This window comes from Burkholderia sp. IDO3, from assembly GCF_003366075.1.
Classification (GTDB): domain Bacteria; phylum Pseudomonadota; class Gammaproteobacteria; order Burkholderiales; family Burkholderiaceae; genus Burkholderia; species Burkholderia anthina.
The window spans coordinates 2,747,044-2,804,714 of record NZ_CP028962.1; the positions used below are offsets into that span (position 1 = coordinate 2,747,044).

The window sequence follows — 57,671 nt, forward strand, 5'->3', positions numbered from 1 at the left end:
GGCGAAGTAGATCAGCAGAAACAACAGCACGAAGCAGAGCGTGCTCTTGTTTGAGCCGAGCCAGTTTTGAACACCGATCGATGCGTTCAACGCACTCCAGACCGACAGCACCAGGTGCCGCGACTTATCAATCGGGAACGCGTCGTAATCTATCCAGAAACTCGCGAGCAGTCCTTTGTAATAGGCATCGCCGGACGAATAGGCAATGCCGAGCAACACCAGCCCCAGCATGGAGACGATGACCGGCCACGGCCAATCCAGCACATGCTTCTTTTCGACCTTCTTTTCCACGACGTCACTCATCCGAAACTCCGTTCTTGATTGAGGATCCCCACGCGCAATGGGAGGCTGCCGCAGAAAACCTTACACAAGTTCGGAACGCTCGATCACCCGTTAGAATTAGCAGGGCGTGGAAGCCAACGCGCGCTCCGTCACCTTGTTCGAGATCGAGGGGGTGGCGCTTGCCAGCCGATTTTTCTGCTGCAACAACATCGCCGGAGCATTCAGCCATGCACGCCGCCTCGTTCGCAACAGGTACGCGATGAGAATCGACGCACCGCCCCGCGCCGGTTTTCCTGGCTTGTCGCTCAGGCAACTCGACCGCGCCGACCTCGACGCGTGGTACGCCTACCTGTCGAACCCGGACGTCGTGCGCCACACGAGCTGGAACCTGCATACGCGCGACGATCTGCTGCCGCTGTTCGACGGCATCGAATCCGTTCATCCCGATTCGATCCGCCGTCTCGCGATCGTCGACGATGCATCGGGCGCGCTCGCCGGGACGATCGGGCTGCATACGGTGTCCACCGCGAACCGCACGGCCGAGATCGCGTACGACATCGCACCGTCGCACTGGGGGCGCGGCATCGCGAGCGCGCTGTGCGCGAGCGTCACTGCGTGGGCCTTCGCGGAAGGCTTCATGCGCATCCAGGGCGTCGTGTTGAACAGCAACGCCGGCTCCGCGCGCGTGCTGCAGAAATGCGGCTACCGGTACGAAGGGGTGCTGCGCGCATACCGGATGGTGCGCGGCGTGCCGGGCGACTTCGCGATATACGCGCGCCTCGCGACCGACTGACGGACTGGCTCGCGATGCACAACACCCGTGTGCGCGCCGTCGACGCGATTGGACGATGCGCGCCGAATTGGCGACAATCGCCGTTCCCCGCATCGACTTTTCCACCATGAAGATCGCCGCACTGTCCGACATCCACGGCAACCTCGCCGCGCTCGACGCGGTGCTCGCCGACGTGCGCCGCCGCGGCGCCGACCTGATCGTCAATCTCGGCGACATCGTGTCGGGCGCGCTCCACCCGGCCGAAACCGCCGACCGCCTGATCGCGCTCGACCTGCCGACCATCAAGGGCAATCACGAACGGCAACTGCTGACCGGCGAGCGCGAATCGATGCGGCTGTCCGACCGCTGGGCGCACGACACGCTGCGCGACGATCATCGCCAATGGATCGCCGCGCTGCCCGAACGCCTGACGCTCGGCGACGACGTGCTGCTGGTGCACGGCACGCCCGCCAGCGACCTGATCTATTTCCTCGAGACGGTCACGCCCGACGGCTGCCGCGCGGCAACGCCCGATGAAATCGCGCAACGCGCGGGCGACGAATCCGCGTCGCTGATCCTGTGCGGCCACACGCATGTGCCGCGCATGGCGAAGCTCGACGACGGGCGGCTGATCGTCAACCCGGGCAGCGTCGGGCTGCAGGCGTACACCGACGATCAACCGTATCCGCACCGGATCGAAACCGGCTCGCCGCACGCGCGCTATGCGATGGTGTCGCGCACGCCGTCCGGCTGGCACGCCGAATTCCATGCGGTCGAATACGACTGGCACACGGCCGCCGCCACCGCGGCAACGCGCGGCCGCGACGACTGGACCGTCGCGCTGCGCACCGGCCGGTGCTGACGCATCGCCGCCGGCCCTTCCTCCCGCTTCGCTCCCCGGAAAACCGACCCGCCATGCCCGTTCCGTCGCAACTGCTCTTCCTGCCCGGCGCATCGGGCAGCACCGCCTTCTGGCAACCGCTCGCGAACCGGCTCGCGCATCCGGCCGAGCGGCGGATCGTCGCGTATCCGGGCTTCGGCGACACGCCGCGCGATCCGGCCGTCGACGACTTCGACGGCCTCGTGCGTCACGTGCTGGCCGCGATCGACCGGCCGACCGCCGTGATCGCGCAGTCGATGGGCGGCGTGATCGCGATGCGCGCGGCGCTCGAGCGCACCGCATACGTCACGCACCTCGTGCTGACGGTCACGTCCGGCGGCCTCGACATGCAGGGGCTCGGCGCGCAGGACTGGCGCACCGGTTTTGCGGAAGCGAACCCGCAGCTTCCCGACTGGTTCATGACGTTCTGGGCCGACCTGTCGGACGACATCGGCCGCATCGCGCAGCCAACGCTGCTGCTGTGGGGCGACGACGATCCGATCAGCCCGGTCGCGGCCGGCGAGCGCCTGCTCGACCGGCTGCCCGACGCGCAACTGCACGTCGTGCCGGGCGGCCGGCACGATCTCGCGGCCGTCCATGCGGACACGCTCGCGCCGCTGGTCGACGCGCATTTGCAGCGATGAGCGCGAGCGCGTTGCCGCGGGCGTGAATTCGACGCCCGCAACAACGCGTCACGCCGCGTTCGCGAGCGTCAACCGCGCTTCCAGCCCGCCGCCGTCCGGCCGGTTGCTCAGCGTGAGCGTGCCGCCCATCGCGAGCGCGAGCTGGCGCGCGATCGCGAGGCCGAGCCCCGTGCCGCCCGTCTCGCGATTGCGCGACGTCTCCACGCGGCGAAACGGTTCGAACACCGCGTCGAGCTGATCGTCCGGAATGCCGGGCCCGCGATCGCGCACCGCAATGACCGCGCCGCCGCCCGGCGCCGCCTGCACGGCGATCTCGGCCGCGCCCGCGAACTTCAGCGCGTTGTCGACGAGGTTGCCGACGATCCGGCGCAGCGCCTTCGGCCGCGTCGTCAGCGCGAGCGGGCCGCCGCTGTGCAGCGCGACGTCCTGCCCCGCATCCGTATAGTCGCACACGATGCTGTCGAGCAGCGCATCGAGATCGATGCGGCGCGCGGCCTCCCCGGTGCCGTGCAGCGTGCGCGCATACGCGACGCCCTCCTTCACCAGATGCTCCATCTCCAGCAGGTCCTGGCGCAGCTTCGCGCCCTGCACGTCGTCGTCCATCGTGTCGACGCGCAGCCGCATCCGCGTGATCGGCGTCTGCAGGTCGTGCGAGATCGACGCGAGGATCTGCATGCGTTCGGCCATGTACTGCGCGATGCGGTCCTGCATCGCGTTGAACGCGCGCGCCGCGCGCGCGACTTCGGACGGCCCGTCTTCGGTCAGGCGTTCGCCCTTCAGGTCGGGGCCGAGCGCGTCGGCGGCCTGCGCGAGCTGGTTCAGCGGCCGCGTCGCGAGCCGCACCGCGAGCCAGCAGCACGCGGCCAGCACCGCGAGTTGCACCGCCAGCACGTAGGGCAGCCAGCCCGACAGCGGCACCGTCGACATCGGATGGATGTCGATCGTCAGCGGCGAGCCGTCGGTCAGGCGCAAATGCACCTGCAGATGCTCGCGATCGCCGGGGATCGCGTTCGCGGTCAGCGGATATGCGCCGCCGATGCCGTCCGAGATCGAGCGCTCCACGCGCGCCGACAGCCGCGCCTCCGGCGGCGTGCCCGTCTCGCCGGGCCCGAGGATGAACGCATAGCTGCGCCGCGCGAGGCGCGGCAGCCACGCGGCGCGCTGGTCGGGCGGCAGGTGATCGAGCAGCGCGACCGAGCTCGCGACCTCGCGCTCGATGTAGCCCATCATCAGGTTGGTGGTCGCCTGGTCGCGCTCGGTCACGGTGAGCCAGAACGACAGCGTCTGCGCGAGCGCGAGGCCCACGCACAGAATCAGCGCGAGCCGCGCGAACAGCGAGCGCGGCCAGTGCAACGGCGCGCGCGCGCTCATGCGTCGCCCTCGACCGCGGTCACGGCCGACGAGAACACGTAGCCCTCGTTGCGCAGCGTCTTGATATAGCGCGGCTCGCGCGCGCCGTCGCGCAGCCGCTGGCGCAGCCGGCTCACGAGCAGGTCGATCGACCGGTCGAACGGATCGGACTGCCGCCCCTGCGTGAGGTTGAGCAACTGGTCGCGCGTGAGCACGCGCTGCGGATTGTCGAGGAACACGCGCAGCAGCCGGTATTCGGCGCCGCTCAAGGCGACCAGCGTGCCTTCGGCATCGAGCAGGTGGCGCCCCGTCGTATCGAGCCGCCATTCGCCGAACGCGAGCAGCCCGGCCGTCTCCGTCACCTGCATGCCGGGCGGCAGCATGCGCGCGCGACGCAGCACCGAGCGGATCCGCGCGAGCAGCTCGCGCACCGCGAACGGCTTCGCGAGATAGTCGTCGGCGCCCATCTCGAGGCCGATGATGCGGTCGGTTTCCTCGCCGCGCGCGGTGAGCATCAGCACCGGCACCGTACGGAACTTGCCGGCGCGCAGATCGCGGCACAGCGCGAGGCCGTCCTCGCCGGGCAGCATCAGGTCGAGCACGATCAGGTCGGGCGCGCCGTCGTCGAGCACGTTGCGCATGTCGCGGCCGTTCGCGGCGAGCGACACGCGCATGCCGTTCTTCTCCAGGTAGTCCGCGATCAGTTCGCGAATCGCGCGATCGTCGTCGACGATCAGTACGTGGTCGATCTTGTCCATGAGTCGGTGTCGTGATGTGGCGGCGGGCGATGCCGCTTTTATACCGCAGCGCGGGCACGCGGTTGTATCCCAATGTATCGCGCCGTCGTGGCGACACACAACGTTGCACACGCGCGGTTCGCCGGACACATCGCAGATACGTCGGCGCGGCCCAATGAGGGCTGTCGAAACCCGCCCGGCCGACGCATTCGCGCGACGGCCGGCCGAACCGGAGAAACGCCATGCTGCCCCGATTCAAGACTGCCGCCGTCGTCATCGCCCTCGCCGCCACGGCCGGGATCGCCGCGTTCGCCGGCACCCGCGACGACGCGGGAATGACGACCTCGCCGGCCGGCACGCCGGCGCCCGATTTCACCGGCATCGACCGCTGGCACAACAGCGCGCCGCTCAAGCTCGACCGGTTGCGCGGCAAGGTCGTACTGGTCGATTTCTGGACGTACTCGTGCATCAACTGCATTCATACGATTCCGTTCGTGAAGGACTGGGACCGCAAATATCGCGACCAGGGGCTCGCCGTGGTCGGCGTGCATACGCCCGAGTATCCGTTCGAGCGCGACCCGAAGAACGTCGCCGATGCGATCAAGCGCTTCGGCATCCGGTATCCGGTCGCGCAGGACAACCGCTACGACACGTGGCGTGCGTACGGGAACCAGTACTGGCCCGCGCTGTACCTGATCGATGCGAGCGGGAAGGTCGTCTATACGCGCTATGGCGAAGGCGGGTACGACAAGACGGAGGCGGCGATTCGGGGGGCGCTGGCGCAGGCGGGGGAAGAAGCCGCCGGGACGCCGCGCACGCAATAACGCGCGGCCGCGGGGGCTGCGCCGCATGCGCCCCCGCGCGATTCATTCACATTCGCGACGTGTTGCGCGCGGCTCACTCGCGCTTCGCGTCGGCCTCCGCCAGCATCGCTTCGCCGATCGCGACGTTGCCGTCGGCGATCAACGCCTCGCCCGCCCCGCGAATATCCGCCGCCGACTTGTTCTGCCCGAGCTTGCGCTTGCCGACCAGCCGCGTGATCTCGATCTGCAGCCCGACGATCGACTGCAGCATCGTGTCGAGATAATCCTGCGGCGCATCGCCCATCTTCCACGGCACCGGCTGCGACGCCTCGTGCGTGCGCGTCAGCCGCGCAACCACGCCGCGCACGAACTTCTCGTCGTCGCGCACCGTGATGCGTCCGTGCGCATGCACCACCACGTAGTTCCACGTCGGCACCTGCCGGTGCGTCGCGTGCTTGCTCGGATACCAGGTCGGCGAAATGTACGCGTCGCCCGCGCGGAAGATCACGAGCACCTCGTCGCCGTTCGCGGCCGCCTGCCACACCGGATTCGCGCGCGCGACGTGCGCATGCAGCTCGCCGAGCCCGCCGTCGCCCGGCAACAGCTCGAACGGAAGGTGGTTCGCGTCGAGTCCGTTCTGCCCATATGTGATCAGGGTGCCGAACGGATGCTGGACGATCAGCTCGCGCAGCGCGTCGGGGTTGGGCTCGTTGAAATCGGCGGGGACGTACATGTCGGCTCCACGGTCGTGCGGGGTTTGAAATGGGTCGGGCACCGGCCCGTCATGCAACGATTGTGAGCGCAAACTGGTTTATGCTGTAGAGCCGGTTTGGAACATTTTCAACAGACCAGAATCATGCCAAGAACGGCCCGGATCGTCGAAATCCCGTCGCTCGGCGCGCTCGACCGCGCGGCCGGCGACCTGAGCCGCCAGCTCGCGCAGGCGTTGCGCGAAGCCGTGCGCCGCGGCGACGTGCGGCCCGGCGACACGCTGCCTTCCACGCGGCTGCTCGCGGCGGCGCTGCAGGTCGCGCGCGGCACCGTCGTCGACGCGTATGCGCAGCTCGTCGCCGAAGGCTTCCTGGAGTCGCGCGGCGGCGCGGGCACGCGCATCGCCCACGCGCTCGCGGCGTCATCGCCGCCGGCCGCACCCGCGCGCACGGCCGTACGCCCCCCGCCGGCGCCCACCGGCCTGCCCGAGCCGGCCGCGACCTTCGCGCGGATCGCCCGCGAATTCCGCCCGCTGCCGGCCGTGCCGTTCGCGATCTCGGTGCCCATCGGGCTCACCGCGCCCGACGACATCTGGCGCCGGCTCGGCAACCGCCTGCGCGCCCGCGGCGCCGGTGCCCCGTCCGGTTATGCCGATCCGCAAGGCGCGCTGCCGCTGCGCGAAGCGATCGCCGACTACGTGCGCCGCTCGCGCTCGGTACGCTGCAGCGCCGATCAGGTCGTGATCACGAGCGGCACGCAGCAGGGGCTGCACCTCGCGAGCCAGGTGCTGCTCGGCGCGGACGATTGCGCGTGGGTCGAGAATCCGGCCTATCGCGGCATCACCGCGCTGCTCGAAAGCACGGGCCGGCGCGACGCGACGGTCCGCGTGCCGGTCGACGCCGACGGCATCGACGTCGAAGCCGGCATCCGGCTCGCGCCGAACGCGCGCGCCGCATTCGTCACGCCGTCGCACCAGTACCCGCTCGGCATGCCGATGAGCATGGCGCGCCGCAATGCACTGCTCGCGTGGGCACGCACGCATCGCGCATGGGTGGTCGAAGACGATTACGACAGCGAGCTGCGCTACGAAGGCTATCCGTTCCCGTCGCTGCAGGGGCTCGATCCCGAGCGCGTGGTGTATCTCGGCACGTTCAGCAAGATTCTGTTTCCGTCGTTGCGGCTCGGCTACGTGATCGTGCCCGACGATCTCGTGCCCGCGTTCTGCGGCGCGCGCGTGCTGATGGACCGCCATGCGCCGACGGCCGACCAGCACGTGCTCGCCGCCTTCATCGCCGAAGGGCATCTCGACCGCCACATTCGCCGCGTGCGCGGCGTCTATGCGGCGCAGCGCGCGCTGCTGATCGACACGCTCGGCACGCGGCTGCCGCGCGAACGCGCGTGGGTGCAGCCGGGCGATCAGGGGATGCACGTCGTGCTGTGGCTCGCCGAAGGGATCGACGATCTCGACGTGGTCGCGCGCGCCGCGCAAGCAGGCGTCGCGGTGCGCGCCGTGTCGCCGATGTTTGCGCCGGGCACCGCGCGGCCGGGGCTCGTGCTCGGCTTCGGCGGGTTCGATCGCGAACGCATGGAGGCGGCCGCGCAGCGGCTCGCGGAGGTGGTTTCGTCAGCGCAGTCGCGGCCGCGCCAGCCGTAAAAGGTGGTCGGCGCACATGTGTCGCGTGCCGGGATCGCGCCGCTTCCATCCACTGCCCTGCCGCGTTGCCCCGCTTCGTGCCGCCTCTCTCCGGGGCGCGTGACGCCATGACTCAGAGCGCCCGCAGCGTCGGCACGCACGCAGCAGGATGTTCAGCGCACGGGCGGCTCCCAGGGGGCGGTCGTGAAATGGTCGGCGAGATAGTCGAGCAACACCGCGACGCGCGCGGTACGCAGCATGCCGGGCGGCGTCACAAGGTTCACGTTGATGTCGGCGATCCGCCAGTCGTGCATCACTTCCTCGAGTTCGCCATGCCGCAGCGCATCGACGACCAGGAATTCGGGCTGCAGCGCGAGGCCGTGCCCGGCAACCAGCGCGGGCAGGATCACGTCGGCGTTGTTGGTGCGGATGCGTCCGTTCACCGCTACCGAGAATTTGTCACCCGACGCGGTGTGCCGAAACCGCCAGCAACCAGACGTCGGCAGATTCGTGTAGGTGAAGCAGACATGCCGCTCGAGATCGCGCGGGTGAGCCGGACGCCCGTACCGGTCCAGATAGGCAGGCGAAGCGACGAGCGGCCGGCGGACCGCGCAGAGCCTGCGAAAGCGCAGCGTCGAATCGTTCAGTTCGGCAATCCGGATCGCGACGTCGAAGCCGCCCGGAACGACGTCGATCAGATGGTCACTCAGCATGAGATCGACGTCGACGTTCGGGTAGCGCTCGAGAAACGCCGGAAGCACCGGCGCGAGATACCGGAGACTGAACGACATCGGCGCATTCACACGCACGAGACCGTGCGGCTCCAGCGCCTGAGCGGATGCCTCGTTCTCGATGAACTCGGCATCCGCGAGCAGCCGGATCGCACGGTCGCGCAGCAGATCGCCCGTCGGAGTCAGCGACAGCCTGCGCGACGTCCGGTACAGCAGCATGGTGCCGAGCCGATTCTCGAGGCGTGCTATGGCCTTCGATACGGTCGACTGCGACGTGCCGATCAGCTCGGCGGCTTTTGCGAACGAGCCGGTTTCCGCGACGCGCGCGAAGATGGCCCAGGCGTCGAGATCAGGAAGGTGTTGCATCATGGAAATGGAATCGATGGTTGTGTGCCTGCGCGCTGGCCGGCACGATCCAAACGCAGTCGTCGACTGCACTTGCCGGCCGGCTCGTCATGCTGATTGACGCGCAGGCGATCGCGCTCATCGAGTCGTCTTTCGAATACTCGTCACGTGAGGAAATGCTTGCGAGCGCAACCTGTTTCACGCTCGATCTCATTCTTTTCAACGGACACGTCACTACGCTCGAGCGTTCGCACTCGATCAACGACGTGTGGGGACAGCGTCGGCAATTGGCGAGTTCAACACGACCGCGCCGATACCCGGCGCTTATTTCACAGGCATATCCGCGAGCGCCGCCTGCGGGTGCTGATTGATGAAGATCGGCTGGCTATTCTTCGGAGTGGATAATTCATGTTTCCGATTGCTCATGAAGAGTGCAGTCCTTTGAATCGGAAAATGGGAGACCGGCCTCGATCGTGCGAACAATGAACGCCCGGTGCGCATTGCGCTGGCATTACGGTAGCCGCGCCGACACATTTGACACGTATTCGTGTCGAAATAACACCGAAGAAACGGAATTGAACCGATTCGAATTAGCGCTTGAACTTCGTGCGCGACGAGTTCTCTCGCGTTCGTGCAAACGCTCGCCACGTTTCCAGGGGATCGACGGAGCTGTGCGCGTCACCAGTCGGTGATCGACGAGCCCCGCATCATGCACCCGCGCTCCCGTCGCTTCTCGCGGGTTTTACGCAATCGGCGCGCCGGCGTCGGCTCGCCACCCGCACTGACGATGCCGCGCTCGTATCCGAGCGCGGATATCGGCTCGCGCGGGTGGACTCGCGACACCCGGCAACGGCGACTTACTGCTTCGCTACCGAAAACGCGTAAAGCTTGTGGTTGTCGCCGGCATACGGCAGCCCGAGAATCTTGGTGTGATAACCGGATCCCCAGTAGACCGTACCGTCGACGATCGCGGCACCGGACACGACGGCGCCGCCGCTCTCGAAGCTCCACTTGATTTCGCCGGTCGACGCGTCGAGTGCATACATGTTGGCGCCGCTGCCTGCCAGCGAACCCGCATACACCACGCCGTTAGCCTCGGACATCGCAACGGTGTCCATCATCTGCTGCGGATCCGCGGTGCGCCAGAGCACCTTGCCGGTTGCAGCGTCAACCGCGGCCCAGATGCCGCCCTTGGTCGTCTTCGTCCCCGCGGGCGAATTGACTGCGACGGACTCGTGATTCAGGTTGCCGATCGATACGTAGATGCGTTTGCCATCAGCAGCCGTTCCCCACAGCATGCCGCCGAGCAGGCTGCCGGGGCCGACCTGGGTATGCCAGACGACCTTGCCCGTCTTCGGATCGAGCGCCCAGTAGACTCCGCTCTTCTGGCCGGCACCGAGCAATGTGCGCTTGTGGCCGCCGATGGTCGTCGTGTAGAGGTTCGGCCCCGAGCCGAAATCGTAGTCCGGGCCGTCGTCGTGGTCGTAGTTCGTCGACATGTCGGCGGCCAGCGTACGGGTGGCCCACGCGATCTTGCCTGTCTTCAGGTTCAATGCAACGAAACTGTCGATATGATTGTCCGGTACGGCTGCCTTGCACTTCTCTTGCCCCGGATACCGGCACACCCCTTCCGGAACGGTAAAGTTGTTGCCCGTGGTCACGTACAGCAAGCCGGTTTCACGATCGACGACCGGCGTGTTGCCCCAGACCGAACCGCCGGTGTAACCCTCCGGAACCATGTACGTCTTCCACAACAGCTTGCCGCTCGTCGCGTCGAGCGCCACGACGCTGCCGCGATACCGGGGCGTCTCCTTCAACGCCTCGGCGCGAGACGATACGCCGACGTAGACGATCCCGTTGTCGATAACCGGCGAACTCGTAATGATGGCGGACTTGTCCGTGTCGACCTGCGTGCGCCACAGCGGCGCGCCGTCTTCGGCCTTGATGCCCAGCATGTAGGCGCCGCTCGGATTGTTGGCGAGCTGCGTGCCCTGGCCGATCACCAGCGTGCCTTTCCAGTACGCAGGGCTGGTACGCGACGCATCGTTGGGAATCTCGCTGTAGTCACTGACCTTCCTGTGCCACTTGACCTGTCCGGTCGCGGCATCGACGGCCCATAGCGAGCCGCCGAAGTCGGGCACATAGACGACGCCGGCGACGACCGTCGGCGTAGCGGACACGTTACCGTCCGTATCGACCGACCAGCGCGGCGCCAGTTTGGCCACGTTGTTCAGGCCGATCGCGCGTTCGCCCGCGGCGCTGCGGGTATTGTGCAGATTCTGCCCGCCCATCGGCCAGTCTCCCGCGCTTTGGGCGGCAGCGGGAGCCGCAGCGACGAGGCTGCTCACGAGAGCGACGGCCGTCGCGATAGCCGGGGTGCGCCAGGATAGCGGCGAAGCGCGCCGATCTGCGTCTTGCCTGTTCAACACTCGTATCATTTTCAGTTCTCCATAAGACAGCGATAGAAAATCCCAGCCTTGCCACTGCGCTCACTTTGGTGAGTCATCGCATTCAAAAACGATCGATCATGCCGATCTGTACGCCGCGCACCAGCGAGCCGGGCCACGATGGCGGAAGCCCGGTTACGTTGACGCCACGCAGCGTGAAGGTCGCGTTGTTACGATTACGCAACCAGCCTGCACTCGCGTAGAACTGCAACGTCTTTGACAGCCTGTAATCGCACATCGCACTGAACTGGTCCGCGTTGTTGTCCGTTCCGGAACGGTCGCGCACGTACGCATAGCCGAGCGACGCATCGAGATTCGGCGCGAACGCGTAGCGCAGCGATACCGCAAAACCGTCGTTGTGATAAACCGGCGCATTGCCGCCCGACGCATTGAACCAGTCCGCAAACAAGGTGGCTTTGTCGATGCGATACGACGCGCCGGCGAGATTCGCCCGCAATGCGCCGCTGCCGTGCGTTTGCTGATGCCCGTAAGCGAGCCGCACCGGCCCGTACTGGTACGACACTGTTTCGAAGTTGCCCGCGAGCCCGTTGCCGTCGTTGTCGCTCGCCGCACGCAGCGACATCATCACCGTTGCGTCGAAGCCCGCGATTTTCGGTGACAGGTAGGTGATCGCATTACTCGCGTAGGGGGTGATCTTGGAGAAGTTGTTCAGCCCGGACGCAATGGTTCCCGCGCCGAATGCATCGATCCCGCCTTTGAAGGGGATATAGATCGGCGAATATTGCCGTCCGACGCGCATTTCCCCCCAGGGGCCGCCCGCACCGATCCAGGCCTGGCGGTTGAACAGCGTGCCCGCCGTATCGAGCGTGCCGTTGGTCGCGCCAAATCCGTTCTCGAGCACGAACAGCATGTTCGTCCCGCCGCCGATCGGCTCGCTGCCGCGCAAGCCGATCCGCGAACCGCGATACGCACCCGAGTCCATCCGCGCCGCCCATCCCGCCCCGGGGTTCGTGATCTCGATACTCGTATCGATGACACCGTACAAGGTCACGGATGCCTGCGCCCACGCGAGAGACGGAGCAACGAGCAAGGCGCCCAGCACACCGCACGCCCGCGCCCGTTGTCGAAAAACCGGACGAGCGCCGCTGCGCCACTGCCGGAACCGCTTGACGCCGATCATCGATACAGTCTTCATCTATCGTTTCAGAACGTGTGCATCACGCCGACATACGTCGTGACCTGCGATTCGCCGTCGAGCGGATTGGTGGTCGGCGTCGTGCCCAGCGGAGTCGCGAATACCGAAAAATCCGAGTGACTCCCGTTACGCACATAACCCACCGTGCCGTAAAGGAAGGTGCGCTTGCTCAGGTTGCAGGTCGTGCCGAGCGCGTACAGCGTCGCATGGCCGGCAGGATCGTGCGTCGCATCGCCGTTGCCGCTGCGCACGCGAACGTAGTAGCCCGCGCCCGTCACCGACCAGCGGGAATTCGCCTGCCACGTCGCACCGAGCCAGAAGTGATCCGCGTTGTCCGCGAGGCCGGCCGGCGTGTCCGGCGCCGAATAGTGCGTCCAGGCCGTCTGAATCGTGAACTTCTGGATCCGCATGTTTCCGCCAACGAAATATTCACGGGAGCTCGTGAAGACATTGGTGAACTTGCCGGTCGAATCGCGCAGCGCGTCGTACATGCCGCGTACGTCGAAATACGGCGAGCGGTACGTCAGCATGACGCCGTCCGAGCGGCCGAACTCGCCCGACGCACCATTGTTGAAGCCGCTCGCCTGATTACCGAACGCGTATTGCGCCTGCACGTCGAAGCCGTGGAAAACCGGGCTGTGGTATTCCACGTTATTGCTGGTCTGCTGCCAGTTGCGTCCGCGCACGAGGGATGCCGACGACACCGCCTGCTGCACGAACGGGTCGAACGCCCACACGCCGTCGCTATCGATGAACAGGTTGCGCCCGGCCTGGAGTTGCCCCCACGAATCGTCTTTCAGTCCGATGTAGGCACGCCTCGAAAAGAGCCGTCCGCCTCCCGTCGTACCGTTCATCGTTTGCAGCGCGGTTTCGAGATTGAATACCGTGGACAATCCACCGCCCAGATCCTCGTTGCCGCGCAGCCCCAGCATGCTCGTGCCCCAGTCGCCCCCCTCTGCGCTGAAGCGCGTGTCGGTTCGACCCGGTGCCGTCGTGACGTGGTTCAGGTACTCGAGCCCCGCGTCGACGCGGCCATACAGCGTCACGCTCGTTTGCGCCCACGCGGCCGGCATGAGCCCCCCCAACAACACCGCCACCGAGATTCTCTTTCTCATCGCGCTCTCCGATGAAAGCCGCCCCGGCATTCATCCCATATTTATATCGCTACCGTCGACGACGGATCATCGTTCGATTCATTTTGTATTGCTAATAATGAGCGGCATGCTTCCGCTGAAAAGCCCGATCCGGGATCAACTGCCTGGCGCCGGTTGAAACGGCAGACCGAACCGGCTTGCCATGCGGGCAAGTTGTACGCTGTTGTCCGCGCCGAACTTCTGGCGGAGCGTCGACTGATGGTTGGCCACGGTCTTCCGGCTGATGCCGAGTTGCTCGGCGATGGCGAGCAATGTATACCCCTGGATGAGCAATCCCATCACCTCGAACTCGCGCGCCGAGAGCGCGCTGCCGACTTGTCCTTCCCGAAACGCATCACTCGCGTGCAGTGCCTGTGCGACGTCGGGACTCAGGAATCGACGGCCGTGCGCCACTGCGCGAACCGCATCGACAAGCACGTCGGGTGCACTGGACTTGGTCACGTAACCGAGCGCCCCCGCGGCAAGCGCGCGGCGCACGAAAATCGCTTCCTCACGGACACTGAATATCAGGATATGCGCCGCACGCTCGCGCGCGAGCATGCGGCGGATGGCCTCGATGCCACTCGGGCCCTGCAGCGACACATCGATCACGACCACATCGGGCCGCAGCGAGCAGAACGCGTGATAGGCCTCTGCCGCAGTCCTGGCTTCACCGCATACGTAAAGGTCCGATTCGAACGCGATCAGTCTCTTGTAGCCTTCACGCACAACCGCATGGTCGTCAACGAGCAAAATGGAAATGCGTGGGGGCACGTGGCGGGCCTCGTGTATCGAAATGTCCGACGTGTGCGCGTTTCGTCGACACGTCACTGAGCACTGCAATCTTGCCCCGTTTTTTCCCGGCCGGAAATGCAGATTATGGAAATGCATCCATTCCATTTATCCTTTCTAATTCATTTCATTTTCAGGAAAAATCAAGGAAAACGTAATATCTCGCCTCCGGTCCGTGATAGCCAGAACCGTTGAAATCGGCGCCCGCGGACGCATCGGCTCGGCGACGACCTGGAACGTCGCGGCCTGGTGCCCGACACGCCCCGACGACATACCGTTCGTCAGCAGCCGCGCGAGCAACATGCGACTCACGAATCGACCTTCATCGAAACCGGTTCGAATTATTCGAGTGCCGACACGAACGGCAACATCGTCGTCCGATCTGGCGACCGCATTCCCGGCATTCCGGCCAACACCATGAAGCTGCGGCGCGTACGGAGCTGGCCGGCCGCGATTCGTCGGCGGAATCGCGGCCGTGCGCGCGGCAAAAGGTTGTCCGCGGGCAACAAACGTAATCGTCTGTAAATCCTGCAAGCAAACGGGCTTTTTGGCCCCAGGCGACGCTGCCCGGTTTGCTAGGATCGCGCCTTTTCCGACCGCGCTGCTGCCGCCGTGAATCGCTTCGTGCCGTTTCTTCGCAACCTGTGGCTTCGCTGCCGTGACGGCGCCCGCACGCTGGGTGCCGGCGCGTGGCATCGCCTGCGCCATCCGACGCGCCGTGGCATCGCGCTGACGCTCGCCGCGATACCGGTGCTCGGCCTGCTGGTCCTGCTCGCGTTCGTGCCGTTCACGCCGAGCATCGGCGACATCCGCAAGGCGCGCATCGACCGCCCCGCACGCGTACTGTCGGCCGACGGCCAGCTGATCGCCGAGTTCCGGCCCGTCAATCGCGAATGGGTGCCGCTCAAGCAGATCTCGCCGCACATGGTCGACGCGCTGATCGCGACCGAGGACCACCGCTTCTATGCGCATCACGGCATCGACTGGCGCCGCACGCTCGCGGCCGGGCTCCATACGTTCTCCGGCAGCCGCCAGGGCGGCTCGACGATCACGCAGCAACTCGCGCGCAACCTGTATCCGGACGAAGTCGGCCGCGCGCCGACGCTCACGCGCAAGGTGAAGGAGCTGATCACCGCGTTCAAGATCGAGACGGTGTACAGCAAGGACGAGATCCTCGAGACCTACCTGAACACCGTGCCGTTCCTGTACAACGCGTACGGCGTCGAAATGGCCGCACGCACTTATTTCGGCAAATCGGCCGACCAGCTCGACATCGTGGAAAGCGCGACGCTCGTCGGGATGCTGAAGGGCAACAGCTACTACAACCCGGTGCTCAATCCGGAGCGCGCGGTCCAGCGCCGCAACATCGTGCTCGGCCGGATGGCCGCGATGGGGATGCTGTCGCCGCAGCAGCTCGCGCAATTGCAGCGCCGGCCGCTGCGCGTGGACTTCGAGCCGCAGACCGCCCAGCCGGGCCCCGCGCCGCACTTCGCGGTGCAATTGCGCAAGTGGCTGATCGCATGGGCCGACCGCAACAACTACGACCTCTACTCGGACGGCCTCGTCGTGTACACCACGCTCGACGCACGGCTGCAAGAGATGGCAACGCAAGCGCTGACCCGGCAGACCGAACGGCTGCAGGCGATCGCCGACAGCGCATGGCGCGGCCCGTCCGGCTGCGGCCTGCGCAACGACCTGTTCCGCGGCTTCATCCGGCAGACGCCCGACTATCGCGCGGCGCGCGATGCGGGGCTCGCCGATGCGGCGGTGCTGAAGCAGCTCGGCGCGAATCGCACGTTCATGCGCGCGCTGTGCGAGCGCAAGACGCAGGTGCAGGCCGGCTTCGTCGCGATCGATCCGCGCAACGGCGCGATTCGCGCGTGGATCGGCAGCCCCGATTTCGGCAGCGAGCCGTTCGACCACGTCGTGCAATCACGGCGCCAGCCGGGCTCGACGTTCAAGCCGTTCGTCTATGGCGCCGCGTTCGCGGACGGGATGCGGCCCAGCGATACGTTCGTCGATCGCCCCGTCGCGATCCCGGTCGACGCGCACGCGGTATGGCGTCCGACCGATGCCGAGCCGCCGACCGACGCGCCGATGACGCTGCGCGACGCGCTGGCCCTGTCGCGCAACCGCATCACCGCACAGGTGATGCAGCGCGAAGGCCCGGCCCGGGTCGCGCAGCTCGCGCGCGCGATGGGCGTGCGCGACAGCCCGCTCGACGCGGTGCCGTCGCTCGCGCTCGGAACGAGCCCCGTCACGCTGAAGGAAATGGTGTCCGCGTACGGGACCATCGCGAACCGCGGCGTGTACGTCGCGCCGCAGATGATCACGCGCATCGAGGATCGCAACGGCAAGGTGCTCGCCGCATTCGGCAGCGCGCCGCCCGAACGCGCGCTGCCGGCGGCCGCGGCCCAGACGCTGGTGGACGTGATGCGCGGTGTCGTCGACTACGGGACCGGCGCCGACATCCGCTCGCGCTACGGCATTCGCGTCGACGTCGCGGGCAAGACCGGCACGACGCAGGACAACACGGACGGCTGGTTCATCCTGATGCATCCGCAACTGGTGGCCGGCGCGTGGGTCGGCTTCGACGACGGCAGCGTGACGCTGCGCAGCAACTACTGGGGGGCGGGCGCGCACAGCGCGTTGCCGATCGTCGGCTCGTTCTACGAGACGGCGCTGCGTGCGCGCGCGATCGATCCGCATGCGCAGTTCTCGCCGGACTTCCGGCCGCGCAGCGCACCGGCGAGCGCGCCGAAGCGGCGGCCGCACCCGGGGTTGTTCGACTGGCTGAAGATTTTCCGTTGATCGTGAAGCCGGCCGGCGGATCATGCCGGCCTTGCGATTCATCGATTCATCGACATCGACGCGTCGTCGCGTCGTCGCGCAATGGCATCGCGTCAGCGCGCGGCCGCCGCCTTCAGCAGCCGCAGCATCTCCGGATCGTCGCCCGCATCGGCCAGCACCTTCGCGGTCGGCTTCACGCCGGCGCCCAACAGCCGTCGCACGCCCTCGACGTGATGCTCGATCACCTCGCCGCGAAGCAGCGTATCGCTCTGCAGCACCACCGGGTTCGTATCCTTCACGAGCAACGCGAACACCGACGCCGACACGGGCGGATTCAACGCGTCGGACAACGCGGCGTCGGCGAGGTGGTACGGATTGTTGTCGTGGATCTGCCAGCTCAGCGCGCCGCTCGCGTGCAGCTTGCCGAGCGCGGCGAGCGCATCGGCTTCCGGCAGTTTCACGAGTTCGGAGGCGAGATCGCTCGCCTGATCCTCGCGCCCGTCGCGCAGCGTGTCGGGCGGCGGCAGGTTCGGCACCAGCAGGTCCAGCACGAGCGCCTGCCGACGCGCGTGGTCCGGCGACGCCTTGGCATCGGCATTCGAACGGTTGGCGTGCAGCAACTGGCCGGCCACGCGCCAGCGATCGTCGCTACCGTGCTCGTCGCGCGGCACCTGATGCGCATGCAGCATCACGTCGAGCCAGCGCCACATCGAATCGACGGTCTTCGCGTCGTTCGACGACACGCCGTCGCCGACGATCTGGTCGAGCGTCTGCCCGCACACGAATTCGCGCTGCTGCACCGGGTCGAGACCGGCGAAGTATTGGCGCACGCGATCCGGCAGCCCGTCGAAGTCCGCCTGGCTCATGTCGGGCGCATGGTAGCCGGGGCACGGCCCCGTGCCGGCGATCTCGCGGCCCGGCACCGCCTTCGCGGGGGGCGGCGGCGAATCGCCGCTGCGCGCGACCGGATACAGCTCGATGCCGTCGACCTGGAAGCCCTGCTCCATCCGCAACAGCACGCCCGTGGTCGAATGCTTCGTCGTGAAATTGCTGCCCGTGACCGACGTGACCTGATACGGCGAGCCGATCGGCATCCTGATCAGTTCGCCGCCCGGCACGTCGAGTATGCATGCGTCGGCAGGCGGCTTCTGCGGGCCATCCATATCGAGTTCCGCGACGTGCGTCGGGGCGGTTTCGACGCTCCACCGGCCGGCGTCGCGCATGCGCAGCACGATGTCGCCGCCCACCTTCTCGACCCGCATGGTCGCGGGCTTGCCGGCGGCCGGCGCATAGTCGCCGAGCAGGCCGTCGCAGCCGCTGGCGGCACGCGCGGACAGCGACACGAACATCATCAGACAGAAAACGGGAATGCGCACGGCAGGGCCTCTCGAGGTTCGAATTGTTGTCGGAATGCCGGCGCGGGCGCGCGCGGCGGCGGCAGCGCGATCGAGTCGCCGCCGGACGCCAATATAGCGAACGCGACCGGTGTATGCCAGCCCGCGACGTCGAGCGGTGCGAGGAGATGGCGGGACGCGTGCGAAGCAGCCTTCGCGATCGGTCGATGTGCCGCCATAGTCCACCTGGACGAAGCGGAAGAGCCGCACGCCGCGCACCATCGCCGTCGTCATCCATCGATGCCGGAGGCTGCATGAACGCGAGCGCTGTCGAGATCGCGAACCTGCTGTACCGCTATGCGGAGTTGCTCGACGCTGGCGACCTGCCGGGCATGGCGGCGCTGTTCCGGCATGCACGGATCAAGGTCGCGGAAGATGCGCCGACGATCGGCGCGGACAAACTGCTCGAACTGTTCGATGCGCGCGTCAAGCGCCACGCGTGCGGCACGCCACGCACAAAGCACGTGATTACGAATCCGATCATCGAGATCGACGAAGCCGCGCAGCGCGCGACGGCCCGCTCGTACTACACGGTGCTGCAGGCCGCCGACGGCCTGGCGTTGCAACCGATCGCGGCAGGCCGGTATCACGACGCGTTCGAGCGCGTCGACGGCGCGTGGCGCTTCGCGTTCCGCGACTACACGCTGTTCGATTTCGCGGGCGACCTGCGTTACCACCTGAACGATTCGCCGGCCGGCTGACGCGCCGACCGGCGGTTACCGCGCGCAACGCGCGCTCAGCCCGCCGCGAGCGTCGCGGCCAGCGCGTCGAATTCCGGCGCCCACGCCACGCGCCACGCGGCCTTCGTCGCGTCGTCGACCCACGCGCCGTCGATCCCGTTCAGCATGAATTGCTTCAGGTCGGCGACCGTGAAGCCGAAGTGGCTGAACATCAGCTCCCACGCTTCCGACGGATTCACCTTGTGCAGCGTCGGATCGTCGGTGTTCGGATGGATCTTCAGCCCGAGCCCCGGCATCTTGCGCATCGGATGCCGTTCCGCCCATTGCTCCGGCGGCAGCGTGCGCAGGTAGTACGAATTCGTCGGCACGACCGTGAAGACGATCCCGCGCTCCGCGTAGCGCGCGCACAGCTCGGGGTTGTCGACGATCGTATAGCCGTGATCGATACGATCGACGTGCAGCAGGTCGACGGCCGTTTCGACGTTGCGCCACGGCATCCCGAACTCGCCCGCATGCGCGGTCGTGCGGAAGCCGGCCGCGCGCGCGTCGCGATACGCCTTCCAGAACAACTCCGGCGGCCGGTCGTTCTCGCGATAGTCGATCCCGATCCCTGCGACTTCATCCGCGCGATTCGCCTTCATCCATTCGACGATCGCGACCGCTTCGTCCGGGTCCTGCTCGCGATCGATGCTCGGGATCAGGCATGCGCCGATCCCGAAGTCGCGCGCGGCATCGCGAATCGCGGTCACGATCGCGGCCTGCGCGTCCGCATACGGAATGCCCGACACGCGCACCGTGCCCGTCGGATTCCAGAAGAATTCCGCATGCCGAACGTTGTGTGCGGCCGCATCCTCCAGATACTCGTACGCGATGCGCCGCAGGTCGTCGGGCCGCGTGAGCAAATACTTGTCGAGCGCGCGCAGCACGTGCAGCACGCCGACCGGCTTCTCGCCGCGCGCATAGAACGCGTCGATCTCCGCGCGCTCGATCGGCGCGCCGCTGCGCGCCGCGAGCGCGACGAACGTGTCGTGCCGCACCGCGCCGAGCAGGTGGCAATGCAGCTCCACCTTCGGCAGCGCGTGGAAGAAGGCCCGATGGGCCGGCGTGATCTCGATGCCCGTGCGCGCGGCCGGGACGTTACCTGGTGTTGCCTTCATGTGAGTCTCTTTTGCGGGTGTGCCAATGCGTCGTGAGAGCAGCCCCTCAGTGCGGCTTCACGACGGTCCAGAAGTAATAGCCGAGCGGCAGCGCGAGCACGACGAGCCCCCACGGCACGTCGCGCCAGCGGCCCGCCAGCAGCTTGACGAGCACGTAGCACAGCAGCCCGCCGGCGATGCCGGTGCCGAAGCTGTTCGACATCAGCGTGAGCAGCACCATCGACATCACGGGCAGCGCATCGGTGAAGTCGTCGAAATGCGTATGGCGGATCGTCGCGAACATCGACAGCCCGATCAGGATCAGCGCCGGCGCGGTCGCCTCTTTCGGAATCGCGAGCGCGACCGGCACGAACAGCAGCATCGCGGCGAACAGCACGGCCGCCGCCAGCGACGACAGCCCGCTGCGGCCGCCGGCTTCGACGCCCGCCGCCGATTCGATCAGCGCCGTCAGCGCGGGAATGCCGAACACGGGGCCGAGCGTCGCGGCGAGCGAATCGACGAGGAACGGCCGGTTGATGTTCGGCAGGTTGCCGTGTTCGTCGAGCAGGTTCGCCTTCGCGCCGACCGCGAGCGCGGTGCCGAGCGTCGAGAAGAATTCCGCCGCGAAGAACGCGAACAGGTACGGCGCGGCCGCGAGCGTCAGCGCACTGCGGATGTCGAGCTTGAACGCGATCGGCGCGATGCCGTGCGGCAGCGACACGAACGACGCCGGCAGATGCGTGACGCCCAGCGGCACGCCGGCCGCGGCCGCAACCAGAATCGCGATCAGGATCGCGCCGGGCACCTTGCGCGCCTGCAGCAGAATAGCGACCGCGAGGCCGATCAGCGCGACGAGCGCGCCCGGCCGCGAGAAATCGCCGAGCGCGAACGCGTTGGTCTTCGCATTCGCGACGACCATCCCCGCATTGCGCAACCCGAGCATCGTGACGAACAGGCCGATCGACGCGCCGAGCCCGAGCTTGATCTGCACCGGAATCAGCCGCATCACGACGCCGCGCGCGCCGAAGATCGTCAGCAGGAAAAACAGCACGCCCGACACGCATGCGATGCCGAGGCCCGTCTGCCAGCCGACGTGTTCGGTCGTCGCGAGCGTCACGCCGATGATCACCGAGCCGCCGATACCGGGGCCGACCAGGAACGGCAGGTTCGCGTACAGCCCCATCAGCGTCGTGAACAGCACGAACACGATGATCGTCGCGGTGGTTGCCGCGCCGCGGTCCATTCCGCCGGTCGCGAGCAGCGATGGAATCACGACGAGCAGGTATGCCGCCGCGAGGAACGACGTGATCCCCGCGATCGTCTCGGTGTGCACGCTCGTGCCGCGCGCGGCGAGCGCGAAGCGCCGTTCGAGCCAGTTGGCCGGCGTACGCGCCGGCATCGTGTCAGTCGCTGACATGGTGGTTCTCCTGTGATTCCGATTATTGTCCTGTGTCGGTTCGCGCGGCGCGGTCTTATACTGCCGCGTACCGCCTCCCGACCGTACCGTTCCGATGTCGTCCGATCGCTCGTCGCTGCTGCCCGCACTCACGCTGCGGCAAGTCCAGCACTTCGTCGTCCTTGCGCATGCGCGCAGCTTCACGCAAGCCGCGCAGGCGCTGTCGCTCACGCAGCCCGCGCTGACCGCGTCGATCCGCCAGATCGAGTTCCTGCTCGGCGGCCGCCTGTTCGCCCGCTCCGCGCACCGGCTCACGCTGACGACCGCGGGCGTTGCCGTGCTGCCGCTCGCCGAGCGTCTGCTGAACCAGGCGCGCGGCACCTTCGACGACATGACGCGGCTCATCGGCGAGCGCATCCAGACCGTGCGCATCGCGTTCATCCCGTCGGTCGCCGGCCGCCTGCTGCCGGCGCTCAACGCGCTGCGCGGCACGCATTCCACACTGCGCTTCACGCTCACCGACTTGCCGAACAGCGCGCTCGTCGAAGCCGTGCGCGACGGCGTCGCGGATCTCGGCATCGGCGTGCGCGAACCCGACGGCGACGACGGCACGCTGCACTACCAGCAGCTGTTCGAAGACGAGATCGTGATCGTCGTGCGACACGACGATCCGCTCGCGAACGCGAAGAGCGTCACGTGGGCGAAGCTCGTCGATCGCGAACTCGCCGTGTTCGTGCGCGGCAGCGTCAGCGAATCGCTGCATCGCACCGGCGGCGCCGAGAAGCTGCGCCTGAACGTCGCGTACCGGATGGAGTACACCGAGCCGCTGTACGCGCTCGCGCGCAACGGCCTTGCCACTGTCGTGCTGCCGAGCCTCTACACGATGCATCTGCACGATCCCGAACTCGTCGCGCTGCGCATTGAGAAGCCGCGCGTCACGCGCGCGATTTCACTGATCTCGCTCGCTGCCGACGATCGCGGCCCGCACGTGCGCACCTGCCGGGAATGGATCGAGAAACACATCTGAGCCGGTTCGCCGTGCAGCGCGTCGCGACGTTCAGGGCAGCTTCGCGATGCGCTCGGCCAGCGTCGCGTAGAAACGGTCCGCGTCGACTTCGTTGATCCACGTCGCGTTCGCCGCGCGGCCGCTACGGCCGTTCCAGTCGACCACCGTTTCGCCGAGCGTCCACTGCCCGGTCGTCTCGACGACGACGTTCACCTTGCGTCCGTCGAACAGCGTCGGGTCGACCAGATAGCCGACCGCCGTGGGGTCGTACATCGGCCCGTCCTCGACGCCGCGCCGCTTCTTGTTGTACGCCAGCTCCGCGTCCATGATGTCCGCGACGATCGCGCCGCAGCGGTTGCCGAGCGCACGGAACGGCGCAACGCGCGCCGGCGTGATCGGCGCCTTCACCGCGACGTCGCGTGGCAGCACGACGATCGGCACGCCGCTCGCGAACACGACTTCGGCCGCTTGCGGATCGACGTAGATGTTGAACTCGGCGGCGGGCGTGATGTTGCCGCGCTCGAAGAACGCGCCGCCCATCAGCACGATTTCGCGCAACGCGCCGCGGATCTGCGGCGCTTCGACCAGCGCGGTCGCGATATTGGTCAACGGGCCGAGCGCGCACAGCGTCACGCTGTTCGGCGCGGCATGGCTCAGCGTATCGACGAGGTACGACACCGCATGACCGGCCGCAAGGGGCGCGCGCGGTTCGTGCAGCTCGACGCCTTCGAGGCCCGTCTTGCCGTGCACGTTCGCGGCCGTCACGAGGTCGCGCACCAGCGGGCGCGGGCATCCCGCATGGACCGGCAGCGTCTTCGTGCGGCCGGCCCAGTCGCGGATGATCCGCGCATTGCGTTCGGTGAGCTCGAGCGGCACGTTGCCGGCCACGGCGGTCAGCGCGCGTACGTCGAGCCGGTCCTGCGCGCCCAGCGCGAACAGGATCGCGATGGCGTCGTCCTGCCCCGGGTCGGTGTCGATGATCACCGTGCGCCGCGCGGCGTCGCCGCCGGCCCCGAACGCGCCGGCTTCGGGCAGCAGCGCCGTACCGGCCAGCGCGGCGGACAGTTTGAGGAACGTGCGGCGGGATGCAATCGGATGGGTCATGATCGGGCTCTCAGAAGACGTGCCGGACACCGAGCGTCGCCATCATCTGGCGCGTGCCGGTCGAGCGCGCGTACGCGAAGATTTGCGCATGGTCCGCGTCGCCTGCCGCCTGCTGGGCAATCACGGTCAGCGCGACGTCGGTGCGTTTGGACAGGTAGTAATCGGCCTGCAGGTTCACCTGGTGCCATCTCGGCCGCTTGTCGATCACGTCGTACTTGCCGTTCGTGAAGGCATACGCGGCGCCGAGGAAAAGCTGCGGCGTCATCGTGTAGACGATGTTCACGCCGACGTTCTGCAGATGCAGGTGCGAATTGTCGAGGTAATCGTAGCGCACGTCGGTAAACATCGCCGCGAACTGCGCGCGGCCGATCGTGTAGAAACCGCCCGTGCCCGCGATGCGCTGCCGGCTCGCGAACACCGCCGGCGACGTCGCGCTCTTCGCGAAGATCAGGAGCGGCGACGCATAGTCGTTCGCGATCGCGCCGTCCGGATTCGTGCCGCTGTACGGATGGTTGTACTGCGCATAGACCGCGCTCCAGCGCAGCGGGCCGCACTCGTAGCCGAGGCCGAAGCTGTATGCGCTGTTGTTCGCGAAGCCCGTCGCGTTGCTGAAGCCGTACAGCGCGGTGAATTTCAGCCCGTAGTACACGGGGCTCACGTACTTCACCGAATTCTGCACGCGGATGTCGTTGTAGCCGTTGTCGTTGTCGCCGATGTTCACGCCGTTGCTCGCGATGATCACCGGCCCGATGTAGTCGTGGATCGCATCGTACTGGCGGCCGAACGTCAGCGACCCGTAGCTGCGGTCGGCGAGGCCGACGTAGGCCAGGCGCCCGAACTCGCGGCCGTTCTGCGCGGCCGTGCCCGTCATCACGTTGAAGCCGTTCTCGAGCTGGAAGATCGCGGACACCCCCTGCCCGAGATCCTCCTTGCCCTTCAACCCCCAGCGCGGGTTCTGGTTCGTGCCGGACAGCGCCTGCCAGGCGTTCTTGCCGCCCTGGTTCGTCGCGTACCCGACGCCTGCCGAGATGAGGCCGTACAGCGTGATGCTGCTTTGCGCGCAGGCATGGGTCGCGAAGGCGCCGAGCATCGCGAGCGGCGCGAGCTTGTGAAGAGTTTTCATGCGGGTCGTGTGGTCGGTGAGAGTCCAGGCGCGGCAGGGTTCCGCGAAACTGGACACGACTATACGAACCCGGATCGGATAATAAAAGTTTGGTTTTCTTATATATCAATAAAACGGATTTATTCTCATCGAGAGGCCTCCCGCGCAGGCGAAGCGGCTGCCGTCAATCCGCCGTGTCGCCGCTCTTCGGCAACTTCGACCACGCGTGGCGTCCCGGCGCCGGCGACCATGCCGGGCGCGTCTTGCGCGCGCTGTCGATCACGACCAGATAGCGGCCGGCGATCGGCGTGATGTCGCGATCGCGACGCAGCACCCACAACGACTTGCCGGCCTCGACGCGCGCCTGGTAGTCGTCGTCGAGAATCCCGTGCCGGTCGAGGAACATGTTCAGCGACGCCGGAATCCGCACGCAGCCTTTCGAGTGCCGGATCCCGAGCAGCGGCTCGAGACGATCGGGGTCGGTCGCATGCATCTGGAAACGCATCGGCGACTTGCCGCCCTTGCCCCAGCCGCGCTCGCCGTCGACCCAGCCGAAGTCGTAGATGCGCATGTCGCGCTTGCCGTAGCCGCGGATGCCGTTGTCGTTCGTCGTGCCTTCCGCGCGGAAGTCCATGTTGTCGGGCGAATGGTCGAACACGCCGAGCGGCGTCAGGAAGTGATCGTACTTGCCCGGCAGCCCCGTGCCGACCGGCGATGCACCGATCAGCAGCCACGCGCTGGACGGCGTTGCGCGGAAGTAGATGAACAGCGCCTGCACGTTCGGTGCGCGATCGACCAAGGCGATGTATTCGCCGGCCAGATCACCGAGATTCGCGTCGGCGAGTGCTTGCTGAAGCCGCTCGCCGTACGCGCGCTGTTCGTTCGCGGGCACGTTCAGGCGTCGCGTGACTTCCTGCGTGAAGCGCTTGTGCATGTCCATGACGCGCGCGGTTGCGTCTTTCGCTTCCTCGGCCGACAGCGGCGGATGCCGACGCGGCGGTGTCGGTGCGGGCGCCTCGGCTTCGCTCGCGGCCGTGCCGGACGTCGCCGACGCAGGTGCTGCCGCGGACGCTGCCGAGGCCGCCGACGCACCCGATGCCCCGCTCGCCGGCGTTGCATGATGCGCAGCGGAAGCGGGCGATGCGCCGGACGACGCATGTTCGGGCGACGCCGGCGATGCAGTTGATGAGGATGACGTAGCAGTGGGCGACGGTACGTCGGACGCGGCGAACGCAGGCCGATCGACAAGAACGGAAATCGGGAGGGCTGCAGCGAGCCACGTGGCGACTGCGAGGGTACGGCAACGCGGCTTGACCAGCCACCGCGTCAGGTCGGAAAGCATCATAAAGATCGAAGCCATCGGCCGATCCGGCCGCCGCGCAAAGGCGAACGGCGCATCTTCCGCGCGAGCCATCGACACGCCGCAGACCTTGCAGATTCCCGGCGCCGACGCCTCTTCGCGGTGGAGCCGTTTCGCGGATGCAACGCGACCGGTCCGATGGCGGCTAATGAGTCGTCAGGGCTTTCATTCTACTCGCGCATGCCGGATTCGGCAGGGCCGAACCCCGCGTTTCGCGGCGGTTTTTGCGCTTGGTCACGCTTTGTTTCAACTCGTTGCCGCGTGCTGCGTCGTCGCGTGGCACGCTCGTTCGTTGGCCGTCGCCGCGACCACGAAAACGCGTACCGCTCCGCATGCGGCACGCGTGATGCCGTCGTCGCCTACTTCGAAATCGCTTCGAGCGCGATGCCTTTGGTCCGCGGCCCCATCAAGCCGATCGCGGCCATCACGATCACCATCGCGCCGGCGATGAACGCGAACACGCCGAACGTGCCGAAGCCTTTCAGCACGCCCGCGATCACGAACGACGAGAAGATCGCCGAGAAGCGGCTCCACGAGTAGACGAAACCCACCGCGCGCGCGCGGATCGACGTCGGGAACAGTTCGGCCTGGTATGCGTGGAAGCTGTACGACATGATGTTGCTCGCGAGCGTGAGGCCGATGCCGAGCACGATCAGGAACGCGCCCACCGTCGTCTGGCTGAACAGCAGCCCGCAGACGACGATCGCCGCCGCCATCGCGACGATCACCGACTTGCGCTCGAAGCGGTCGGCGATCACGAGGCCGATCAGCGGGCCGAGCGGCGCCGCGAGCGCGATCACGCTCGAATACATCAGGCTCGACGTGATCGTGATGCCCTGCTTGATCAGCAGCGTCGGCACCCAGTTCGCGAAGCCGTAGAAGCCGACTGTCTGGAACACGTTGAAGATCGTCATCATGATCGTGCGGTTGCGATACGGCTGCACCCACATGTCGCGGAAGCTGCCGCGCGGCGGCACCGGCTCGGCCGGCGCGGGCGGCGGCAACGGGCGGCCGTATTCGGCTTCGACCTTCGCCTCCAGCGCGCGCATCACGCGGTCGGCTTCGTCGACACGGCCTTGCTGCGCGAGCCAGCGCGGGCTCTCCGGCAGCTCGCGGCGAATCCACCACACGAACAGCGCGCCGTGCGCGCCGATCAGCACGACCCAGCGCCAGCCGTCGAGGCCGAGCGGCGCGTGCGGTACGAGCAGGTAAGCGAGGAACGCGACCACCGGCACCGCGACGAAGCCGACCGCCTGCTCGCACGCGAACGCACGGCCGCGAATCTGCTTCGGCACGAGTTCGGAGATATACGTGCCGATCGTCACCATCTCGACGCCGAGGCCGAGGCCGACGACGAAGCGCCAGAAGTTCAGCCCGCCTGCCGTGTCCTGGAACGCCATCACGATGTTGGCGGCCGTGTACCACAGCAGCGACCACGTGAAGATCGCGCGGCGGCCGAAGCGGTCCGCGAGGAAGCCGCATCCGATCGTGCCGATGAAGAGGCCGGCGAACAGCGCGGCGATGAAGCTCGCAACGCCCGTCGTGCCGAACAGGCCGTGCGTCGTCGCGGACAGGATTCCGCTTTTCACGAGGCCCGGCGCAACGTAGCCGCTGTACAGCAGATCGTAGAGTTCGAAGAAGAAGCCGAGGCTCAGCAGCACGACGAGCTTCCAGACGCTGCGAGTGGGCGGCAGGCGATCGAGGCGGGCTGAAATCGAGCCGGCGTCGATGGGGGAGGACAAGGCGGCGGCCTGTGAAAAGCTGTCCGTTGAAGCCATCTTGGTCGAGTCTCCTGATCGTGTCGTATGTTGTTGTCCGGCGGCCTGCGGGCCGCCGTCGGGCGAATCGCTGCATTGTACCGGCACGCCGCGCGAGCCGCGTCACGTGGCGAACCGGTTCGGACACCCCGGTTTCGCGCCGGATAATGTGTAAATTGCGTAACCTTCTGTCGGTTCTGTAAGCCTCGCCGGCATCGCGATCGCCGTCGCAGCTTGGCAACCGATGCCGGCGCGGGCCCGTCGATACGGGCGCTCGGCGCCCTCGCACGGCGCCGCGGGCCGCATGGCGCGCGACACGCCCTGCGCACAAACGTCGTCATTGCCGCCGCCACACCCCGGTAACATGCTACCGGGCCAACTCCCGGCTTCCTGACGCCTTTCGGCGTCCGGAATCGTCGGCAAAACGTAAGCATTCCATGTCCATACAACGACTATCCATCTACGCACGCCGGATCGCGCTGTTCGCACTGCTGCAGTTCGCAGCGATCGCGACCGCGTCGGCGTTTCCGGCGGCCGCGTCCGCGCCGGGCGCGAGCGGCGTCGGCGCGCCCGTGCCGGCCATTTCGCTGAACGATGCCATTGCGCAGCTCAAGCAGATGCAGGTCCAGCAGGACCGCATCAAGCAGCAGACGTCGAACGCGACCAACAGCAAGGAGCTCGACGGGCTCGACGATGCGGCGCAGGAACTGAGCACCGACGTCGACAAGCTGCAGAGCGAGCTCGCGCCGCAGCGCACGCAGATCCAGGCGCAGCTCGACGTGCTCGGCCCGCCGCCGGCCCCGGGCGCGTCGCCCGAAACGCCCTCGGTCGCGCAACAGCGGGCGACGCTGAATGCGCGCAAGGCGCAGATCGACGCCGCGCTGAAACAGGCCACCGACCAGAAGACCAACCTCGCGAACCTCAACGACCAGTTCGCGAAGCTGCACCGCAGCCTGCTGCGCAACCAGCTCGCGTTCCGTTCGGGCAGCATCTTCGGCGCGCAGTTCTGGCTGCCGCTGTTTCATCTGTCGGCTGACGACGTCCATCGGCTCGAGGATTTCAACGACGAACTGCGCGATATGCTGCACTCGTCGTGGATGCCCGGCCAGCGTGCGGTCACCATGCTGCTGATGATCGCCGCGCTCGCCGTCTGGGTCGGCGGCCGCCGCCTCGTCGAACGCGGGCTCGCGTGGGTCTGCCTGAACCGCCTGCCGCCCACGCGGCTGCGCCGCAGCGCACTCGCGCTGTCGACGGCGTTCTCGACGCTGTTCGCGACCGCCGTCGCCGTCCAGATTCTCTATCTCGCGCTCGCCCGGCACTACGAGCTCACGCCGTCGATGAGCGATCTGTGGGATCAGTTCGCGAAGCTGGCGGTGACCTGCGCGCTGATCGCCGGGCTCGGCCGCGCGCTGCTCTGCACGAAGCACCCGTCGTGGCGGCTGCCGGCGCTCGCCGATCCGGTCGCGCTCGCGATGAAGCCGTTCCCCGGCGTGCTGGCCGCACTGTTGCTGATGTCCGGCACGCTCGAATCGATCAACCGGATCGTCGACACCAGCCTGTCCGTTACGCTGTTCGGCCGCGGAATCGTGTCGCTCGTCGTCGCGCTGACCGTCGGCGCATCGCTGCTGCGCGCGAACCGCGTGCGCAGCGCGCTCGCGCAAGCCGGCGAAGCGCCCGAGCAGCGCTCGACGCTCGCGGGGCTGATCCATGCCGGCGTCACGCTGGCGATTATCGTGTCGCTGGGCGCGCTCGTGATCGGCTACATCACGGTCGCGCGCTTCATCACGTACGAGCTCGTGTGGTTCGAGATCGTGCTGTGCAGCGTCTACATCCTCACGCAACTGACGCGCGACGCCAGCGAGAGCCTGTTCTCCGCGAACCTGTCGACCGGCAAGCAGATCAAGCACCTGTTCGCGCTCGACGACCGGCATCTCGAGCAAGCGCACACCATCGCGTCCGGCTTCGGCACGAGCCTGTTGATGCTGGTCGCGGCCGTCGCGCTGCTGACGGGCGGGTTCGGCACGACGCCGAGCGACCTGCTCGACAGCGTGGTCTCGATGATCGGCGGGCAGCGGCTGCAGAGCCTGAACATCATGCCCGACCGGATCATGAACGCGGGCATCGGGTTCGCGATCGGCTTCTACCTGCTGCGCTCGGTGCGTCGCTGGCTCGACAGCGAGTTCATGCCGGCGCTCGGCATGGACGCGGGCATGCGCGTGTCGCTGATCACGCTGTTCACCAACGTGGGCTACGTGCTGCTCGTGCTGATGACGCTCGGGCTGCTCGGCGTCAAATGGAGCAACCTCGCGTGGATCGTCAGCGCGCTGTCGGTCGGTATCGGCTTCGGCCTGCAGGAGATCGTGAAGAACTTCGTGTCGGGGCTGATCCTGCTGACCGAGCGGCCGGTGAAGGTCGGCGACATGGTCAGCATCTCGGGCGTCGAAGGCGATATCCGCCGCATCAACGTGCGCGCGACCGAGATCCAGCTGAGCGACCGCTCGACCGTGATCGTGCCGAACTCGCAGCTGATCTCGCAGAACGTGCGCAACGTGACGATGGGCAACAGCACGCAGGGTGTCGCGACGCTGATGCTGACGTTCCCGCTGAACACCGACCCCGAGCAAGTGCGCGACCTGCTGCTCGACGCGTATCGCGAACACCCGGCGATTCTCGACAAGCCGGCGCCGTCGGTCACGTTCAGCCAGCTGACGCCGGACGGCATTACGCTCAGCGTGACGGGATATGTGGCGAGCCCGCGGATCGCGAGTTCGACGAAGAGCGATCTGCTGTTCGAGATCCTGAAGCAGTTGCGCGCGGCACAGATCACGTTGTCGACGCCGCAGATGCTCGTTGTGCAGAACATGCCGGCGAACGAGGGTGCCATGCGACATGAGCCATGAGTGAGTGATCAGGCGCGTGCGCGCCGATCGATCGTCGCAGCAGACGTGTCGCCAAAAACGACAAGGGCCGGTCACCGCTTCCGCGGCAACCGGCCCGTTTCGACTTCAAGCGGCGCTACGCGCGCCGCCTTCCATCACACGTCGAACTTCACGCCCTGCGCCAGCGGCAGCTGACGGCTGTAGTTGATCGTATTCGTCGCACGGCGCATATACGCCTTCCACGCATCCGAACCCGACTCGCGGCCGCCGCCCGTTTCCTTCTCGCCGCCGAACGCGCCGCCGATCTCCGCGCCGCTCGTGCCGATGTTCACGTTGACGATCCCGCAATCGCTGCCCGCCGCCGACATGAACTGCTCGGCCTCGCGCATGTCGTTCGTGAAGATCGCCGACGACAGACCTTGCGGCACGGCGTTGTGCACGTCGATCGCGTCTTCGAAGTCGTCGTAGATCATCACGTACAGGATCGGCGCGAACGTCTCGCGCTCGACCACCGACGATTGCTTCGGCATCCGCACGATTGCCGGACGCACGTAGTACGCATCTGCGTGACCGATATCGACGCGCTCGCCGCCCTTCACCTCGCCGCCCTGCTCGCGCGCATCGGCCAGTGCCTTCTGCATCGCGTCGAACGACGCACGGTCGACCAGCGGGCCGACGAGCGTGCCTTCCTCGAGCGGGCTGCCGACCTTCACCGACGCATAGGCCTTCTCGATGCGCGGCAGCAGTTGATCGGCAATGCTGCGATGGACGATCAGGCGGCGCAGCGTCGTGCAGCGCTGGCCGGCCGTGCCGACCGCCGCGAACGTGACGGCGCGCACCACGAGGTCGAGATCGGCGCTCGGCGCGACGATCATCCCGTTGTTGCCGCCGAGCTCGAGGATGCCGCGCGCGAGACGCTGGCTCAGCACCTTCGCGACTTCCGTGCCCATCCGCACGCTGCCGGTCGCGCTGACGACCGGCACCTTCTTCGACGACGTCAGCACTTCACCGACGTCACGCATGCCGATCACCAGTTGGCTCAACTCCGCCGGCGCGACGCCCGGATGCGTCTTCCCGAATTCGCGGATCGCCTTCTGGAGCAGCACGTGGCATGCGATCGCGGTAAGCGGCGTTTTCTCCGACGGCTTCCACACGACCGAATCGCCGCAGACGAACGCGAGCGCCGCATTCCACGCCCACACCGCGACCGGGAAGTTGAACGCCGAGATCACGCCGCACACGCCGATCGGGTGCCACGTTTCCATCATCCGGTGGCCCGGGCGCTCGGACGCGATCGTCAGGCCGTAAAGCTGACGCGACAGACCGACCGCGAAATCGCAGATGTCGATCATTTCCTGCACTTCGCCGAGCCCTTCCGACGTGATCTTGCCGGCTTCGAGCGTGACGAGGCGGCCCAGCTCGGCCTTGTGCTCGCGCAGCACGTTGCCGAACACGCGCACCAGCTCGCCGCGCACCGGCGCCGGCACCGTGCGCCACTTGAGGAATGCGTCGTGTGCGGCGTCGATCTTGCGCTCGGCGTCGTCGGGCGAATCGACCGCCAGCGTCGCGAGCGTCGCGCCGTCGAGCGGCGAACGCGCGGTCAGCGCATTGCCTTTCCACTGGGCGAGATCGATATCGAGCGCGGCAAGAATGTCGTTGAATTGCATCACTTCCTCTTCAGGGACAGATTGATCGGTGCGGCGGCGACGCCGCCCGCGTGATTCGATTGGAGCGCGTTCGCGCGCCCTGTGCAAGCGGATGCGCTGCTCGGCAGGCCCGGTGCGCCGCGTGGCGCATCGCGCTGCGCCGCCGCCGGAAACCCGGCCGGACGGCGCGCCCCCACCTCGCGAGGCACGATCCATGAGACACATTGTCGGCGGCCACAAGTCGGGCCGCTATTGATATTAACTCACGACTTCATTCCCAAAACGCAACACCCGGGCAGGACACACCGGGCCGTTTCAGCCCGCATATGGGACGCGTCCAAAGCCCGTGACCGGGCCATCCGGACGCGTCTCGGCACGCCGCGACTTGATGACAAAGTTGCATCACCCTGTGCGGAAATATCGTTTGCAGCCCATCCGGCGGGCACACACAATCGGGGCGACGTCGAGGTGCGCCGCACCCGGCGCATCGACGGCCGCCGACGGCGGCCGGACGACAGACGAAGACGACGCGCGTCGCGGGCCGGTTGCACCGGATCATTCCCGCGAAGCCCCGCCGCCCGGCGGCGGCCGGCGACGCGTCGCGCTTCGCAGCCAAAAGACAATCCCGGAGACAGCGCTCAGCACCCGCCATGCATTCAGATGCCCGCCCCGATTCGCCCCGCCCGTCCGGCTCGCCGCCCGCGAAGCCGTCCCTCCACCGCAGCCTGCAGGCACGCCATCTGCGCATGATCGCGATCGGCGGCTCGATCGGCACGGGCCTGTTCGTCGCGTCCGGCGCGTCGATCTCGCAGGCCGGCCCCGGCGGCGCGATGGTCGCATACATGATGATCGGCCTGATGGTGTATTTCCTGATGACGAGCCTCGGCGAAATGGCCGCGTTCATGCCGGTATCCGGCTCGTTCGCGACCTACGGCTCGAAGTTCGTCGACGAAGGCTTCGGCTTCGCGCTCGGCTGGAACTACTGGTACAGCTGGGCCGTGACGCTCGCGGTGGAACTCGTCGCCGCGCAGCTCGTGATGAACTACTGGTTCCCGCACGTACCGGGCGTCTGGTGGAGCGCGATCTTCCTCACGCTGATCTTCGCGCTCAACGCGCTGTCGGTGCGCGGCTTCGGCGAGGCCGAATACTGGTTCGCGCTGATCAAGGTGCTGACGGTGCTCGCGTTCGTCGGCATCGGCCTGCTGATGATCTTCGGGATCATGCAGGGCGGCCCGAGCGCCGGCTGGGGCAACTTCACGATCGGCGACGCGCCGTTCGCGGGCGGCTGGGCGACGATGCTCGGCGTCGCGATGATCGCGGGCTTCTCGTTCCAGGGCACCGAAATGATCGGCGTCGCGGCCGGCGAATCGGAAAATCCGCGCACCACGATCCCGCGCGCGGTCAGCCAGATCTTCTGGCGCATCCTGCTGTTCTACGTGTTCGCGATCTTCGTGATCGGCGTGCTGATTCCGTACACCGACCCGAGCCTGCTGAAGAGCGACGTGACCGACATCGGCGTGAGCCCGTTCACGCTGGTGTTCCGCCACGCGGGCCTCGCGTTCGCGGCCGGCGTGATGAACGCGGTGATCCTGACGGCCGTGCTGTCGGCCGGCAACTCGGGCATGTACGCGTCGACGCGGATGCTCTACAACCTCGCGGTCGAAGGCCGCGCGCCGAAACTGTTCGCCAAACTGTCGCCGGGCGGCGTGCCGCGCAATGCGCTGTACGCGACGACGGCGATCGGCGGGCTGTGCTTCCTCACGTCGCTGTACGGCGACAAGACGGTGTACCTGTGGCTGCTGAACACGTCGGGCATGGCCGGCTTCATCACATGGCTCGGCATCGCGGTCAGCCATTACCGGTTCCGCAAGGGTTTCCTGAAACAGGGCTACCGGCTCGACCAGTTGCCGTACCGGTCGAAGTGGTTCCCGTTCGGCCCGCTGTTCGCGTTCGCGCTGTGCGCGATCGTCGCGCTCGGCCAGGACTACCAGGCGTTCCTCGCCGACAGGATCGACTGGGCCGGCATCGCCGCGACCTACATCGGCCTGCCGTTCTTCCTCGTGATCTGGCTCGGCTACGCGCTGGTGCGCAAATGCCGCCTCGTCCGCTACGAGGACATGGAGATCGCGCCGTGGATCGAGCGCAACGCGATGCCCGACGCCGCGGAGAAGGCCGACGCCGATTATCCGGCCTACGTCGCCCGTCCCGTCAACCCGACGCCGGGCGCATAACGCCCGGTAACGCGCCGGCCGCCGCCCGACCGCGACGGCCGGCGCACTGAAAACCCCATTCGACGCGGCGCGCGCGTTCAGGCAAGATCGACGCGCGCCGTCCGTTTTCCGCCGTTACGAGTCACCGAAACCGCATGCAGAATTTCTACGAAGCCACCGTTACCCGCCAGCCCTACCCGCAATTGACCGGCACGATCGACACGCAAGTCTGCATCGTCGGCGGCGGCCTCGCCGGCCTGTGCACGGCGCTCGGTCTCGTCGAGCGCGGCGTGACGGACGTCGTCGTGCTCGACAGCGAGCGGGTCGGCTTCGGCGCATCGGGCCGCAACGGCGGCTTCGTGTTCGGCGGCTACAGCCTCGACAACGCGGATCTGCTGCGCACGCTCGGCCGCGACGAAGGGCGTCGCCTGTACCGGCTCACCGTCGACGCGGTCGACCTGATCCGCACGCGCATCGCGCGCTACGGGATCGATTGCGACATCGTCGACGAGGGCGTGATGCTCGCGAACTGGTTCAACGATCCGTCGCGGCTCGACGGCGTGCGCACGCTGATGAAGCAGGAATTCAACGTCGACTGGGAACCGGTCGCAACCGACGCGATGCGCGCGCGGCTCAAGACGCAGCGCTACTACGGCGGGCTGTTCGAGCCGAACGCGTTCCACTTCCACCCGCTCAAGTACGTGCTCGGCGTCGCGGCGGCCGCCTCGCGCGGCGGCGCACGGGTGTACGAACGTTCGGCCGCGCTCGGCATCGCCCGCGAAGGCGCCGGCTACGTCGTGCGCACGGCGCAGGGCACGGTGCGCGCGAAGGACGTCGTGTTCGCCGGCGGCGGCTATGCGCGCGGCGTGTCGCCGCGCATCGAACGCGCGGTGCTGCCGATCGCGACCTACGTGATCGCGACCGAACCGCTCGGCACGCGGCTGCCGGACGCGATCGACGCGCCGTACGCGATCTACGACACGCGCTTCGCATTCGACTACTACCGTCCGCTGAAGGACACGCGGATCCTGTGGGGCGGCCGGATCTCGGTACTCGACCGCGGCCCCGACGCGATCGCGCGCCTGCTGCGCCGCGACCTGCTGCGGGTGTATCCGCAGCTCGACGGCGTGAAGGTCGACTACGCGTGGGGCGGGCTGATGAGCTACGCGCGGCACAAGATGCCGCAGATCGGCCGCGATGCGGACGGCGTGTGGCACGCGATCGCGTTCGGCGGCCACGGGATGGCGCCGACCACCGTCGCCGGCGAAGCGCTCGCCGCCGCGCTGGCCGGCGAGCAGCCCGTGCCGGAAGGCTTCGCCGCGTTCGGGCTCACGCGCACGTTCGGGCTCGCGGGCCTCGCCGCCGCGCAACTCACGTACACCGCGTACCAGGCCCGCGACGCGCTCGCGTCGTGCCGGCGCTGACCGGCGGCAATGGTCGACACCGCGCGGCCGATTAGAGCGGGAGGTCGGCCGGGCGGGGATTTCCCGCATGCTAGAATGGTTTCTCCATGCCGCCGCGAACCCACAACAAAGTCACATGAAAGCTGGAAGCAAGGCCGCCACGTCCGAAAGCCGCGCGCTTGCGTCCGACACGCGGCGCAAATACGATCCCGAGCAAACCAAGCGCAACATCCTCGACGTCGCCACGCAGGAATTTTCCGCGATGGGCCTCGCCGGTGCGCGCGTCGACGCGATCGCCGAGCGCACGAACACGACGAAGCGGATGCTCTACTACTACTTCGAAAGCAAGGAAGGCCTGTACGAGGCCGTGCTGGAGAAGGTGTACGGCGACATCCGCGCGCTCGAGCAGGAACTGCACGTCGGCGACATGGAGCCGCGCGAAGGCATGCGCAGGCTCGTCGAATTCACGTTCGACTATCACGACAAGCATCGCGACTTCGTCCGCCTCGTGTCGATCGAGAACATCCATGGCGCGAAGTATCTCGAACAGCTGAAGTCGTTCAAGAACCGCAACGTCAGCATCATCAAGACGCTCGAGGAACTGCTCGAGCGCGGCGCGGCGAGCGGCGCGTTCCGCAAGGACATCGACGCGTTCGACCTGCACCTGCTGATCAGCTCGTTCTGCTTCCACCGCGTGTCGAACCGCTACACGTTCGGCGCCGCATTCGGCCGCGATCCGTCGGCGCCGCGTCTGCGGGCGCGGCATCGCGAGACGATCGCCGACTCCGTGCTGCGCTACGTCGCCGCGTAGCCCTCTCCCCGAAACACGCCGGCGAGTCGCGCACTCGCACCTCGAACGAGGCCGCGACGCATGCATCCGGCATGAGCCGGACGCATGCGCGCATTCGAACGCGTGCGCCGCGCGTCAGTCCGTCGGTGCCGTCGCCGCCAGCGCGATCCGCGCCTTCTCTTCCGGGCTGCCCGCCACGTAGTACTTCTTCGCCCAGCTCGAATCCGGCGCGAGCGAGAGCTGCCGGTGCGTGCCCGCGCCGTGCTGCTTCGTCTCGATCGACAGCGCCCGCGCACGATAGTGCTCGTAGAGCCGCAGGAATTCCGCGAGATAGATCGCCGCGATGCGTGTATCGCGAATCTCGAGCAGGTTCTCGTCGTTGTACTGCTCGGAGTTGCGGCTCATGTTCGCCGAGCCCGTATAGACGATCGGGTTCGCGCCTTCCGCATCGATCACGATGAACTTGTGATGGATCACGACCGGCGGGTATGCAGGCGCCGGTTCGCCCGGAAAGAGGCGCAGCTCCGGCTCGAAGCCCTTCGGCACCGTCGCCGGTGAAAAATACGCGGCATCGATCACGTCGCGATGGTCGCGCTGGCGGTGGTACAGCTCGAGGTTCGCGAGCGTCGCCGCATCGAGCGACTGACCATCGTGTTGCGCGGCATCGGCCTTCGTCGCGCTGCCGACGTTGATGCGGTTCACCAGCCCGAACATCATCAGGCCGCGGTCGCCGGCCGCAAAGCAGGCATCGCGCAACGCCGCATCGGTCGGCATGAACAGGCAGAACGACACCGAGTGCTTCGCGGCCGCGATCGCGGCGACGATCGTATCGATCTCGGTGCGCTGCCCCGCCGGCTCCGGCGAAAACGCAACGCGCACCCGCGCGCTGCCCACCGTCATCGGCGCCGACCAGCCCTGCGACAGCCGCGCCGTCTCCGCGATCGGCGGATTCGCGGCGAGCGCATGCGCCCGATCGTTGTACAGCGCGGCCAGCTCGGGCGAATCGAACGCGTGCAGCACGTTCGCCTGCTCCGTCAGCCCTTCGGTCGTGAAGTTCGCGGAACCGGTCAGCACGCGCGCGGGCGCCGCGTCCGGCGGCGTGTCCGTCACGATGAACTTGTCGTGCATGATGTGCGTCCGGTCGCGCGGCGCCAGCGTCGCGAGCCCCTGCAGCGCATCGACGGCCGGCTGGTTCGGCGACGGCAGCGGCGGCTTGCCCTTGCGCGCGGTGGTGTGCGCGTCGTAGACGATCGCAAGCGACGCTTCGCCATGCTGACGGCCGAACGCTTCGAACGCGGGCAGCGCCCACAGCGTGTCGGTCAGGTGATAGACGGCCGACGCCGCGCGCGACGCCGGGTCGAGCACCTGCGCAAACACCTGCTCCATGTCGTTCGCGAGCCACGTGCGCAGCTTCAGCGCCTGGGCGGCGCTCGGCGCCGCATTCGGTTCGAGGCCCAGCGCCGCGACCTGCTTCGCGAACGCCTGCGAGCTGACCACCGCGCGGTTGAACCAGGTGCCGATGCCGTCCTCGACGTGCGCGGGCAGCACGACGTCGCACACGCCCGCTTGCGCATCGAGCACCTGCAGGTCCGCCGGCGTGCCGACGACCGGATAGACGTCATAGCGGAACGCCGCGCCGCGATCCTGCGGATCGATGCGCGCATCCCACCACATGAATTTCTGGATCGGCGCCTGATCGGTCGGCGCGTCGCCCTGCGTATCGGCGGCCGGGCCGTCGAACGTCAGCCGGTTCGGCAGCCAGCTGTTCGGCGCCCGCGTCTTGCCGTCGGCCGACCAGAAGCCCGGCGTGCGCCGGATCGCGAAGCCGAGGAAATCGGTGCGCGACGCCGCATCGGGCCAGTCGAAGGCCAGCAGCACGAGGGTCGGGGAAAGATAGCTGCGTACGCTGACGGTCATTCGTTGCTCCTGCCGGGCCGGCCGGTCGAGATGAATGGGTCAGTGTCGACGGTGCTTCTTCCCCTGCGATGACCGTTCGATGAACCTTGTATGTCAGCGCCGCGTCAGTCGGTCAGTCGCACACGAGCAGTTCGATGCCGCGGGCGGTCAGCGCGCGGCGCACGGCCTTGTCCGGCATGCGCTCGGTGACCAGATAGCGTGCGGCCGACGTGCCGTTGATCCGCACCGGCGTCACGCGGCCGAACTTCGAATGGTCGGCGACGATGATCGCCATGCCGGCCGCCGCGATCATCCGGCTGCGCACTTCGGCGGCGAGCCGCGAATAGTCGGTGCAGTCGCCGTCGGTCGTGATGCCGCCCGCGCCGACGAATGCGAAGTCGACATGGTATTGCGCGAGCTGCTGGATCGTATCGAGCCCGAACGTGGCGTCTTCGTCGTCGGACAGTTCGCCGCCGAGCAGCGTCACGCGATTGCCGTTGCGCCGCGCGAGCACGAACGCGGTGCGCCAGTCGTTCGTGTAGATCGACAACCGGTGACGATCGGCCAGCGCGAGCGCGACCGCATGCGGCGTGCTGCCCGAGTCGATCAGCACCGAGGCGTCGTCGGGCACGAATTCGGCCGCGCGCCGCCCGATCGTGCGCTTCGCTTCGGCGTTTGCCGCTTCGCGCTCGGACAGGCTCGGCTCGCGGCGGTCCGCCGCCAGCGCGCCGCCGTGCGTCATCACGAGCAGGCCGCGCGCCGCGAGCGCATTCAGGTCGCGCCGTACCGTCTCGCGCGACACGTCGAGCGAACGCACGAGTTCGGCGACCGACAGCGCGCCCGACCGTCCAAGCTCCGACAGGATGTATTGATGACGTTGTTCCGCCAGCATCGCAATGCGCCCGGGGCGACTGGTAATGGGTAAGCCGACCATTGTATTACGGCCGTTTGACGGTCATTTGACGGCGGCGCGACGACAACCGGATTCAGCGAAAGTGAAATTCTGTATTGCCTGAGGTGCGCGAATCGGTGCGGCATGCGATTGCTACACTTTGCGTTTCGCCGAACGGCAGACCATCAAGGAACTCACGCCATGTATCGCAAAGGCAGTGTGCTCGAAATCCAGTTTTCGCCCGAACGACTCAACGACGGCGCCGGCGATCCGTACTGGATCGACCTGACGCTCGACGAGGCGCGCCGGCTGTACGAACAGCTCGCCGCGCGCTTCGCGACCGATGCGCGCGCGAACCAGCCGCTCGACACGTTCTCCCTCGACTGATCTCCCCTTCGTTTCGCGCGTGCGTGCGCGCGCTTCCGTTGCGGCCGGTTCACCCGGCCCCGGCCCTGGTCCCGGCCGTTCGATAACGAACGGCCCGCGTACCGCCACGCCGCGCGCCGACGCGTCTGCGGCCGCCGCCCGCAGCAGATGCAGCCCCTCGACGATCGCCTTCGCCGCCGCTCCGCACGACGCGGCGCGACGTGCAAGCGAGCGAGTGCAGAATTCGACAAGACGGCAACCTCGCTTCGCCCGATACTGACCGACTTCACGATTCGTCCGGCCGCGTCGCGGCCCGTCCTGCATGCTTACCTCGCTCGTCGCCGCGGCCTTCGTCGCGCTGTGGTCCACCGGCTTCATCGTCGCGCGGGCCATCAAGCCCTATGCCGATCCGAACCTGTTCCTGCTCGCGCGCTTCGCGGGCACGGCCGTGCTGTTCGGCGCGGTGGCGTTCGTCGCGCGTGCGCCGTGGCCGGGCCGCCGCGAATGGCCGCGTCACCTGATCGCGGGCGCGCTGCTGCAGGGCATCTATCTCGGCGCCAGCTACTGGGCCGTCGCGCAAGGGCTGAACGCCGGCGTGATGGCGCTGCTCGGCGCGCTGCAGCCGCTCGCCACCGCCGTGCTCGCGGTGCCGCTGTTCAACGAGCGTCTGCCCGCGCGCGGCTGGCTCGGGATGGCGCTCGGGCTCGCCGGCGTCGCGCTCGTGCTCGCGCCGAAGGTCGCGGGCGGCGTCGCGCCGCCGCAGGGCACGGCGCCGGCGTGGTTCGTCGTGGTCGTATCGGTGCTGTCGGTCGGCTCGATCACCGCGGGCTCGCTGTACCAGAAGGGCAAGCTCGCACAGAACGACCTGCGCACGGCCGTCGCCGTGCAGAACCTCGGCGCGGCGATCGTCGCGGCGATTTTCGTCGCGCTGCTGCACGAAACGCGCTGGATCGGCGCGCCCGCGCTGTGGATATCGCTCGTATGGGGCATCGTGTTCCTGTCCGGCGGCGCGGTCACGATGCTGATGTGGATGCTGCGCCGCGGCAACGCGGCACGCGCGACGTCGTTGCTGTTTCTCGCGCCGCCGCTCGCCGCGCTGCAGGGTTACCTGCTGTTCGGCGAAACGCTCGCGGCCATTCAGCTCGCCGGCTTCGCGCTCGCGCTGGTGGGCGTCGTGCTCGCACGGCGCTGACGCGGGCGCAAGCACCTGCCGCATCGGCCGCGCATGCCTCGGAACGACGCATCCGGACGCCCGCTCCGGTGCGCCCGGTCGCGGGCTGCACCATCACGATGCATCGCGTCTCGCCGATGCAACGCGCGGCGGCCGGATCGCACGCCCGGCGCGGCGCCGGGCCACGATTGCGCTTATGATGGGCGCCTTGCATTTCGTTCCGGAACTCCCTTCATGACATCCGCCGATTACGCCAGCCGCCAACGCGCGATCATTGCCGAACTGAACGTCGCCCCGCACTTCGACGTCGATGCCGAGATCGCCCGGCGCGTCGATTTCCTCGCGCAGTACCTCCGTTCGACCGGCCTGCGGACCTACGTGCTCGGCATCAGCGGCGGCGTCGATTCGTCGACGGCCGGGCGGCTCGCGCAGTTGTCGGTCGAACGGCTGCGCGCCGACGGCTACGACGCGCGCTTCATCGCGATGCGTTTGCCGAACGGCGTGCAGAACGACGAAGCCGATGCGCAGCGCGCGCTCGACTTCGTGCGCGCGGACGAAGCACTGACGGTCGACGTGAAGCCCGCCGCCGACGCGATGCTCGCGTCGCTGGCCGCGTCCGGCCACGCATTCGACACGCCGGCACAGCAGGACTTCGTGCACGGCAACATCAAGGCGCGCGAGCGCATGATCGCGCAATACGCGGTCGCCGGCGCGCGGCGCGGCATCGTGATCGGCACCGACCACGCGGCCGAATCGCTGATGGGTTTCTTCACGAAATTCGGCGACGGCGGCGCGGACATTCTGCCGCTCGCCGGCCTGAACAAGCGCCGCGTGCGTGCGCTCGCCCGCGCGCTCGGCGGCGAGGAATCGATCGTGATGAAGGTGCCGACGGCCGACCTCGAGGAACTGCGCCCGCTGCGCCCCGACGAGCACGCATACGGCGTGACCTACGACGAGATCGACGATTTCCTCGAAGGCAAGCCCGTCAGCGACCGCGTCTACGAAACGGTGCTGCGTTTCCACGAAGGCTCGCGCCACAAGCGCGCGCTGCCGTACACGCCGTTCGACTGGCCGGCCGCACAACCCGGCCACCGCGGCTGATCGACGGCACCACCGATCACACGAACCGCGCGAACCGCACCGTAGCGGTTGCGCGCGGCACGTGCCCGGCGGGCAGCGCTATGCGGGCCCGCCCGTCTTCTTCGCCTGCAGCGCGCGGATCCGCATCCGCGCGCCCGTATCGCCGACCGTCGCGTCGTACATCGTCGCGAGATCGCGCTTGAGCGCGGTGCGCGAACCGCCGTCGAGATACACCATGTGCCCCGACGGATAGAAGCGCGCGGACAGGTTCTGCCGCACCTTCTGATCCTCGAGCGGCATCTGCTGCAGGTCGATCACGGTCTGGTAGAACGGCGTGACGAAATCGTAGAAGCCGTTCGCCGACAGCACCTTCAGGTCGATGTTCAGCGCCATCACCGCGGCAAGATCGCCCGCCGTATAGAGAATCACGTTCCCCTTCGCATCGATGCCCTGCTGCGCGCCGGTCGGGTCGATGTGGCTGAAATCCCAGTTCTGGAATGCCTGGTCGTTCAGGTCCGTGAACGCGGAGTTCGACGTGAACTTCAGCTGCTCGTTCAGGTAGCTGTTCCACATCGCCGTGTAGACGCCCGTCACCGCCGTCATCGTCGGGTCGTTGCCGCCCGAGTTCGGGTCGATCTTGCCGGCGATCCCCGACGAGATCCCGGTCACGCGGCCGTCGTACGAGCCGAGCGCGAGCCCCTGAGCATGCAGCAGCGTCGTCAGGAACAGCGAATTGCCGCGCGCATCGTAGCCCGCGATGTCGAGCCCCCACGTCTGCAGCGTCGCCGTGTCGATGCCCGTGTACCCGGAGAGCTTCTGCACGGTGGCCGGGGCGGCATGCGGCACGTTGCGCAACGCGGTCAGGTAATCGGTGCGCGCGAACTGCGCGACCTCCTCGACGAACGCGCCGAGATCCGTCGGCGCCGGCTTGACGCCGAGTTTCTTGTGATACCACGCGTCGGCCGCCGCGGTCGGCAGCGCGCCGACCGGATTGCCGGCCTGCCGGTAGTCGAGGACCGACGACTGCAGCGTGACGCCGTTCAGGTCGACGCCGTCCTCGTGCAGCTTGTAGGCGAGCACGCAGCTGCGCGCCGTGCCGTACGACTCGCCGAACAGGTATTTCGGCGAATTCCAGCGATTGTTCTTGGTCAGGTAGCGCTTGATGAACTGCTTCAGCGAATCCGCATCCTGGTCGACGCCCCAGAAATTGCGGTTCTTGTTCGGCGCGACGGCCGCCGAATAGCCGGTGCCGACCGGGTTGATGAAGACCAGGTCGCTGTGGTCGATCATGCTGTCGGGGTTGTCTTCCATCTGATACGGCGCGGGCGGCGTGAACCCCGGCATCGACGTCTTGATGCGCTTCGGCGCGAACGAGCCGAGCAGCACGAACACCGACGACGAACCGGGGCCGCCGTTGTAGAAGAACGTCACGGGCCGCGTTTCTTCCTTCGCGCCGTCGGCCGTGAACGCGACATAGAAGAGCTTCGCGGCCGGTTGCGAGCTGCTCGGATCGACGGTCACGAGATGGCCGGCCGTCGCCGTATAGGCAATGCGCTTCCCGCCGATCAGGATCGTGTGGTGCGTGATCGCGGCCGCTTCGGTCGTGTCGGTCACCGAGTCGTCGGGGCCGTTGCCGTATGCAACGGGATCGAAGAACGGCTGGTCGCGGCCGTGGCTCAGCGCGACCGGACTGACGGCCGCCGGCACGCCATGCGAATTGAGGTCGCCGTGATGCAGCGGATACACGTCGCCGGAAGATGCGGAATCGATGTCCATCGTGCTGCTCCTGGAGGTGAAAAAAGACGCGGGCAGGACACCCGCGTCGCAAGAAAACGCATGTGCCGGCGCGTCAGCTCGACGGCTTGCGCGCGAGGACCGCGGCGAGCTTCGCGCCGTCCGGGCTGCCGAGGCCCGTGCATGCATCCCAGCCGGACGCGGCCGCATAGGTGCCGTTCGAGCCTTTCGTGATGTCGCGCAGCGCGCCGGGATGCTTGTACAGCACCGGATTGACCCAGCCGACCGAGGCGCCGGCCGCCGCGTTGATCCGCGCGATCAGCGCGGCCCACAGCGGCGCGACCGCGCTCGTGCCCCCCATCACCGCGGGCGTGCCGGCAACCGACACCTCGTAGCCCGTTTGCGGCGATGCATCGCCGGCGACGTCCGGCACGCCGCGCTTGGCGAGCGGCGTGCTGCTGCCGTCGGCGCGCGTCACGGTCAGCCCCTGCTGCCACGTCGGCAGGTCGAACATCGCGCTGACGCCGCCGCCGCCCGCGCCACCGCCGGCCGCTTCGTCGTTCCACGTGACCTCGCTGCGAATGCCCTGCCCCGGCAACGCATCGAGCTGCGTGCCGCCGCAGCCGAGCACGTACGGGCTCGACGCGGGGAAGTCGACATGATCGGCGCCGTCCTGCAGCCCGTCGCCCGAGCCGCTGTCGCCCGACGCCGCGCACACCGTGATCCCCTGTGCGGCGGCCGCCTGCAGCACGCGGTCGAACGCCTGCGCCGACTGCGCCTGCCAGATCGCTTCCGGCCCGCCCCAGCTGATCGAGATCACCGAAGGCTGGTTGGTCTTGTCGCTGACGGCCGCGTTCACGGCCTGGATGAAGCCCGCGTCGCTGTTCGGCGCGAAGTAGATCGCGATCTTCGCGGCCGGCGCGATCGCACCGGCGATCTCGATGTCGAGCGCGACTTCGCCGTCCGGGCCGTTCGGATCGCCGCTCGGCGCATTGCGGCCGGTGCCGACGTTCACGTCGACGAGCGCTGGGGGCGTGTTGATCCCGAGCCCGCGGAAATATTGCTGGATATCGGCCGCGCGATAGCCGCCGCCGAGTTCGACGATCGCGATGCATTGCCCCGCGCCGTCGCCGGCCGGGAAACCGTACAGCGACGCGAGCTGGACCGGCGTGAACGTGACGCCCGCGGCGCCGCGTGCGGGCTTGAACGGCGGACGCAGCCGGAAGTGCGGCCGCGCCTGCGGACGGCTGTCGAGACCGAGCACGGCCGTGACCGCATCGCCGATATCGTCGGGCAACACGATCGGGCCCGAGCGGCCGCGATACTGACCGATCGAGCGATGCTCGAAACGCTCGAGCTTCACGCTGAAGGCGGCTTCGAATTGCTGGATCGTGCCGGACAGCACGACGACGCTTTCGACCGGATCGACACGATCGACCGTGAGTTGATGACGGCGTGCGAAGTCCTCGGTCTTGCGAATGTCGTCGGGACTCGCGGAGAAACGCTGGGCGAATGCATCGCGCGACACCGGTTTTGCGCGAGCGTCGCCGGTCGCGAGCTGGTGGACCAATGCATCGAGTTGCCCTTCTTCCTGCCGCCGCAACATGATCGTGACGTGGATGCGTTCTGCCGGATCGCACTGGCCGATACACTTGGACTCGGCGACGATTCGGGGTTCACGGTCGGCTTGAAGATGCCTTGCCATGTTCAGACCCTCCTTGGTACCGCGTTGCACGGAACAGCCAGGAAATCGGACAGGGCCGGCGGAAGACGGTTCCGTTCAATCAGTCGGTTCGCAGCAGCGCGAAGTTAAAGGAAGTTTAGAACAGTCAGACGATTTGCGCGCGTGCGCCGCCGTGACGAAGAGGCGTGCGAAGGCCGGCATTGCGCGCGCCCTTCGTTCGGTGATGCACCGCGCCGTGCGCGCCTGTCGAGCGGCACGGCAGCGATGCCGGGATGCCATTCAATCGGCCGGTCAGTCCATCGACAGGCGCAGCGCGAAGCCGATCAGCGCGGCTGAAAACGTCCAGCGCTGCACGGTTTGCGCGAGCGGATGCGCACGCATCCACGCCGCGATGCGCGACGCGCCGAACACGCACGCGAGGTCGAAACACACGCCGGCCGCGACGAGCAGCGCGCCGAGTTCGAACATCTGCCACACCACCGGCCCGGCTTCGGGCCGCACGAACTGCGGCAGCAGCACCGAGCAGAACAGCAGCGCCTTCGGGTTCAGCAGGTTCGTCAGCAGCCCTTTGAAGAACGATTGCCGCAGTTCGCCCGCGGCAGCGGCCTCGCCGTCGCCGAGCGCGAACACCGGCGAGCGGAACACCTGGATCGCGACGTACGCGAGATAGAGCGCGCCGCCGTAGCGGATCACTTCGTACAGCCACGGCGCACTGCGGATCAGCGCCGCGACGCCGCAGGCGGACAGCGTCACATGCGCGGTGCGCGACAGCGACAGGCCGGCCGCCGCCGCCATGCCCGGACGCACGCCGCGGCCGATGCTGGTCTGCAGCACGAGCGCCATGTCGGGCCCGGGCACCGCGTAAATGGCCGCCAGCGCGGCGAGGTAAATCAACAGCAAATGCGTGGAAATCATGGTCTGCCCCCGTCCTCCAATGACGATATGTTGCCGCTGAAGGACGAGGGATTATTGGCCATTTTCGATACCGGATTGGCGATCGATAGTGGAATCCGCCACAATCACGATATCCGAACAAGGATTCCGCCAAGATGACCGAACTCGACAAAACCGATCGCGCGATCCTCGCCGCGGTGCAGCGCGACGGCCGCCTGCCGATCGCGCGTCTGGCCGACTCCGTCGGCCTGTCGGAGACGCCGTGCGCGCGTCGCCTGAAGCGTCTCGAAAGCGACGGCTACATCGAGCGTTACCGCGCACAGCTGTCGCGCCAGGCGCTCGGCTTCGGCGTCGTCGCGTTCGTGCTGGTGCGTTTCGCGACGCACGACCGCAAGGTCGCCGACCGGTTCGAACGGGAAGTGCTCGGCATCGAGCGGATCCTCGCGTGCCACAACGTCGCGGGCACCGCCGACTATCTGCTGCAGGTGGTCGCGCGCGATCTCGACGACTACGGCACGTTCCTGCGCGATTCGCTGCGGATGCTGCCGGGCGTGACGTCGATCGAGTCGGCGCTGTCGTTGCGGGAAGTGAAGCACGACGCGGGGTTGCCGGTGCCGTGACGCAGGCAGCAGGCCACGCCGGCGCGGCACGGGCTCACGTTGCCGCCCGCGCCGGCATCATGCGGCGTGTCACGCCACGTCGGGAGACTGGTGCGCGCGTTCGAGATCCTCGAGAAACGCTTCGACGAGCGGGTCGCCGCGCCCGTTGCGCGCCACGACCATGTGGAACGTGACGTCGTAGCGCAACTGCTCCGGATTGAGCGGCGCGAGCAGCCCCTGCGCGACGTACGGCGCCGCGAAATGCTGCGGCAGGTAGCCGAGATGATGGCCCGACAGGATCAGCAGCGCGACGGCCTCCATGTTGTCGGCGGTCGCGGTCACGCGATCGGGCGTCGTCGACATCTGCGCCTCCGGCAGCGGATACGAGCGCCAGGCCCACTCGAAGCCGGCGACGTCGGCCGGCGTCAGCGCACCCGCGCCGTCGAACAGCGGATGACCGCGGCCGCAGTATGCGAGCTGCCGCTCGATGAACAGCGGCGTGTAGTGCAGCGACGGCACGCGATGCCAGAAGTAGCCCACCGCGATCTGGATCTCGTCGCTCAGCAGCTTTTCCTCGAGATCGCCCGGCGCGCGCACGGAGATCGAGAAGCGCACCGCCTCGTCGCGTGTGCGGAACGCGGCGATCGCCTCCGCGATCCGCGCGTTCTGGCTGACCGGCGTATGGCCGATCAGGCCGATGTTCAACGTGCCGACCAGTTGGCGGTCCATGTGCCGCGCCGCCATCCCGAATTCGTCGAGCGCCGCGAGCAGCTTGCGGCTCATCGCATGGAACCGCTCGCCCTTCGGCGTGAGCCGGAAACCGCTGCGGCCGCGCTCGCAGAGCCGGTAGCCGAGCCGTGTCTCGAGCGACGACAGCTGCGCGCTGATCGTCGACTGGCCGACGTTCAGCATCGCCTGCGCGGCCGAAACGCCGCCCGCGTCCGTGACCGCGAGAAACACGCGGATCAACCGCAGATCGAGGGTCGACAGATTCCCCAGCACGCTATTCCCCTTCCATACATCGATGGAAATCGATGTTTACGTCGATATCTTCGCATTCTTCTTTCCGGCCGGACGCGTAAAACTATGCGCCAGACCGCGTCGAATGATACGGCAACCCCACATCGGAAGAGACAGCCCCCATGAACGAACACACCCATTTCCAGCCGCTCGGCGGCAATGAAATGCCGCGCAGCGGCGGCATCGCGACGATGATGCGCCTGCCGCACGTGGCGAGCGCCGCAGGGCTCGACGCATGTTTCGTCGGCGTGCCGTTCGACCTCGGCACGTCCAACCGCACCGGCGCGCGCTTCGGCCCGCGCCAGATCCGTACCGAATCCGTGCTGCTGCGCCCGTACAACATGGCCACTCGCGCCGCGCCGTTCGATTCGCTGCAGATCGCCGACATCGGCGACGTCGCGATCAATCCGTACAACCTGCACGATTCCATCGCGCGCATCGAAGCCGCGTACGACGCGATCCTCGAACACGACTGCAAGCCGGTCACGCTCGGCGGCGACCATACGATCGCGCTGCCGATCCTGCGCGCGATCCATCGCAAGCACGGCAAGGTTGCATTGATCCACGTCGATGCACACGCCGACGTGAACGATACGATGATGGGCGAAAAGATCGCCCACGGCACGCCGTTCCGCCGCGCGGTCGAGGAAGGGCTGCTGCACGGCGACAAGGTCACGCAGATCGGCCTGCGCGGCACCGGCTACGCCGCCGAGGATTTCGACTGGTGCCGCGAGCAGGGCTTCCGCGTGGTGCAGGCCGAGGAATGCTGGAACAAGTCGCTCGCACCGCTGATGGAAGAAGTGCGCGCGCGCATCGGCGACACGCCGGTCTACATCAGCTTCGACATCGACGGCATCGACCCGGCCTACGCACCGGGCACCGGCACGCCGGAAATCGCGGGCCTCACGGTGCCGCAGGCGCTCGAGATCATCCGCGGCGCGAAGGGGTTGAACATCGTCGGCTGCGATCTCGTCGAAGTCGCGCCGCCGTACGATCCGTTCGGCACCACGGCGCTGCTCGGCGCGAACCTCGCGTACGAGCTGCTGTGCGTGCTGCCCGGCGTCGCGTATCGCGACTGATCCCGGCACGCACACGATCCATTCCAAATCAAAGGATTCCAGAGGAGCACATCGACGATGGGGACTGCCATCAAGCAACCGAAGCGGGCGGCGCTCGCTTCGTTCGTCGGCACCACGATCGAGTGGTACGACTTCTATAGCTATGCGACCGCCGCCGCCATCGTGTTCGGGCCGCTGTTCTTTCCCGGCGAAAGCCGTTTCGTCAGCCTGCTCGCGTCGTTCGGCTCGTTCGCGGTCGGCTTCTTCGCGCGACCGCTCGGCGGCGTGATGTTCGGCTATCTCGGCGACCGCTTCGGCCGCAAGCGCTCGCTGCTCGCGACGCTGATGCTGATGGCGATCTCGACCGTCGCGATCGGCGTATTGCCCACCTACGCGCAGGCCGGCATGCTCGCACCGATCCTGCTCGTGCTGATGCGCGTGCTGCAAGGCATCGCGGTCGGCGGCGAATGGGGCGGCGCGGTGCTGCTCGCCGGCGAGCATGCGCCCGAAGGCAAGCGCACGTTCTTCGCATCGTTCGCGCAGTTGGGCAGCGCGAGCGGCCTGATCCTGTCGATGCTCGCGTTCGGCGCGATCAGCACGCTGTCGAAGGACGACATGATGAGCTGGGGCTGGCGCGTGCCGTTCCTCGCGAGCGCCGTGCTGCTGGCCGTCGGGTTCGTGATCCGCGCGAGCGTGTCCGAGTCGCCCGAGTTCGAGGAAGTGAAGAAGAGCGGCAACACCGCGCAAAACCCGGTGCGCGAAGCGCTCACGTACTGGCCGCTGCTGTTGCTCGCGATCGGCGCGAACGTGTACGGGATCGCCGGCGTGTATTTCAGCAACATCTTCATGATCAGCTACGCGACGCAGTTCCTGTCGCTCGACCGGTCGATGGTGCTGCATTGCATGACCATCGTCGCCGTGCTGCAGTTCGTCGTGCAGCTCGCGGCCGCGTTCCTCGCGCAGCGCTTCGGCACGACGCGGGTGCTGCTGATCACCGGCGCGTGGGCCGCGATCGTCCCGTTCGTGATGCTGCCGCTCGTGCATATGGGCACGCCGCTGTCGATCACGGTCGGCGTCGGTCTCGCGACGCTCGCGGAATCGGGCTACTACTCGGTGGTCGCCGGCTTCGTCAGCGGCATCTTCATCGCGCGCATCCGCTACACGGCGATCTCGATCGCGTACCAGGTGTGCGGCGCCCTCGCCGGCGGCCTCACGCCGCTCGTCGCGACGCTGATCGCGCAGAACGTCGCGCCGCAGTGGTGGCCGCTCGCGATCCAGTACACGAGCGCCGCCGTGCTGTCGTCGGTGTGCGTGTGGCTGATCTCGCGCCGCGTCAGCATCGACGATGCCGGTGCGCCGGACAAGACGAACGCGCCGCTGCCGCGCGGCACGCGCACGGCGTAATCTCGACGTACCGGGCCGGCTTCGTCACGCGCCCGGTCATCTCCCGCGAAGGGCGGCACATCGTGCCGCCCTTTTTCATTGCCGCCGTCAGAAGTCCGAACGCAGCGTGAGCATCACGTTGCGCTTGTCGCCGAATACGCTGTAGAACCGGCTCGGCGGACGGATGTAGTAATCGCGGTTGAACACGTTGTTCAATTGCAGCGATGCTTCGAGATGCTTGTTGAAGCGATAGCCGACCTGCGCGTTGAAGATCGCATATCCGCCCTGTTCGACGCCGCGCGTGATGCTCGTCTGCGCGAGCACGCCGCCGCCGATCGACACACCGCGCAACACGCCACGCGAGAACGTGTACTTGGTCGACAGCTTGAACAGGTGTTTCGGGTCCGTGCCGTCCGTCAGGTAGGCGTCGCTGCCGCTGTCGTAACCCGCATCCAGATACGTATAGCCCGCATAAACGTTCCAGTCCGGCGCCGGCTGGCCCGTCACCTCGAGTTCGACGCCCTGGTCACGTACGTGCCCCTGCGCCAGGGAAAAGTTCGGATGCTCCGGATCCCCCACCGCGCGGTTGTTGTCGTTGATCCGGAACAGCGCGGCCGTTGCGTCGAGCCGGCCGTCGAGGAAGCTGCCCTTCACGCCCACTTCGTACTGCTCGCCGGTGCGCGGCGGCAGGCCGCCACCGCCGTAGAAGGTCTCCGTCTGCGGCGTCACGAAGCGCGAGTAGTTCGCATACGCGGTCAGCCACGGCACGATGTCCCACACGAGTCCCGCCGACGGCAGGAAGCGGTGATCGATCTGCGAGCCGGTCGTCCAGTCCGCCACGGTCGGCAGCAAGGTCTGCGAACGCGTCTGCACGAATGCTTCACGGCCGCCCAGCACGAGCGTCAGCGGATCCGCGAGACGGATGCGCGCCTGCGCATAGAAGCCGTACTGCACGGTGCGGTCGTTCTCGCCGTACGTGAACGGCACGTCGACCGCCGGCACCGCGTTCGGATCGAACAGGCTGTAGAGTCCGGCGTCGCCGCCGTACGGCCCGTTGAGCGCGACATAGCCGGAATGGGCCGTCGTCGACATCACCGTGTAGTTCGCGCCGAACGTCAGCGTGTGGGTCCGCCCGAACAGCCGCACCGGGCCCGATACGTTGGTGTCCGCGCCAAACCAGTCGATCGTGTTGCGCTGCCGCTGGTCGCCGAACCACGCGAGCCCGTTCGGCAGCGAACCGGGGCCCGCATACGCGTAATACCCCTTCAACAGCTCGTGCCGGTAGAACAGCGTGGTCGACGACGTCCAGTCGTTCGCGAAGCGGTGCACGAGATTGCCGTTCACCTCCTGCACCGACGTATACGAGTAGTTCCAGCTCGGGCTGAAGTTCTGCGTATACGCGCCCGGCACGCGCCCCGTGAGGCTGGTCATCGATGCATTGACGACACCGGCCGCCCCGTAGTCGAGGCCCGAGACCGGCGACACCTGATAGGCGGCCGACAGCGACAGCGTCGTGCGCGGCGAGAAGTCGTAGTCGATCGCGCCATACGCCATCACGTTCTTGCTGCGCGTCCTGTCGACCGATTCGAGCCCGTCGCTGCCGACCAGCACCGCGCGACCGCGCAGCGAGCCGTCCTTGTTCAGCGGCCCCGTCACGTCGATCATCTGGCGCACGCTGCCGAACGAACCGATCTGCGTCTCGGTCGACAGATGGAACTGATCCTGCGGCCGCTTGCGCACGAGATTGACCGTGCCGCCGGGTTCGCCCGCACCGTCGATCACGCCGGCCGGACCGCGCTGCACCTCGATGCGGTCGTACATCGCGAGATCGAACTGCTGCTTGTATTGCAGCCCGCTTGCGATCGGCACGCCGTCGAACTCGATGCCGAGCTGCGTGCCGCGCGCACGGAAATACGCGGTGCCGTCGCCGTAGTCGACCGACGTCACGCCCGTCACATAGCGCAGCGCGTCCTGGATCGTCGTCAGGTTCTGGTCGTCCATCTGCCGGCGCGTCATCACCGACACCGAGCGCGGGATGTCCTTCACGCGCTCCGCCGTCCGGCCCGCGATCGTGGCGCGCTTCGCCGCATACGTCCCCGAGCCTTCGGTCGTCGCGTCGGGCGACACGGTCGCGGTGACGCTCACGGCCGGCAGCACGTCGCCGTTCGCACCCGGCACGGCCTGTGCCCGCACGCACGGCGACGCGATGCCGAGCATCGCCAGCGCCAGCGGCGTCAGGCACGGCGCCCGCAGCCGCCATGCGATCGTCGACGCGCGCAGCGTCCCCGAGCGATCCATTGTTGTTCTCATTGCACTCATCCCACGGTTGAAAAGACGAACGAAGTCCTCCCGCCGGTGGCGGGCGCGACAGCTTCCTGGGGGGACGGTTCTTGTATGCGGGTCCGATCGGACCTCGTTGCCCCGGTTACCGCACGCGATGCGCCGGCACGCCGGGCCGTGCCGCTCATTCGCGTATCGCTCGCCGGCGAATCGGCCGTGAGACAATGACGAGAATGAGAATCATTAATCAATCGTCAGGGTATGCGCCCTGAAGCCTTGCCAGGTAAGGAGCTTATCGGGTCGCCCGAAAGAAAGGCTGACAACCGATATCGATTTTTTGACAAGATGAGGTGAATTCGCGATATGGCCGCCGGCCCGTCTCGCGACCACGACCGATGAAGACGTTTCTGCTCAAGCGTTACCCGACCGTACGCGTGCCGCTGCCGCACGACATCGTCGCGTCCGTCAGGCCCTATCGCCACGGCGATCGCGTGATATGGCACCAGCACCGCCACGGCCAGCTCGTGTTCGCGGCGCAAGGTGTCGTCCGCGTGCTGACGCCGTCGCGCACGTGGACCCTGCCGCAGTCGCGCGCGGTATGGCTGCCGTCCGATATCGACCATGAACTGCACGCGGTCGGCGACGGGCTGCTGTGCAGCGTCTACGTCGAGCCCGAGGCCTTCCCGTGGTCATGGCGCGAGCCGGCCGTGATCGCCGTGTCGCCATTGCTGCGCGAACTGGCCGTTACGCTGGCCGACGACGGCGACGAGCATGTGCGCAGCAGCCGCGCGGCGCTATCGGCGCCGCTGCTGCTGAAAGTGATGGCCGACACGCCGGCGCTGCCCGAACCAGGCGTTCCGCTGCCGCGCGATCCGCGCCTGCTCGGAATGTGCGAACACATGATGAACGACCCGGCGAGCGACCTGACGCTCGACTTCTGGGGCGCGCAGTTCGGTGCGAGCGGGCGCACGCTCGCCCGCCGCCTGCATGCGGAAACGGGGCTGACGTTCGTGGCGTGGCGGCAGCAGATGCGCGTGGCGGAAGCGATCACGCGCCTGACGCTGGGCCAGACGGTCGCCCAGGTATCGAAGGATCTCGGCTACAGCAGCGCAAGCGCGTTCATCGCGATGTTCCGGCACGTCACCGGCGACGCACCGCAGCGCTATCTGTCGCTGAAATGAACGCGCGATTGCCGCGCGGCCGCATGACCGTGGATGAGCGGCATCGCGACGCAACCGTCAGCATGCCGCATCGTCGTCGGACGAGTCGACGCCGTAATACTTCACGCCGATCCGGATCGGCTCGCGATCGTTCGCCTTGCGCAGCAGGTTAGTGTCGCGCAGCGAGTACGCACATCCGCAGTACTCCTGCTGATAGAACGCCTCGCGCTTGCTGATCTCGATCATGCGCGCCGAACCGCCGCCCTTGCGCCAGTTGTATTCCCAGTAGGTCAACCCCGGATAGCGTGCCGCCGCACGCACGCCGCAGTCGTTGATCTGCCGCATGTTCTTCCAGCGCGAGATGCCGAGCGAACTGGTGATCACGGGAAAGCCGTGCTCGTGCGCATAGAGGGCGGTACGTTCGAAACGCATCGTGCAACGCCCGCCGCCGATCGACGATCGGGACAGCAGGCGTGCAGCGTTCGCGCGTTATCGCACCTGCGTCATTGCACCTGGTTACGCAACGCCTTCGCGGCAGCGACCATGTTCGTCAGCGCCGGAATCACTTCCGCCCACTGACGCGTCTTCAGGCCGCAGTCCGGGTTCACCCACAAACGCGCCGCCGGAATCCGCTCGGCCGCCTTCTTCATCAGGCCGACGATGTGATCCTGCGTCGGGATGTTCGGCGAGTGGATGTCGTACACGCCCGGCCCGATTTCGTTCGGATACTTGAAGGTGTCGAACGCGTCGAGCAGTTCCATATCCGAGCGCGACGTCTCGATCGTGATCACATCGGCATCCATGTCGGCGATCGACGCGATGATGTCGTTGAACTCCGAATAGCACATGTGCGTGTGGATCTGCGTGTCGTCCTGCACGCCGTTCGCGGTGATGCGGAACGACTCGACGGCCCACTTCAGGTACTCGCCCCATTGCGCGCGGCGCAGCGGCAGCCCTTCACGCAGTGCGGCCTCGTCGATCTGGATCACGCGCACGCCGGCCTTCTCGAGATCGAGCACTTCCTCGCGGATCGCGAGCGCAAGCTGGTAGCACGACACCGAGCGCGGCTGGTCGTCGCGGACGAACGACCAGTTCAGGATCGTCACCGGGCCGGTCAGCATGCCCTTCATCGGCTTGTGCGTCAGCGATTGCGCATACGTGATCCATTCGACCGTCATCGCCTTCGGACGGCTGATGTCGCCGAACAGGATCGGCGGCTTCACGCAGCGCGAACCGTACGACTGCACCCAGCCGAACTGGCTGAACGCGTAGCCGTCGAGCTGTTCGCCGAAGTATTCGACCATGTCGTTGCGTTCCGCTTCGCCATGCACGAGCACGTCGAGTTCGAGCGATTCCTGTTCGCGGACGCTGCGCTCGATCTCGGCCTGCATTGCCGTGCGGTAGCCGGCTTCATCCAGCGCGCCCGCCTTGAACTGGCTGCGCGCCTGGCGGATCTCGCCGGTCTGCGGGAACGAACCGATCGTCGTCGTCGGGAAGGCCGGCAGGTTCAGTCGTGCCGACTGCTTCGGCGCGCGCTCCGTGTACGGGCTCGCGCGGTTGCCGAGCTGCGCGTCGATGCGTGCGATCGCGGCCTTTACCGTCGGATTGTTCACGCGCGGCGAGCGGCGGCGCGAGTCGATCTCGGCGGCATTCGCGGCAAGCGCGTCGGCCACCTTGTCGCGGCCTTCGTTCAGCGCGGTCGCGAGCACCGTCAGTTCGTCGAGCTTCTGCAGCGCGAACGCGAGCCACGAGCGGATTTCCGCGTCGAGCTTTTCTTCGCTCGCGAGATCGACCGGCACGTGCAGCAGCGAGCACGACGGCGCGAGCCACAGGCGCTCGCCCAGTTGCTTCGCGAGCGGCTCGAGCCAGTCGAGTGCTGCGTTCAGGTCCGTCTTCCAGATGTTGCGGCCGTTGATCGCGCCCACCGACAGCACGCGCTCGGCCGGCAGTTCGCGCACCAGCGCGTCGATTTCGTCGCGGCCATTGATCGCGTCGATGTGCAGGCCGTCGACCGGCAGCGACGCCGCGAGCGTCAGGTTGTCCTGCAATTGGCCGAAGTACGTCGCGAGCAGCAGCTTGATGCGACGCGTTTCCAGCGCCGCGTAAGCAGTGCGGAATGCCTGGCGCCATTCGGCGTCGAGTTCGGTGACGAGGATCGGTTCGTCGATCTGCACCCATTCGACGCCCTGTGCGGTCAGCGTGTCGAGCAGCGCGCCGTACACCGGCAGCAGCTTCGGCAGCAGTGCGAGGCGATCCGAATCGTCCTTCGACTTGCCGAGCCACAGGTACGTCACGGGCCCGAGGATCACCGGCTTCGCGGCGACGCCCAGCGCCTGCGCTTCGGCCAATTGCTGGAGCAGGCGCGACGGATCGAGCGAGAAGTTCGTGTCCGCGTGGAATTCCGGGACGATGTAGTGATAGTTCGTGTCGAACCACTTCGTCATTTCGCCGGCCGAGACGCCGCCGCAGCACGCGGCATGTTCTTCCGCCGATTGCGCCGAGCGGCCGCGCGCCACGCGGAAATAGTTGTCGAGCGCGTCGCCGTGGAAGCCCTGCACGCGCTTGGGCAGGTTGCCGAGCGTGAAGCTCATGTCGAGCACCTGGTCGTAGAACGCGAAGTCGCCGATCGGCGCCAGATCCAGCTCGCGCTGGGCGCGCCAGTGACGCTGGCGCAGCTCGGCCCCGAGCGCCTTCAGCTCGTCGCGCGACGATTCGCCCTTCCAGTAGCGTTCGAGACCGAACTTGAGTTCGCGCTTCGCGCCGATGCGCGGAAAACCGAGGTTGTGTGTCGTAACCATAACGCTGCCGTCCAGAGAAAAATTGAAGATCCGGCAGCCATGATAGGGATTTCAAACCATGAAATAAAATGGCATTATTTCATTCATCCATTAAATCTATTCATGCATCTGTTGAGCGAGCACTATCCATGCTGGAGCGATTCCATCTCGTCGTGATCCGTGAGGTCGAGCGCCAGGGCTCGCTGACGGCTGCGGCCAATGCGCTGCATCTCACGCAATCGGCGCTCAGCCATACCGTCAGGAAGGTCGAGCAGCAGCTCGGCACGCCGATCTGGGATCGGGAAGGACGCGGGCTGCGGCTCACGCAGGGCGGGCAATATCTGCTGAAGCTGGCGAACCGGCTGCTGCCGCAGTTCGAGCTCGCGGAGGAGCGGATGAAGCAGTACGCGAAGGGCGAGCGCGGCACGCTGCGCATCGGGATGGAATGCCACCCGTGCTATCAGTGGCTGCTGAAGGTCGTGTCGCCGTACCTGGCGCGCTGGCCGGACGTCGACGTCGACGTGAAGCAGCGCTTCCAGTTCGGCGGCATCGGCGCGCTGTTCGGCTATGACATCGACGTGCTGGTGACGCCCGATCCGTTGAACAAG

At 67.2% G+C, this 57,671-nt stretch carries 46 protein-coding genes and 1 pseudogene (2 of these 47 only partly in view); 20 read left to right on the forward strand and 27 right to left on the reverse strand.

The genetic code is table 11. The features are described 5' to 3' along the window. Positions 1 to 303, reverse strand: partial view of a hypothetical protein gene (locus DCN14_RS12590; protein WP_096507734.1) — the 5' portion only. The gene continues 444 nt to the left of window position 1, outside the view; 303 of the gene's 747 nt are visible here — the first part of the coding sequence; the start codon lies at positions 301 to 303; the stop codon falls past the left edge of the window. Positions 304 to 541: 238 nt separating this feature from the next. Here DCN14_RS12590 and DCN14_RS12595 point away from each other — a divergent pair, with 238 nt between their 5' ends. The 3 genes from DCN14_RS12595 to DCN14_RS12605 all read left to right on the forward strand — a co-directional run bounded on the left by DCN14_RS12595 (position 542) and on the right by DCN14_RS12605 (position 2,578). After that, positions 542 to 1,075 (forward strand): GNAT family protein, encoded by a 534-nt coding sequence (locus DCN14_RS12595; RefSeq protein WP_096507781.1) that lies wholly within the window; start codon positions 542 to 544, stop codon positions 1,073 to 1,075. A gap of 106 nt (positions 1,076 to 1,181) precedes the next feature. After that, positions 1,182 to 1,916: a metallophosphoesterase family protein gene (locus tag DCN14_RS12600; RefSeq protein ID WP_096507735.1), complete on the forward strand. Its 735-nt coding sequence runs from the start codon at positions 1,182 to 1,184 to the stop codon at positions 1,914 to 1,916. Positions 1,917 to 1,969: 53 nt separating this feature from the next. Then, positions 1,970 to 2,578, forward strand: coding sequence for an alpha/beta fold hydrolase (locus DCN14_RS12605; protein ID WP_096507736.1), 609 nt, complete (start codon positions 1,970 to 1,972; stop codon positions 2,576 to 2,578). Positions 2,579 to 2,626: 48 nt separating this feature from the next. On the opposite strand, the gene DCN14_RS12610 is transcribed toward DCN14_RS12605, so the two are convergent. Both DCN14_RS12610 and DCN14_RS12615 read right to left on the reverse strand, forming a co-directional pair. Beyond that, positions 2,627 to 3,949: an ATP-binding protein gene (locus DCN14_RS12610; protein ID WP_096507737.1), complete on the reverse strand. Its 1,323-nt coding sequence runs from the start codon at positions 3,947 to 3,949 to the stop codon at positions 2,627 to 2,629. Then, the gene (locus tag DCN14_RS12615; RefSeq protein ID WP_096507738.1) at positions 3,946 to 4,686 is read right to left on the reverse strand and encodes a response regulator; all 741 of its coding nucleotides are present in this window, start codon (positions 4,684 to 4,686) and stop codon (positions 3,946 to 3,948) included. Before DCN14_RS12615 ends, DCN14_RS12610 begins: the two co-directional genes overlap by 4 nt. 221 nt (positions 4,687 to 4,907) lie before the next feature. Between DCN14_RS12615 and DCN14_RS12625 the strand changes: the two genes are divergently transcribed. Beyond that, positions 4,908 to 5,489: a thioredoxin family protein gene (locus DCN14_RS12625; RefSeq protein ID WP_096507739.1), complete on the forward strand. Its 582-nt coding sequence runs from the start codon at positions 4,908 to 4,910 to the stop codon at positions 5,487 to 5,489. Positions 5,490 to 5,562: 73 nt separating this feature from the next. On the opposite strand, the gene DCN14_RS12630 is transcribed toward DCN14_RS12625, so the two are convergent. Further along, positions 5,563 to 6,201 carry an FMN-binding negative transcriptional regulator gene (locus DCN14_RS12630; protein WP_096507740.1) on the reverse strand — a complete coding sequence of 213 codons (639 nt, stop codon included), beginning with the start codon at positions 6,199 to 6,201 and terminating at the stop codon, positions 5,563 to 5,565. A 123-nt stretch (positions 6,202 to 6,324) separates the two neighbouring features. Between DCN14_RS12630 and DCN14_RS12635 the strand changes: the two genes are divergently transcribed. Then, positions 6,325 to 7,833, forward strand: a complete 1,509-nt coding sequence (locus DCN14_RS12635; protein WP_096507741.1) for a PLP-dependent aminotransferase family protein — start codon at positions 6,325 to 6,327, stop codon at positions 7,831 to 7,833. 152 nt (positions 7,834 to 7,985) lie between these two features. Here the strand turns inward: DCN14_RS12635 and DCN14_RS12640 are convergent, their stop codons facing one another. The 6 genes from DCN14_RS12640 to DCN14_RS37955 form a co-directional block, all read right to left on the reverse strand. Beyond that, entirely contained in the window at positions 7,986 to 8,909 is a 924-nt protein-coding gene (locus DCN14_RS12640; protein ID WP_096507782.1) for a LysR family transcriptional regulator, read from the reverse strand. Between the two features lie 836 nt (positions 8,910 to 9,745). Continuing rightward, a complete protein-coding gene (locus DCN14_RS12645; RefSeq protein WP_205212585.1) occupies positions 9,746 to 11,179 on the reverse strand; it encodes a PQQ-binding-like beta-propeller repeat protein in 1,434 nt (477 codons plus the stop codon). A 220-nt stretch (positions 11,180 to 11,399) separates the two neighbouring features. After that, a complete protein-coding gene (locus tag DCN14_RS12650; RefSeq protein ID WP_240327212.1) occupies positions 11,400 to 12,398 on the reverse strand; it encodes a porin in 999 nt (332 codons plus the stop codon). A gap of 101 nt (positions 12,399 to 12,499) precedes the next feature. Further along, the gene (locus DCN14_RS12655; protein WP_096507743.1) at positions 12,500 to 13,606 is read right to left on the reverse strand and encodes a porin; all 1,107 of its coding nucleotides are present in this window, start codon (positions 13,604 to 13,606) and stop codon (positions 12,500 to 12,502) included. 135 nt (positions 13,607 to 13,741) lie between these two features. Then, positions 13,742 to 14,524, reverse strand: coding sequence for a response regulator transcription factor (locus DCN14_RS12660; protein ID WP_240327213.1), 783 nt, complete (start codon positions 14,522 to 14,524; stop codon positions 13,742 to 13,744). 9 nt (positions 14,525 to 14,533) lie between these two features. Further along, complete coding sequence (locus DCN14_RS37955; protein ID WP_162826195.1) at positions 14,534 to 14,950, reverse strand: hypothetical protein; 417 nt, start codon at positions 14,948 to 14,950, stop codon at positions 14,534 to 14,536. Between the two features lie 78 nt (positions 14,951 to 15,028). Here DCN14_RS37955 and DCN14_RS12670 point away from each other — a divergent pair, with 78 nt between their 5' ends. Then, a complete protein-coding gene (locus DCN14_RS12670; protein ID WP_096507745.1) occupies positions 15,029 to 17,227 on the forward strand; it encodes a transglycosylase domain-containing protein in 2,199 nt (732 codons plus the stop codon). 92 nt (positions 17,228 to 17,319) lie between these two features. Here DCN14_RS12670 and DCN14_RS38695 read toward each other — a convergent pair whose 3' ends face one another. After that, complete coding sequence (locus DCN14_RS38695) at positions 17,320 to 18,582, reverse strand: hypothetical protein (RefSeq protein WP_240327214.1); 1,263 nt, start codon at positions 18,580 to 18,582, stop codon at positions 17,320 to 17,322. 272 nt (positions 18,583 to 18,854) lie between these two features. On the opposite strand from DCN14_RS38695, the gene DCN14_RS12685 reads away from it, so the two are divergent. Further along, positions 18,855 to 19,301: a nuclear transport factor 2 family protein gene (locus DCN14_RS12685; RefSeq protein ID WP_096507746.1), complete on the forward strand. Its 447-nt coding sequence runs from the start codon at positions 18,855 to 18,857 to the stop codon at positions 19,299 to 19,301. A gap of 35 nt (positions 19,302 to 19,336) precedes the next feature. On the opposite strand, the gene add is transcribed toward DCN14_RS12685, so the two are convergent. Further along, positions 19,337 to 20,437 carry an adenosine deaminase gene (add, locus tag DCN14_RS12690; protein ID WP_096507747.1) on the reverse strand — a complete coding sequence of 367 codons (1,101 nt, stop codon included), beginning with the start codon at positions 20,435 to 20,437 and terminating at the stop codon, positions 19,337 to 19,339. A gap of 46 nt (positions 20,438 to 20,483) precedes the next feature. Then, on the reverse strand, positions 20,484 to 21,833 hold the full coding sequence (locus DCN14_RS12695; RefSeq protein WP_096507748.1) for an NCS2 family permease: 1,350 nt from the start codon (positions 21,831 to 21,833) through the stop codon (positions 20,484 to 20,486). Between the two features lie 94 nt (positions 21,834 to 21,927). Here DCN14_RS12695 and DCN14_RS12700 point away from each other — a divergent pair, with 94 nt between their 5' ends. After that, complete coding sequence (locus DCN14_RS12700) at positions 21,928 to 22,839, forward strand: LysR family transcriptional regulator (RefSeq protein ID WP_096507749.1); 912 nt, start codon at positions 21,928 to 21,930, stop codon at positions 22,837 to 22,839. 30 nt (positions 22,840 to 22,869) lie between these two features. Here the strand turns inward: DCN14_RS12700 and DCN14_RS12705 are convergent, their stop codons facing one another. The 4 genes from DCN14_RS12705 to DCN14_RS12720 all read right to left on the reverse strand — a co-directional run bounded on the left by DCN14_RS12705 (position 22,870) and on the right by DCN14_RS12720 (position 28,162). Then, entirely contained in the window at positions 22,870 to 23,922 is a 1,053-nt protein-coding gene (locus DCN14_RS12705) for a nucleoside hydrolase (RefSeq protein ID WP_096507750.1), read from the reverse strand. A 10-nt stretch (positions 23,923 to 23,932) separates the two neighbouring features. Then, a complete protein-coding gene (locus DCN14_RS12710; protein ID WP_096507751.1) occupies positions 23,933 to 25,045 on the reverse strand; it encodes a porin in 1,113 nt (370 codons plus the stop codon). Positions 25,046 to 25,208: 163 nt separating this feature from the next. Beyond that, the gene (locus DCN14_RS38700; protein ID WP_239008091.1) at positions 25,209 to 25,964 is read right to left on the reverse strand and encodes a hypothetical protein; all 756 of its coding nucleotides are present in this window, start codon (positions 25,962 to 25,964) and stop codon (positions 25,209 to 25,211) included. A gap of 779 nt (positions 25,965 to 26,743) precedes the next feature. Further along, on the reverse strand, positions 26,744 to 28,162 hold the full coding sequence (locus tag DCN14_RS12720) for an MFS transporter (RefSeq protein WP_096507752.1): 1,419 nt from the start codon (positions 28,160 to 28,162) through the stop codon (positions 26,744 to 26,746). Between the two features lie 416 nt (positions 28,163 to 28,578). Between DCN14_RS12720 and DCN14_RS12725 the strand changes: the two genes are divergently transcribed. Beyond that, the gene (locus DCN14_RS12725) at positions 28,579 to 31,041 is read left to right on the forward strand and encodes a DUF3772 domain-containing protein (protein WP_096507753.1); all 2,463 of its coding nucleotides are present in this window, start codon (positions 28,579 to 28,581) and stop codon (positions 31,039 to 31,041) included. Positions 31,042 to 31,175: 134 nt separating this feature from the next. Here the strand turns inward: DCN14_RS12725 and DCN14_RS12730 are convergent, their stop codons facing one another. Further along, entirely contained in the window at positions 31,176 to 32,687 is a 1,512-nt protein-coding gene (locus DCN14_RS12730) for an aldehyde dehydrogenase family protein (RefSeq protein ID WP_096507754.1), read from the reverse strand. 725 nt (positions 32,688 to 33,412) lie between these two features. Between DCN14_RS12730 and DCN14_RS12735 the strand changes: the two genes are divergently transcribed. The 3 genes from DCN14_RS12735 (at position 33,413) to DCN14_RS12745 (ending at position 37,090) form a co-directional block, all read left to right on the forward strand. After that, complete coding sequence (locus DCN14_RS12735; protein ID WP_346265273.1) at positions 33,413 to 34,897, forward strand: amino acid permease; 1,485 nt, start codon at positions 33,413 to 33,415, stop codon at positions 34,895 to 34,897. Between the two features lie 134 nt (positions 34,898 to 35,031). Then, complete coding sequence (locus tag DCN14_RS12740; protein WP_096507756.1) at positions 35,032 to 36,300, forward strand: FAD-binding oxidoreductase; 1,269 nt, start codon at positions 35,032 to 35,034, stop codon at positions 36,298 to 36,300. Positions 36,301 to 36,415: 115 nt separating this feature from the next. Continuing rightward, positions 36,416 to 37,090 (forward strand): TetR family transcriptional regulator, encoded by a 675-nt coding sequence (locus DCN14_RS12745; protein ID WP_096507757.1) that lies wholly within the window; start codon positions 36,416 to 36,418, stop codon positions 37,088 to 37,090. Between the two features lie 114 nt (positions 37,091 to 37,204). Here DCN14_RS12745 and DCN14_RS12750 read toward each other — a convergent pair whose 3' ends face one another. Then, a complete protein-coding gene (locus DCN14_RS12750; protein ID WP_096507758.1) occupies positions 37,205 to 38,986 on the reverse strand; it encodes a phospholipase D-like domain-containing protein in 1,782 nt (593 codons plus the stop codon). A 112-nt stretch (positions 38,987 to 39,098) separates the two neighbouring features. Next, positions 39,099 to 39,857: a DeoR/GlpR family DNA-binding transcription regulator gene (locus DCN14_RS12755; RefSeq protein ID WP_096507759.1), complete on the reverse strand. Its 759-nt coding sequence runs from the start codon at positions 39,855 to 39,857 to the stop codon at positions 39,099 to 39,101. Between the two features lie 201 nt (positions 39,858 to 40,058). On the opposite strand from DCN14_RS12755, the gene DCN14_RS12760 reads away from it, so the two are divergent. The 3 genes from DCN14_RS12760 (at position 40,059) to nadE (ending at position 42,495) form a co-directional block, all read left to right on the forward strand. Next, the gene (locus DCN14_RS12760) at positions 40,059 to 40,244 is read left to right on the forward strand and encodes a hypothetical protein (RefSeq protein WP_006752380.1); all 186 of its coding nucleotides are present in this window, start codon (positions 40,059 to 40,061) and stop codon (positions 40,242 to 40,244) included. Positions 40,245 to 40,545: 301 nt separating this feature from the next. Continuing rightward, complete coding sequence (locus DCN14_RS12765; protein ID WP_096507760.1) at positions 40,546 to 41,415, forward strand: DMT family transporter; 870 nt, start codon at positions 40,546 to 40,548, stop codon at positions 41,413 to 41,415. Between the two features lie 213 nt (positions 41,416 to 41,628). After that, the gene (gene nadE, locus DCN14_RS12770; RefSeq protein ID WP_096507761.1) at positions 41,629 to 42,495 is read left to right on the forward strand and encodes an ammonia-dependent NAD(+) synthetase; all 867 of its coding nucleotides are present in this window, start codon (positions 41,629 to 41,631) and stop codon (positions 42,493 to 42,495) included. Between the two features lie 78 nt (positions 42,496 to 42,573). On the opposite strand, the gene DCN14_RS12775 is transcribed toward nadE, so the two are convergent. The 3 genes from DCN14_RS12775 to DCN14_RS12785 all read right to left on the reverse strand — a co-directional run bounded on the left by DCN14_RS12775 (position 42,574) and on the right by DCN14_RS12785 (position 46,807). After that, a complete protein-coding gene (locus tag DCN14_RS12775; protein WP_096507762.1) occupies positions 42,574 to 44,250 on the reverse strand; it encodes a peptidase S1 in 1,677 nt (558 codons plus the stop codon). 73 nt (positions 44,251 to 44,323) lie between these two features. Beyond that, on the reverse strand, positions 44,324 to 45,913 hold the full coding sequence (locus tag DCN14_RS12780; protein ID WP_096507763.1) for a S53 family peptidase: 1,590 nt from the start codon (positions 45,911 to 45,913) through the stop codon (positions 44,324 to 44,326). Positions 45,914 to 46,183: 270 nt separating this feature from the next. Further along, positions 46,184 to 46,807, reverse strand: coding sequence for a LysE family translocator (locus tag DCN14_RS12785; RefSeq protein ID WP_096507764.1), 624 nt, complete (start codon positions 46,805 to 46,807; stop codon positions 46,184 to 46,186). A gap of 134 nt (positions 46,808 to 46,941) precedes the next feature. Here DCN14_RS12785 and DCN14_RS12790 point away from each other — a divergent pair, with 134 nt between their 5' ends. Beyond that, complete coding sequence (locus tag DCN14_RS12790) at positions 46,942 to 47,406, forward strand: Lrp/AsnC family transcriptional regulator (protein WP_060328960.1); 465 nt, start codon at positions 46,942 to 46,944, stop codon at positions 47,404 to 47,406. 69 nt (positions 47,407 to 47,475) lie between these two features. Here the strand turns inward: DCN14_RS12790 and DCN14_RS12795 are convergent, their stop codons facing one another. Beyond that, on the reverse strand, positions 47,476 to 48,387 hold the full coding sequence (locus DCN14_RS12795; RefSeq protein ID WP_096507765.1) for a LysR family transcriptional regulator: 912 nt from the start codon (positions 48,385 to 48,387) through the stop codon (positions 47,476 to 47,478). Positions 48,388 to 48,527: 140 nt separating this feature from the next. Here DCN14_RS12795 and speB point away from each other — a divergent pair, with 140 nt between their 5' ends. Further along, positions 48,528 to 49,484, forward strand: coding sequence for an agmatinase (speB, locus tag DCN14_RS12800; RefSeq protein ID WP_096507766.1), 957 nt, complete (start codon positions 48,528 to 48,530; stop codon positions 49,482 to 49,484). Positions 49,485 to 49,541: 57 nt separating this feature from the next. Then, positions 49,542 to 50,867 (forward strand): MFS transporter, encoded by a 1,326-nt coding sequence (locus DCN14_RS12805; protein ID WP_096507767.1) that lies wholly within the window; start codon positions 49,542 to 49,544, stop codon positions 50,865 to 50,867. 87 nt (positions 50,868 to 50,954) lie between these two features. On the opposite strand, the gene DCN14_RS12810 is transcribed toward DCN14_RS12805, so the two are convergent. Next, the gene (locus DCN14_RS12810) at positions 50,955 to 53,144 is read right to left on the reverse strand and encodes a TonB-dependent siderophore receptor (protein WP_172441936.1); all 2,190 of its coding nucleotides are present in this window, start codon (positions 53,142 to 53,144) and stop codon (positions 50,955 to 50,957) included. Between the two features lie 377 nt (positions 53,145 to 53,521). On the opposite strand from DCN14_RS12810, the gene DCN14_RS12815 reads away from it, so the two are divergent. Next, positions 53,522 to 54,307 (forward strand): helix-turn-helix transcriptional regulator, encoded by a 786-nt coding sequence (locus DCN14_RS12815; protein ID WP_096507769.1) that lies wholly within the window; start codon positions 53,522 to 53,524, stop codon positions 54,305 to 54,307. Positions 54,308 to 54,364: 57 nt separating this feature from the next. Here the strand turns inward: DCN14_RS12815 and DCN14_RS12820 are convergent. Further along, a pseudogene (locus tag DCN14_RS12820) lies at positions 54,365 to 54,718 on the reverse strand (epoxyqueuosine reductase QueH); the annotation flags it as partial. Positions 54,719 to 54,789: 71 nt separating this feature from the next. After that, the gene (metE, locus tag DCN14_RS12825; protein ID WP_096507770.1) at positions 54,790 to 57,084 is read right to left on the reverse strand and encodes a 5-methyltetrahydropteroyltriglutamate--homocysteine S-methyltransferase; all 2,295 of its coding nucleotides are present in this window, start codon (positions 57,082 to 57,084) and stop codon (positions 54,790 to 54,792) included. 128 nt (positions 57,085 to 57,212) lie between these two features. Here metE and DCN14_RS12830 point away from each other — a divergent pair, with 128 nt between their 5' ends. After that, a protein-coding gene (locus DCN14_RS12830) for a LysR family transcriptional regulator (protein ID WP_096507771.1) crosses the window boundary here: on the forward strand, positions 57,213 to 57,671 show its 5' portion. 450 nt of this gene lie beyond the right edge of the window; only the first 459 of its 909 coding nucleotides appear in the window; it begins with the start codon at positions 57,213 to 57,215; its stop codon lies off the right edge, out of view.

Coding starts and splice junctions, on each gene's coding strand:
- DCN14_RS12655 (WP_096507743.1), bottom strand. CDS start 13,606: ATGAGAAAGAGAATCTCGGTGGCGGTGTTGTTGGGGGGGCTCATGCCG.
- DCN14_RS12730 (WP_096507754.1), bottom strand. CDS start 32,687: ATGCAATTCAACGACATTCTTGCCGCGCTCGATATCGATCTCGCCCAG.
- DCN14_RS12790 (WP_060328960.1), top strand. CDS start 46,942: ATGACCGAACTCGACAAAACCGATCGCGCGATCCTCGCCGCGGTGCAG.
- DCN14_RS12695 (WP_096507748.1), bottom strand. CDS start 21,833: ATGTCAGCGACTGACACGATGCCGGCGCGTACGCCGGCCAACTGGCTC.
- DCN14_RS12750 (WP_096507758.1), bottom strand. CDS start 38,986: ATGACCGTCAGCGTACGCAGCTATCTTTCCCCGACCCTCGTGCTGCTG.
- DCN14_RS12805 (WP_096507767.1), top strand. CDS start 49,542: ATGGGGACTGCCATCAAGCAACCGAAGCGGGCGGCGCTCGCTTCGTTC.
- DCN14_RS12600 (WP_096507735.1), top strand. CDS start 1,182: ATGAAGATCGCCGCACTGTCCGACATCCACGGCAACCTCGCCGCGCTC.
- DCN14_RS12660 (WP_240327213.1), bottom strand. CDS start 14,524: ATGGAATGGATGCATTTCCATAATCTGCATTTCCGGCCGGGAAAAAAC.
- DCN14_RS12705 (WP_096507750.1), bottom strand. CDS start 23,922: ATGACCCATCCGATTGCATCCCGCCGCACGTTCCTCAAACTGTCCGCC.
- DCN14_RS12785 (WP_096507764.1), bottom strand. CDS start 46,807: ATGATTTCCACGCATTTGCTGTTGATTTACCTCGCCGCGCTGGCGGCC.
- metE (WP_096507770.1), bottom strand. CDS start 57,084: ATGGTTACGACACACAACCTCGGTTTTCCGCGCATCGGCGCGAAGCGC.
- add (WP_096507747.1), bottom strand. CDS start 20,437: ATGAAGGCAACACCAGGTAACGTCCCGGCCGCGCGCACGGGCATCGAG.
- DCN14_RS12645 (WP_205212585.1), bottom strand. CDS start 11,179: ATGGGCGGGCAGAATCTGCACAATACCCGCAGCGCCGCGGGCGAACGC.
- DCN14_RS12625 (WP_096507739.1), top strand. CDS start 4,908: ATGCTGCCCCGATTCAAGACTGCCGCCGTCGTCATCGCCCTCGCCGCC.
- DCN14_RS12765 (WP_096507760.1), top strand. CDS start 40,546: ATGCTTACCTCGCTCGTCGCCGCGGCCTTCGTCGCGCTGTGGTCCACC.
- DCN14_RS12605 (WP_096507736.1), top strand. CDS start 1,970: ATGCCCGTTCCGTCGCAACTGCTCTTCCTGCCCGGCGCATCGGGCAGC.
- DCN14_RS12725 (WP_096507753.1), top strand. CDS start 28,579: ATGTCCATACAACGACTATCCATCTACGCACGCCGGATCGCGCTGTTC.
- DCN14_RS12700 (WP_096507749.1), top strand. CDS start 21,928: ATGTCGTCCGATCGCTCGTCGCTGCTGCCCGCACTCACGCTGCGGCAA.
- DCN14_RS12755 (WP_096507759.1), bottom strand. CDS start 39,857: ATGCTGGCGGAACAACGTCATCAATACATCCTGTCGGAGCTTGGACGG.
- DCN14_RS12595 (WP_096507781.1), top strand. CDS start 542: ATGAGAATCGACGCACCGCCCCGCGCCGGTTTTCCTGGCTTGTCGCTC.
- DCN14_RS12740 (WP_096507756.1), top strand. CDS start 35,032: ATGCAGAATTTCTACGAAGCCACCGTTACCCGCCAGCCCTACCCGCAA.
- DCN14_RS12685 (WP_096507746.1), top strand. CDS start 18,855: ATGAACGCGAGCGCTGTCGAGATCGCGAACCTGCTGTACCGCTATGCG.
- DCN14_RS12780 (WP_096507763.1), bottom strand. CDS start 45,913: ATGGCAAGGCATCTTCAAGCCGACCGTGAACCCCGAATCGTCGCCGAG.
- DCN14_RS12810 (WP_172441936.1), bottom strand. CDS start 53,144: ATGGATCGCTCGGGGACGCTGCGCGCGTCGACGATCGCATGGCGGCTG.
- DCN14_RS12760 (WP_006752380.1), top strand. CDS start 40,059: ATGTATCGCAAAGGCAGTGTGCTCGAAATCCAGTTTTCGCCCGAACGA.
- DCN14_RS12710 (WP_096507751.1), bottom strand. CDS start 25,045: ATGAAAACTCTTCACAAGCTCGCGCCGCTCGCGATGCTCGGCGCCTTC.
- DCN14_RS12735 (WP_346265273.1), top strand. CDS start 33,413: ATGATCGCGATCGGCGGCTCGATCGGCACGGGCCTGTTCGTCGCGTCC.
- DCN14_RS12720 (WP_096507752.1), bottom strand. CDS start 28,162: ATGGCTTCAACGGACAGCTTTTCACAGGCCGCCGCCTTGTCCTCCCCC.
- DCN14_RS12635 (WP_096507741.1), top strand. CDS start 6,325: ATGCCAAGAACGGCCCGGATCGTCGAAATCCCGTCGCTCGGCGCGCTC.
- speB (WP_096507766.1), top strand. CDS start 48,528: ATGAACGAACACACCCATTTCCAGCCGCTCGGCGGCAATGAAATGCCG.
- nadE (WP_096507761.1), top strand. CDS start 41,629: ATGACATCCGCCGATTACGCCAGCCGCCAACGCGCGATCATTGCCGAA.
- DCN14_RS12745 (WP_096507757.1), top strand. CDS start 36,416: ATGAAAGCTGGAAGCAAGGCCGCCACGTCCGAAAGCCGCGCGCTTGCG.
- DCN14_RS38700 (WP_239008091.1), bottom strand. CDS start 25,964: ATGGACATGCACAAGCGCTTCACGCAGGAAGTCACGCGACGCCTGAAC.
- DCN14_RS12775 (WP_096507762.1), bottom strand. CDS start 44,250: ATGGACATCGATTCCGCATCTTCCGGCGACGTGTATCCGCTGCATCAC.
- DCN14_RS12815 (WP_096507769.1), top strand. CDS start 53,522: ATGAAGACGTTTCTGCTCAAGCGTTACCCGACCGTACGCGTGCCGCTG.
- DCN14_RS12640 (WP_096507782.1), bottom strand. CDS start 8,909: ATGCAACACCTTCCTGATCTCGACGCCTGGGCCATCTTCGCGCGCGTC.
- DCN14_RS12615 (WP_096507738.1), bottom strand. CDS start 4,686: ATGGACAAGATCGACCACGTACTGATCGTCGACGACGATCGCGCGATT.
- DCN14_RS12610 (WP_096507737.1), bottom strand. CDS start 3,949: ATGAGCGCGCGCGCGCCGTTGCACTGGCCGCGCTCGCTGTTCGCGCGG.
- DCN14_RS12630 (WP_096507740.1), bottom strand. CDS start 6,201: ATGTACGTCCCCGCCGATTTCAACGAGCCCAACCCCGACGCGCTGCGC.